The organism is Rhizobium sp. BK418 (assembly GCF_004341105.1).
Classification (GTDB): Bacteria; Pseudomonadota; Alphaproteobacteria; order Rhizobiales; family Rhizobiaceae; genus Rhizobium.
In genome coordinates, this window is the sequence record NZ_SLZK01000001.1 from 226,342 (window position 1) to 281,610 (window position 55,269).

At 59.3% G+C, this 55,269-nt stretch carries 57 protein-coding genes, 3 tRNA genes, 2 pseudogenes and 1 riboswitch (2 of these 63 cut by a window edge); of the genes and pseudogenes, 36 read left to right on the plus strand and 26 right to left on the minus strand.

Going from position 1 to position 55,269, the window contains the following annotated elements:
• Positions 1–303 carry the 3' portion of a YbhB/YbcL family Raf kinase inhibitor-like protein gene (locus tag EV281_RS01090; protein ID WP_132651133.1) on the plus strand. It extends 162 nt beyond the left edge of the window, so 303 of the gene's 465 nt are visible here — the last part of the coding sequence; its start codon lies off the left edge, out of view; the stop codon is at positions 301–303.
• A 51-nt stretch (positions 304–354) separates the two neighbouring features.
• Positions 355–618, plus strand: a complete 264-nt coding sequence (locus EV281_RS01095) for a hypothetical protein (RefSeq protein WP_132651134.1) — start codon at positions 355–357, stop codon at positions 616–618.
• A gap of 131 nt (positions 619–749) precedes the next feature.
• Here the strand turns inward: EV281_RS01095 and EV281_RS01100 are convergent.
• Positions 750–826, minus strand: a tRNA-Pro gene (locus EV281_RS01100).
• A gap of 500 nt (positions 827–1,326) precedes the next feature.
• On the opposite strand from EV281_RS01100, the gene EV281_RS01105 reads away from it, so the two are divergent.
• Entirely contained in the window at positions 1,327–1,548 is a 222-nt protein-coding gene (locus EV281_RS01105; RefSeq protein ID WP_132651973.1) for a hypothetical protein, read from the plus strand.
• Between the two features lie 27 nt (positions 1,549–1,575).
• On the opposite strand, the gene EV281_RS01110 is transcribed toward EV281_RS01105, so the two are convergent.
• A complete protein-coding gene (locus EV281_RS01110) occupies positions 1,576–1,809 on the minus strand; it encodes a DUF982 domain-containing protein (protein WP_184327104.1) in 234 nt (77 codons plus the stop codon).
• A gap of 172 nt (positions 1,810–1,981) precedes the next feature.
• Between EV281_RS01110 and EV281_RS01115 the strand changes: the two genes are divergently transcribed.
• Positions 1,982–2,194 carry a hypothetical protein gene (locus EV281_RS01115; protein ID WP_132651136.1) on the plus strand — a complete coding sequence of 71 codons (213 nt, stop codon included), beginning with the start codon at positions 1,982–1,984 and terminating at the stop codon, positions 2,192–2,194.
• 90 nt (positions 2,195–2,284) lie between these two features.
• Here the strand turns inward: EV281_RS01115 and EV281_RS01120 are convergent, their stop codons facing one another.
• Genes EV281_RS01120 through EV281_RS01140 form a run of 5 tightly spaced genes read right to left on the minus strand, consistent with a single transcriptional unit; the run spans position 2,285 to position 7,212 of the window.
• Positions 2,285–2,578: a helix-turn-helix domain-containing protein gene (locus EV281_RS01120; RefSeq protein ID WP_132651137.1), complete on the minus strand. Its 294-nt coding sequence runs from the start codon at positions 2,576–2,578 to the stop codon at positions 2,285–2,287.
• A complete protein-coding gene (locus EV281_RS01125; protein WP_132651138.1) occupies positions 2,575–3,849 on the minus strand; it encodes an O-antigen ligase family protein in 1,275 nt (424 codons plus the stop codon). Before EV281_RS01125 ends, EV281_RS01120 begins: the two co-directional genes overlap by 4 nt.
• A complete protein-coding gene (locus EV281_RS01130) occupies positions 3,846–5,408 on the minus strand; it encodes an undecaprenyl-phosphate glucose phosphotransferase (protein ID WP_132651139.1) in 1,563 nt (520 codons plus the stop codon). Before EV281_RS01130 ends, EV281_RS01125 begins: the two co-directional genes overlap by 4 nt.
• Before the next feature lie 55 nt (positions 5,409–5,463).
• Complete coding sequence (locus tag EV281_RS01135; RefSeq protein ID WP_132651140.1) at positions 5,464–6,633, minus strand: glycosyltransferase family 4 protein; 1,170 nt, start codon at positions 6,631–6,633, stop codon at positions 5,464–5,466.
• Positions 6,634–6,636: 3 nt separating this feature from the next.
• Positions 6,637–7,212: a polysaccharide biosynthesis/export family protein gene (locus tag EV281_RS01140; protein WP_132651141.1), complete on the minus strand. Its 576-nt coding sequence runs from the start codon at positions 7,210–7,212 to the stop codon at positions 6,637–6,639.
• A gap of 188 nt (positions 7,213–7,400) precedes the next feature.
• Between EV281_RS01140 and EV281_RS01145 the strand changes: the two genes are divergently transcribed.
• Positions 7,401–9,569 carry a Wzz/FepE/Etk N-terminal domain-containing protein gene (locus tag EV281_RS01145; protein WP_132651142.1) on the plus strand — a complete coding sequence of 723 codons (2,169 nt, stop codon included), beginning with the start codon at positions 7,401–7,403 and terminating at the stop codon, positions 9,567–9,569.
• A gap of 38 nt (positions 9,570–9,607) precedes the next feature.
• Here the strand turns inward: EV281_RS01145 and EV281_RS01150 are convergent, their stop codons facing one another.
• Together EV281_RS01150 and EV281_RS01155 are read right to left on the minus strand one after the other, a co-directional pair.
• Positions 9,608–10,843, minus strand: coding sequence for a GNAT family N-acetyltransferase (locus EV281_RS01150; protein ID WP_132651143.1), 1,236 nt, complete (start codon positions 10,841–10,843; stop codon positions 9,608–9,610).
• A 125-nt stretch (positions 10,844–10,968) separates the two neighbouring features.
• Positions 10,969–11,178: a DUF2842 domain-containing protein gene (locus EV281_RS01155; protein WP_132651144.1), complete on the minus strand. Its 210-nt coding sequence runs from the start codon at positions 11,176–11,178 to the stop codon at positions 10,969–10,971.
• 115 nt (positions 11,179–11,293) lie between these two features.
• Between EV281_RS01155 and EV281_RS01160 the strand changes: the two genes are divergently transcribed.
• Both EV281_RS01160 and EV281_RS30990 read left to right on the plus strand, forming a co-directional pair.
• Positions 11,294–12,397, plus strand: coding sequence for a COX15/CtaA family protein (locus EV281_RS01160; RefSeq protein WP_132651145.1), 1,104 nt, complete (start codon positions 11,294–11,296; stop codon positions 12,395–12,397).
• 129 nt (positions 12,398–12,526) lie between these two features.
• On the plus strand, positions 12,527–12,694 hold the full coding sequence (locus EV281_RS30990) for a hypothetical protein (protein ID WP_165911819.1): 168 nt from the start codon (positions 12,527–12,529) through the stop codon (positions 12,692–12,694).
• 87 nt (positions 12,695–12,781) lie between these two features.
• On the opposite strand, the gene EV281_RS01165 is transcribed toward EV281_RS30990, so the two are convergent.
• From EV281_RS01165 to cml, 8 genes are all read right to left on the minus strand, one after another.
• Complete coding sequence (locus EV281_RS01165) at positions 12,782–13,135, minus strand: VOC family protein (RefSeq protein ID WP_132651146.1); 354 nt, start codon at positions 13,133–13,135, stop codon at positions 12,782–12,784.
• Positions 13,136–13,236: 101 nt separating this feature from the next.
• Positions 13,237–15,057, minus strand: a complete 1,821-nt coding sequence (locus EV281_RS01170) for an ABC transporter ATP-binding protein (protein ID WP_132651147.1) — start codon at positions 15,055–15,057, stop codon at positions 13,237–13,239.
• 200 nt (positions 15,058–15,257) lie between these two features.
• Positions 15,258–16,022: a DUF4239 domain-containing protein gene (locus EV281_RS01175; protein WP_132651148.1), complete on the minus strand. Its 765-nt coding sequence runs from the start codon at positions 16,020–16,022 to the stop codon at positions 15,258–15,260.
• Between the two features lie 61 nt (positions 16,023–16,083).
• The gene (locus tag EV281_RS01180; RefSeq protein WP_132651149.1) at positions 16,084–16,875 is read right to left on the minus strand and encodes a sulfite exporter TauE/SafE family protein; all 792 of its coding nucleotides are present in this window, start codon (positions 16,873–16,875) and stop codon (positions 16,084–16,086) included.
• A gap of 84 nt (positions 16,876–16,959) precedes the next feature.
• Positions 16,960–17,883 carry an N-acetyl-gamma-glutamyl-phosphate reductase gene (argC, locus tag EV281_RS01185; protein WP_132651150.1) on the minus strand — a complete coding sequence of 308 codons (924 nt, stop codon included), beginning with the start codon at positions 17,881–17,883 and terminating at the stop codon, positions 16,960–16,962.
• A gap of 80 nt (positions 17,884–17,963) precedes the next feature.
• Positions 17,964–18,917, minus strand: a complete 954-nt coding sequence (gene speB / locus EV281_RS01190; RefSeq protein ID WP_132651151.1) for an agmatinase — start codon at positions 18,915–18,917, stop codon at positions 17,964–17,966.
• Positions 18,907–19,275: an antibiotic biosynthesis monooxygenase gene (locus EV281_RS01195; RefSeq protein WP_132651152.1), complete on the minus strand. Its 369-nt coding sequence runs from the start codon at positions 19,273–19,275 to the stop codon at positions 18,907–18,909. The genes speB and EV281_RS01195 overlap by 11 nt, the downstream gene beginning before the upstream one ends.
• A 107-nt stretch (positions 19,276–19,382) precedes the next feature.
• Positions 19,383–20,576: a CmlA/FloR family chloramphenicol efflux MFS transporter gene (gene cml, locus EV281_RS01200; protein ID WP_184327372.1), complete on the minus strand. Its 1,194-nt coding sequence runs from the start codon at positions 20,574–20,576 to the stop codon at positions 19,383–19,385.
• A 274-nt stretch (positions 20,577–20,850) separates the two neighbouring features.
• Here cml and EV281_RS01205 point away from each other — a divergent pair, with 274 nt between their 5' ends.
• Positions 20,851–21,228: a VOC family protein gene (locus EV281_RS01205; protein ID WP_132651154.1), complete on the plus strand. Its 378-nt coding sequence runs from the start codon at positions 20,851–20,853 to the stop codon at positions 21,226–21,228.
• A 52-nt stretch (positions 21,229–21,280) separates the two neighbouring features.
• Here EV281_RS01205 and rpsI read toward each other — a convergent pair whose 3' ends face one another.
• A complete protein-coding gene (rpsI, locus tag EV281_RS01210) occupies positions 21,281–21,754 on the minus strand; it encodes a 30S ribosomal protein S9 (RefSeq protein WP_132651155.1) in 474 nt (157 codons plus the stop codon).
• Between the two features lie 2 nt (positions 21,755–21,756).
• Complete coding sequence (gene rplM / locus EV281_RS01215; RefSeq protein WP_132651156.1) at positions 21,757–22,221, minus strand: 50S ribosomal protein L13; 465 nt, start codon at positions 22,219–22,221, stop codon at positions 21,757–21,759.
• A gap of 351 nt (positions 22,222–22,572) precedes the next feature.
• Between rplM and EV281_RS01220 the strand changes: the two genes are divergently transcribed.
• A complete protein-coding gene (locus tag EV281_RS01220; protein WP_132651157.1) occupies positions 22,573–23,406 on the plus strand; it encodes an enoyl-CoA hydratase in 834 nt (277 codons plus the stop codon).
• On the opposite strand, the gene EV281_RS01225 is transcribed toward EV281_RS01220, so the two are convergent.
• Both EV281_RS01225 and EV281_RS01230 read right to left on the minus strand, forming a co-directional pair.
• Positions 23,407–24,243, minus strand: coding sequence for an EamA family transporter (locus EV281_RS01225; RefSeq protein ID WP_132651158.1), 837 nt, complete (start codon positions 24,241–24,243; stop codon positions 23,407–23,409). It abuts the gene before it with no gap.
• A 479-nt stretch (positions 24,244–24,722) separates the two neighbouring features.
• Positions 24,723–25,046: a hypothetical protein gene (locus tag EV281_RS01230; protein WP_132651159.1), complete on the minus strand. Its 324-nt coding sequence runs from the start codon at positions 25,044–25,046 to the stop codon at positions 24,723–24,725.
• 105 nt (positions 25,047–25,151) lie between these two features.
• On the opposite strand from EV281_RS01230, the pseudogene EV281_RS01235 reads away from it, so the two are divergent.
• The 5 genes and pseudogenes from EV281_RS01235 (at position 25,152) to EV281_RS01255 (ending at position 29,974) form a co-directional block, all read left to right on the plus strand.
• Positions 25,152–25,576, plus strand: a pseudogene (locus EV281_RS01235) (CoA-binding protein).
• A 117-nt stretch (positions 25,577–25,693) separates the two neighbouring features.
• Complete coding sequence (locus EV281_RS01240) at positions 25,694–26,977, plus strand: O-acetylhomoserine aminocarboxypropyltransferase (RefSeq protein WP_132651160.1); 1,284 nt, start codon at positions 25,694–25,696, stop codon at positions 26,975–26,977.
• A 1,168-nt stretch (positions 26,978–28,145) separates the two neighbouring features.
• Positions 28,146–28,526 carry a RidA family protein gene (locus tag EV281_RS01245; RefSeq protein ID WP_132651974.1) on the plus strand — a complete coding sequence of 127 codons (381 nt, stop codon included), beginning with the start codon at positions 28,146–28,148 and terminating at the stop codon, positions 28,524–28,526.
• 266 nt (positions 28,527–28,792) lie between these two features.
• Complete coding sequence (locus tag EV281_RS01250) at positions 28,793–29,107, plus strand: DUF982 domain-containing protein (RefSeq protein ID WP_132651161.1); 315 nt, start codon at positions 28,793–28,795, stop codon at positions 29,105–29,107.
• Between the two features lie 372 nt (positions 29,108–29,479).
• A complete protein-coding gene (locus tag EV281_RS01255; RefSeq protein ID WP_132651162.1) occupies positions 29,480–29,974 on the plus strand; it encodes a BA14K family protein in 495 nt (164 codons plus the stop codon).
• A gap of 164 nt (positions 29,975–30,138) precedes the next feature.
• Here the strand turns inward: EV281_RS01255 and EV281_RS32040 are convergent, their stop codons facing one another.
• Entirely contained in the window at positions 30,139–30,345 is a 207-nt protein-coding gene (locus tag EV281_RS32040) for a hypothetical protein (RefSeq protein WP_132651163.1), read from the minus strand.
• A 134-nt stretch (positions 30,346–30,479) separates the two neighbouring features.
• Between EV281_RS32040 and EV281_RS01265 the strand changes: the two genes are divergently transcribed.
• Complete coding sequence (locus EV281_RS01265; RefSeq protein WP_132651164.1) at positions 30,480–30,824, plus strand: cupin domain-containing protein; 345 nt, start codon at positions 30,480–30,482, stop codon at positions 30,822–30,824.
• A gap of 10 nt (positions 30,825–30,834) precedes the next feature.
• Here EV281_RS01265 and EV281_RS01270 read toward each other — a convergent pair whose 3' ends face one another.
• Positions 30,835–31,311, minus strand: coding sequence for a MarR family winged helix-turn-helix transcriptional regulator (locus tag EV281_RS01270; RefSeq protein WP_132651165.1), 477 nt, complete (start codon positions 31,309–31,311; stop codon positions 30,835–30,837).
• A gap of 152 nt (positions 31,312–31,463) precedes the next feature.
• On the opposite strand from EV281_RS01270, the pseudogene EV281_RS01275 reads away from it, so the two are divergent.
• From EV281_RS01275 to pstB, 5 genes and pseudogenes are all read left to right on the plus strand, one after another.
• Positions 31,464–32,268 (plus strand): annotated as a pseudogene (locus EV281_RS01275) (SDR family oxidoreductase).
• Between the two features lie 290 nt (positions 32,269–32,558).
• Positions 32,559–33,581, plus strand: a complete 1,023-nt coding sequence (gene pstS / locus EV281_RS01280; protein ID WP_132651166.1) for a phosphate ABC transporter substrate-binding protein PstS — start codon at positions 32,559–32,561, stop codon at positions 33,579–33,581.
• Between the two features lie 88 nt (positions 33,582–33,669).
• Positions 33,670–34,647, plus strand: coding sequence for a phosphate ABC transporter permease subunit PstC (gene pstC, locus EV281_RS01285; protein ID WP_132651167.1), 978 nt, complete (start codon positions 33,670–33,672; stop codon positions 34,645–34,647).
• A gap of 2 nt (positions 34,648–34,649) precedes the next feature.
• Positions 34,650–35,507 carry a phosphate ABC transporter permease PstA gene (pstA, locus tag EV281_RS01290; protein WP_132651168.1) on the plus strand — a complete coding sequence of 286 codons (858 nt, stop codon included), beginning with the start codon at positions 34,650–34,652 and terminating at the stop codon, positions 35,505–35,507.
• Positions 35,504–36,316: a phosphate ABC transporter ATP-binding protein PstB gene (gene pstB / locus EV281_RS01295; RefSeq protein WP_184327100.1), complete on the plus strand. Its 813-nt coding sequence runs from the start codon at positions 35,504–35,506 to the stop codon at positions 36,314–36,316. The genes pstA and pstB overlap by 4 nt, the downstream gene beginning before the upstream one ends.
• A gap of 83 nt (positions 36,317–36,399) precedes the next feature.
• Here pstB and EV281_RS01300 read toward each other — a convergent pair whose 3' ends face one another.
• Together EV281_RS01300 and EV281_RS01305 are read right to left on the minus strand one after the other, a co-directional pair.
• Positions 36,400–37,644, minus strand: a complete 1,245-nt coding sequence (locus EV281_RS01300) for a cytochrome P450 (RefSeq protein ID WP_132651170.1) — start codon at positions 37,642–37,644, stop codon at positions 36,400–36,402.
• 45 nt (positions 37,645–37,689) lie between these two features.
• Positions 37,690–38,943 carry a diguanylate cyclase gene (locus EV281_RS01305; protein ID WP_132651171.1) on the minus strand — a complete coding sequence of 418 codons (1,254 nt, stop codon included), beginning with the start codon at positions 38,941–38,943 and terminating at the stop codon, positions 37,690–37,692.
• Positions 38,944–39,315: 372 nt separating this feature from the next.
• Between EV281_RS01305 and clpP the strand changes: the two genes are divergently transcribed.
• The 6 genes from clpP to EV281_RS01335 all read left to right on the plus strand — a co-directional run bounded on the left by clpP (position 39,316) and on the right by EV281_RS01335 (position 48,388).
• Positions 39,316–39,945 (plus strand): ATP-dependent Clp endopeptidase proteolytic subunit ClpP, encoded by a 630-nt coding sequence (gene clpP, locus EV281_RS01310; RefSeq protein WP_132651172.1) that lies wholly within the window; start codon positions 39,316–39,318, stop codon positions 39,943–39,945.
• A 305-nt stretch (positions 39,946–40,250) separates the two neighbouring features.
• Positions 40,251–41,528, plus strand: coding sequence for an ATP-dependent Clp protease ATP-binding subunit ClpX (clpX, locus tag EV281_RS01315; protein WP_132651173.1), 1,278 nt, complete (start codon positions 40,251–40,253; stop codon positions 41,526–41,528).
• 401 nt (positions 41,529–41,929) lie between these two features.
• Positions 41,930–44,347: an endopeptidase La gene (gene lon, locus EV281_RS01320; protein WP_132651174.1), complete on the plus strand. Its 2,418-nt coding sequence runs from the start codon at positions 41,930–41,932 to the stop codon at positions 44,345–44,347.
• Positions 44,348–44,554: 207 nt separating this feature from the next.
• Positions 44,555–44,830, plus strand: a complete 276-nt coding sequence (gene hupB / locus EV281_RS01325) for a DNA-binding protein HupB (RefSeq protein WP_003558438.1) — start codon at positions 44,555–44,557, stop codon at positions 44,828–44,830.
• A gap of 119 nt (positions 44,831–44,949) precedes the next feature.
• A riboswitch (FMN riboswitch) is annotated at positions 44,950–45,103 on the plus strand.
• An 88-nt stretch (positions 45,104–45,191) separates the two neighbouring features.
• Positions 45,192–46,091 (plus strand): DMT family transporter, encoded by a 900-nt coding sequence (locus tag EV281_RS01330; RefSeq protein WP_132651175.1) that lies wholly within the window; start codon positions 45,192–45,194, stop codon positions 46,089–46,091.
• A gap of 95 nt (positions 46,092–46,186) precedes the next feature.
• Positions 46,187–48,388, plus strand: a complete 2,202-nt coding sequence (locus tag EV281_RS01335) for an esterase-like activity of phytase family protein (RefSeq protein ID WP_132651176.1) — start codon at positions 46,187–46,189, stop codon at positions 48,386–48,388.
• 87 nt (positions 48,389–48,475) lie between these two features.
• Here EV281_RS01335 and EV281_RS01340 read toward each other — a convergent pair whose 3' ends face one another.
• Positions 48,476–49,462: an aldo/keto reductase gene (locus tag EV281_RS01340; protein ID WP_132651177.1), complete on the minus strand. Its 987-nt coding sequence runs from the start codon at positions 49,460–49,462 to the stop codon at positions 48,476–48,478.
• 150 nt (positions 49,463–49,612) lie between these two features.
• Here EV281_RS01340 and EV281_RS01345 point away from each other — a divergent pair, with 150 nt between their 5' ends.
• From EV281_RS01345 to EV281_RS01390, 10 genes are all read left to right on the plus strand, one after another.
• Positions 49,613–50,014 carry a cupin domain-containing protein gene (locus EV281_RS01345; RefSeq protein WP_132651178.1) on the plus strand — a complete coding sequence of 134 codons (402 nt, stop codon included), beginning with the start codon at positions 49,613–49,615 and terminating at the stop codon, positions 50,012–50,014.
• 364 nt (positions 50,015–50,378) lie between these two features.
• Positions 50,379–50,455: transfer RNA gene (locus tag EV281_RS01350), tRNA-Asp, on the plus strand.
• 73 nt (positions 50,456–50,528) lie between these two features.
• A tRNA-Asp gene (locus tag EV281_RS01355) sits at positions 50,529–50,605 on the plus strand.
• 247 nt (positions 50,606–50,852) lie between these two features.
• Positions 50,853–51,218 carry an NADH-quinone oxidoreductase subunit A gene (locus EV281_RS01360; RefSeq protein WP_008521906.1) on the plus strand — a complete coding sequence of 122 codons (366 nt, stop codon included), beginning with the start codon at positions 50,853–50,855 and terminating at the stop codon, positions 51,216–51,218.
• Complete coding sequence (locus EV281_RS01365; protein ID WP_112566273.1) at positions 51,209–51,793, plus strand: NADH-quinone oxidoreductase subunit B; 585 nt, start codon at positions 51,209–51,211, stop codon at positions 51,791–51,793. The genes EV281_RS01360 and EV281_RS01365 overlap by 10 nt, the downstream gene beginning before the upstream one ends.
• Positions 51,794–51,811: 18 nt before the next feature.
• Positions 51,812–52,414, plus strand: coding sequence for an NADH-quinone oxidoreductase subunit C (locus EV281_RS01370; RefSeq protein WP_132651179.1), 603 nt, complete (start codon positions 51,812–51,814; stop codon positions 52,412–52,414).
• A gap of 49 nt (positions 52,415–52,463) precedes the next feature.
• The gene (locus tag EV281_RS01375; protein ID WP_132651180.1) at positions 52,464–52,820 is read left to right on the plus strand and encodes a four helix bundle protein; all 357 of its coding nucleotides are present in this window, start codon (positions 52,464–52,466) and stop codon (positions 52,818–52,820) included.
• A gap of 79 nt (positions 52,821–52,899) precedes the next feature.
• Complete coding sequence (locus EV281_RS01380) at positions 52,900–54,090, plus strand: NADH-quinone oxidoreductase subunit D (RefSeq protein WP_132651181.1); 1,191 nt, start codon at positions 52,900–52,902, stop codon at positions 54,088–54,090.
• A complete protein-coding gene (locus EV281_RS01385) occupies positions 54,090–54,362 on the plus strand; it encodes a hypothetical protein (RefSeq protein WP_132651182.1) in 273 nt (90 codons plus the stop codon). Before EV281_RS01380 ends, EV281_RS01385 begins: the two co-directional genes overlap by 1 nt.
• Before the next feature lie 16 nt (positions 54,363–54,378).
• Positions 54,379–55,269: the 5' portion of an NADH-quinone oxidoreductase subunit E gene (locus EV281_RS01390; protein ID WP_132651183.1), read on the plus strand. Its footprint extends 255 nt past the window's final position; the window shows 891 of its 1,146 coding nt (coding positions 1–891); its start codon is at positions 54,379–54,381; its stop codon lies beyond the right edge, outside the window.

Below are 55,269 nucleotides of genomic sequence, written 5' to 3' on the forward strand. Positions count from 1 at the left end.
GGAACTTTTCGTCATTGGGGCGTCTTCAACATACCGGGTGACCGCAACGCCTTGCCGGAAAGCAGCGACACGGCACCGAATGGAGGGCCGCGTTTTTGCGACAACGATTTCGGCAATGGCCGCTATGATGGTCCCCAGCCGCCCAAGGGCCACGGCATACATCACTACCACTTCAGACTGGCGGCGCTCGATGTGCCGAGCCTGTCAATCCCGCCTTCGGCGGGCATCCAGGCGATGTGGCGGGAGGCACAGAAACACACGATCGCGGAAGCCTCTCTGACCGGCACGTTTGAACAAAGGTGACCGGTTGCGGGCTCAACGTACTCGGCTGATTGCCGTGCGCAGGAGGATAGATTGGCTATTTATCGACGCCTTCAAAAAGGTCAGGAAAAGCCGGGCGATCTGGTCATCAAGCTTTACCATTCCGGTGAGGAGATCCGCGGTTTCGTCCGCAAGGTGACGAGCCAGGGTAAGGATGACAGCGTTTTTCCCGGCGAGGAGATGGAACCGTCCGCCGCGCTCCAAATCGCCCGCAGCCACCTGCATGGGGCGAGTGAGATCCTGATCGAACTCTCAGAAGGCGTTGAGTGGGATGCCCGATGGGGTACATTGCACTAGGGCAATTCAAGCAGAGTGTGGAGCGGTTAAAATATCACCGGCCATAGCTCGGCGGCACGGAGCGTCATTTTGAGCCATCGACCGGATGTCAAATCGTCCTGATATTATGACTGAGATTTCAAGGGATTAAATGGTCGGGGCGACTGGACTCGAACCAGCGACCCCTTGACCCCCAGTCAAGTGCGCTACCGGGCTGCGCTACGCCCCGACCTGCCGAAACGGCTTGCTTCTGTTAGACTTTTCGGTTTTTGGACGCAAGGGAAAAATGCCGTCACGATGATAAAACGGAATTTATCCAAGGGATAGCTTTGTCCTGTCTCCCTCGGTACGGCCCGGAGCCTTTATAACCCGGCAATGAATACCGAAAAAAGTGTATGCAAGGTGGCAAAAATCCTTGCGCATGTCGGTGCGGAATGGAGACCCTTCCGTCCTTCCAAAGATTCTGCGCTAAGCTGATGCGGCATTTTTCGAGCCGAATATAGATTTTCGGTTGCGATTCTTTATATGCTAAATTTAAGGTAAACTATTCTATTAATATTTTCCATAATATTTCCGATTTGAGCGGTAATTTATTTCATGTTTATCTGACATATAACTATGAATGAAGCGGATGTCCGCGTTATTCCAAATTTGTGATTGGAATTTATCGCCTTTCTGCTGCTGAGCGTGTAAAGAAGAGAAATCGTGGGAAAGCTTAATTTCGGGCTTATGACGATCTGCAATAACAAACAGGATTGCCGGCAGAGCCTTGCTGCTGCATTCAAGGCCCTCTCCGTTGAGGCTGTGAACGCTGGCTGGCCGGAAGGGGAGGTTGCTCTTGCGCTTGCGGAGCTCGCCGAAACACACGTGGCCGAAGTCGGCGCCAAGGTAATTGTCGAAGGCTTCAACCAATCGCAGCTTTACGCAGCAGCTGGCCGGGTGAAATTCTAAGCTGAATTCTGACCGGCCGTTCAGTTCTTACACCAGTAGGTCGGCGGTCCTAGCAGCCTTCGCGAATGAGACCTGGGCTGCACATACGCTTCTCAGTCCATCAAGGCAGTGCTGAGCTATGCGATGTTTGCGGCCACGCTTGGCGGGCCACCGTTTGAGATATTCAACTGCTTCCCAGGCGGTTGCGACAATGAAGCTGCTGCTTGGAAATTTAGTTCTCATGGGCGAGGGGAAGCGTTTTTCGCTCACGGCTCCATCCATTTCATTCCTAAAACCGCCCGCAACGCATGAGGCAGAAGATTGTTCCCGGCGAAATGATTACGCGGTTGCTAAAATCTGGGGCTACGCGCATAATGCGAATGAGGCTGGCAGGGAGGGCGTCGGCTGCGCAACAATGATGATGCGTTGTGCCCTCTAAGGGAAATGTGGCGCGATGTTGAAATCGTCAGTTCACCCCCAGGATTTACCGCTCTTTTCGGAAGATATCGACCTGCTGTCGCAGGTTCTAAGCCGGGTTTGCGATGACGGTGGCATCGCTCCCCGCACGCCGGAAGCCGACCGGATCGGCGCGGCCCTCATTCAGCTTTACAAGCAGGGCGTGAAGGACAGCGGCAAGCTGACCGTTCTCGCCAAGACCTATCTTTGAAGCTCGGTTCTCCTCGCTCTTTACACCGTTCCTGGCGGTCTTAGACACAGGCTGTCCCCAACGGGATAGCTCAGAGATCGGGCGGTTCCGTCAGTCGTCGTTGGCAGCGTTGAGGTTTTCCGGCCTTATGCCGTCATCGTTGGAACTGCGGGCGCGCAGGCGTATGCCAGGGCCGCCTTCGTCCTGGTTCCCGCTGGCGATGAAAATGATGCCATGCGCTTCCAGTGTGTTGCGCACGTCGATCGTGGCGCGCGTTTCGCCCGTCCATTCGCCGTTTTCCAGCGCCTGGATTGTTTCGACGGAAAGTCCTGCATGAGCCGCGAGGTCCTCGATGCTCATGCCGATCATGGCGCGTGCGCCGCGTATCTGTGTCCCTGTAATCATGCGGGAAATTTAGCGCTTTTACCGAACTTCTCAAGTCTTTGTGAGCGGCCTGAGCGCTGGTGGCGAACTTCCAGCGCAGCACAACCCCAGACGATGCCGAACAACAGATAGACATGCCGCCAGTGGTCGATATCGATCACGTTGCCGATTGCAGCATGACCGAGAACGGAAATCCAGGCGACCATGAGAAAGGGCTGCCATGGCCGGTCGAGCAGCATATTGCGGAAGCCGAGATAAAGCGTCCAGCACAGCATACCGACATAGCTGATGAAGCCCAGCCAGCCATAAGTGGTCAGCGATTTCAGCCAGATATTGTGCTCGTCTTCCGGAAACATGGTGCCGAAAACCAGCGGACCAATGCCGAGCGGCCGTTCCATCATCATCTGGAAGCCGATGCGATGGCGGTCGAAACGGCCAAGGTGCTCACCGTCATATTGCTGCACGAGTTGGGCGCGGGTGGAGAAAAGCTCGCTGACCTTGGGAACCTGCAGCGCGACCAGAAGCGCGGCCACCATCAGAATGATCGCGCCCAGCGACAGGACCAGCACCCGCAGTCGGAACGCGCCGCTGCGTTCCTTCAGCAGCATGATGAAGATCAGCACTACCACCCCAAAGGCGAAAAGCCCCCAGGCCGCGCGCGAGAAGGAAAGGAAGATGCCGAGCGCCAGGATGAGCAGCGCTCCCGCCTTGATCGGTGACGTCTTGAGATTGCCGGCGAGAATGCCATGGACGAGGTAAAGGCCCGGCGGCACGAGGAAGGGCCCGAAAACGTTCGGATCCTGAAAGGCGCCCTTGGCGCGGTCGTAAAGTGTGAAGACTTCCGAGCCCGGAAAGGCATGGAAATAGCCGAGGATGCCCAGAAGGGAAGTGATGACAGCCGCAAAATTCCAGGCATTGAAGATCAGCGGCAGCCGCTTGTGGCTGTCCTCGATGATCGCAGCATAGAAGATGGAGGTCAGCGCCAGGAAAGTGGAGACGGCAATATACATCGGGCCGGTCGCCAGATCCCGCATCTGCGTGAGCGATAGCATGCCGCCGATGTTGAAGGTGAGCAGCAGTGCCATCAGCGGCGCGGTCGTGCGGGATATCTTCAGGCCGAGTATGAACCAGAGGCCGATCAGCCCTGCCATCCACAACTCATAAGGTGCTGGTTCATCGATGACGAAGCCGGAAAGAAAGACCCCGAAAGCGACCGCCGCCGAGCCGATGAGACGCAGCGTCAGCCGTTGCGGCTGGGCCACGCGCGGATGGGAGGCGGCGACGGCGCTCAATAGGCGTTTTCCGTGTTGAGCAGCCGGATCGGCGTCAGGAACAGGATCTTGAGGTCGAACCAGAGCGACCAGTTCTCGATGTAATAGAGATCGTACGCAGTGCGAAACTTGATCTTCTCGTCATTGTCCACTTCGCCGCGCCAGCCGTTGATCTGCGCCCAGCCGGTGACGCCGGGCTTGACGCGGTGGCGGGCAAAATAGCCGTCTACGATATCGGCGAAAGCGCGGTCGCGCGCCTGAGCCAGCACGGCGTGCGGGCGCGGGCCGACCAGCGAAAGTTCGCCCTTCAGCACGTTGAAGAGCTGCGGCAACTCGTCAATCGAGGACTTGCGGATGAAGCGGCCGACAGGGGTGACACGCGGATCGCCCTTGGTGACGGCAGCCCGCGCCGTCGGATCGCCCATGTTGGCGTACATCGAGCGGAATTTGAAGACGTTGATGATCTCGTTGTTGAAGCCATGACGCTTCTGCATGAAGAAGACCGGCCCCTCCGAAGTCGCCTTCACGGCGATCGCCGTCGCCAGCATGATGGGCCAGAGCAGGCAGAGAGCGATGGTGGCGAAGAAGATATCGAAAGCGCGCTTGGCAACGGAATCCCAGTCGCGGATCGGCTTCTTGAAGATGTCGAGCATCGGCACTGCGCCCACATGCGAATAGGCACGCGGACGGAAGCGCAGGCGATTGGCGTGGGCCGCAAGACGGATGTCGACCGGCAGCACCCAGAGCTTCTTCAAGAGTTCGAAGATGCGTGCTTCGGCAGACAGCGGCAGGGCGATAATCAGCATGTCGATGCGCGTCATCCGCACGAATTCGACGAGTTCACTCACCGTGCCGAGCTTCGGATAGCCGGCGACCATGATCGGCGAGCGCTTCTCGCCGCGGTCGTCGAAAATGCCGCAGATACGGATATCGTTATCCGCCTGCTGCTCCAGCATACGGATCAGTTCCTTGGCGGGTTCGCCGCCGCCGACGATGACGGCGCGGCGTTCCATGATGCCGTTGCGCGCCCAGTTGCGTATGCCCTGTGCCACCAGGAAGCGCTCGACAACCAGGAAGAGCGTGCCTGCAATAAACCAGATAGCATAGGATGCCGCAGTCGCAGTACCGAGGCCGAGGAAGAGCGAGAAAACGCCTGCCGTCAGCACGAACGCGATGGCGAACGCTGCGACCGCACGCGGCAGATATCGCACGCGGGCTCTGAGCGCCGGAATGGAATAGGCATCGGCGAACTGAAGTGCCACGACGGTCAATGCCGAAACGATCGCCGCCGTGACGGCCCGCGTCAGGAAGGTGTCGTTGCCATCGCCGGGCGCGAAATAGAAGGCGGCAAGGCCGATGACGAATTGTGTGAGGAATTCCAGCAGCCGCAACTGGCCGATGATGATGGCAGGCGAATAGGTTCCATCACGAAACTGTTCGGCAATCTGACGGGCATAGGGATTGATATCAGGCGTTTCGCCGACCGCAGATGTGTAGGCCTCGCCGCGCGTCTCTGTGTCGGAGACCTGCTTGCGCAGGACTTCCACGTCGAACTGTCCGCTCTTTTCCAGCTTGTTCATGGGGCTTCATCGCTCGTTGATGTGAGCGGGATAACATGAAGCCCCTAAAAAACTTTTACGAGGCGGCCCGGATTGCCTGTGCCGCAACGGGATTTACGAGTTCCCGGTAGAGTTTCAGCACCTCGCCGGCCATGACGGGCGCAGAGAAGACCGATCGGACCGCGTCGGGAGAGGGCATGACCTTGTCGTGCCAGCCGGGTACCGTCAGGGCCTCGGCCATCACCCGCGCCAGATCGTCGGAATCTCCCGGTGTCACCAGAGCGGGACTATCGGCGCCGAGTACCTCGGGAATGCCCCCGACGCGCGAGGCGATCACGGTCTTGCCCGCACCAAGCCCTTCCAACACTATGTAGGGCATGGCTTCGGCCCGGGAGGGAACGACGAGATTCTGCGCCATGGCGAAGGCTTCTTTCACGCGCATGGCCGGTAGCATGCCGATGCGCTTGCCGAGGCCGCGCTCGACCATCATTTCGCGGTATCGATCGCGGTCCGGTCCGTCGCCGATCATCAGCGCCGAAAGCGGTCGCCCGAGCAGGCGCTCGGTCTTGGCGAATGCATCGATGAAGAGATCGGGACCCTTGAGGTCGCGCAGCATGCCGACATAAATGAAGTGCACTGCATCGGAGCGCGTCGGAACGTCAGAAAAATCCCGCGCCCCGATGCCGTTATAGATCAGCCGGTTCTTGACCAGCGGCCGACCCACTTTGGTCGAATAGGTCTGTCGCTCATATTCGCAGATGAAGACCAGCGCATCGGTAAAATATTCCTGCAGCCGTTCCATGCGCAGCACGAACTGGCCAAGCAGGGAGGCGCGCGAATAGTGCAGGCTTCCGCCATGCGCGGTATAGAGGCGGGCTACGCGATACCTGTTGACCCGCAGGGCTGAGCCGGCAAGCCGCGCGAGCACGCCGCCTTTGGCGCCGTGCCCATGCAGCACATCCGGCCGCAAGCTCCTGATTTCCTTGAATGTGTTCCAGAGCACCATGGCATCTGACGGGCTGATCGAGCGCCGTATAGGAATGCGCGTCAGGCCGAGCGAAAGAAAGGGGCGGATATCGTCGAAAAGACGGTCCTCGTATTCGCCGCCAGTCGAACTGTCGCAGATGATGCCGATCTCGTGACCCGCCTGGCTATGCTCCTCCACCAGGTCCCGGACGTGACGGAAGATTCCGCCGACCGGCGACCTGAAGCAGTGAAGGATGCGAAGAGGCCTCTGCTCTGCCATCGGCTAGAAGAGCCGTTCGCGGACATAGATCGTATCGCCGGCGACGATCGGGCCCGAAATATTGACGCGACCCGTCAATACCTGTCCGTTGATCTTGCGCGTGACGTCGACCATGCTCTGATTGGCGCGACTGGTAAAGCCGCCAGCGACTGCAATGGCATTCTGCACAGTCATGCCGGGCACGTAGGCGTACTGGCCGGGTTGACCAACTTCGCCCATGATGAAGATGGAACGATACCGGTCGACATCGATGGTGACGTCGGGATCGCGCAGATAGCCTTGTTGCAGCTTCTGGGCGATCTGGCCGGAGAGCTGCTGCAAGGTGCGGCCGCGGGCAGGAACCTGGCCGATAAGAGGGAATGCGATATAGCCGGCCTGATCCACCGTATAGGTGTTGGTCAGCGTCGCCTGATCGAAGACTGTTATGCGCAGGCGGTCGCCGCTGTCGAGCGAATAAGGCTGGATCGTTGCCTGATTGAAGGCCTTCGGCGCAGGCTGATAGGTGGTGCAGCCCGCCAATGCAGCCATTGTGGCGGCCAGGCTCATAGCCATCAGGATTTTGGGCTGGACGAAGGGCATCCGGGTTGCTCGCAGGAAGATAATTCAGTCGAGCCGTTATCGATCTATTAGGGTTAATGCCTGGTAAAAAATCCGCCGATTTCCGCAATTCCTTCATCGGAGGCACCTCATTTGAGATGGGAATTGCCATTAACCGTTGAGTTACCATGATCGTTTACGCTTGAGGCAGTTTGTATCGGAGTATGAGCATGTCCCGCGTAGCGAGTGATCAGGATGTGGACATCGACCTCGGCCAGCTTGCGCGCGCGGTCTGGGCACGTCGTCTGAGAATATTGTCGATCACCGCATTGGGTGCGGCTGTTGCCTTTGCCGGCGCCAAGATGATCTCGCCGCAATATCGCAGTGAAACGCGTCTTCTCATCGAGCCGCGGGCTCCAGCCTTCGCCAATACACAGACGACTGACGCCAATGCCGGACCGCTGCTCGACGAGCTGAACATCGCGAGCCAGGTGCAGCTTCTGCAATCGGCCGACCTCATCAAGCAGGTCATCAGCAATCTGAAGCTCTACAACCTGCCGGAATTCGATGACGCGGCGAACGGTTCGGCACTCGGCGATATCCTGGTGAAGCTCCACCTGAAGAAGAACCCGCTCGAAAATCCGCCGGAGGAGCGCGTCATTGACGCCTTCACCGAGCGGCTGCAGGTCTATCAGGTCCCCGGTTCGCGAGTGATCGGTATCACCTTCACGTCGAAAGATCCCAAGCTCGCCGCCAGCATTCCGAATGCCATGGCACAAGTCTATCTCGCGGTCCAGAGCGGTGCCAAGCTCGATTCCAATTCGGAAGCCACTCGCTGGCTGGAACCGGAGATCGACAGCCTGCGCCAGAAGGTGAACGAGGCGGAGAAGAAGGTCGCCGACTACCGCACCACTCATGGTCTGCTGCAGACCAATGGCACGACGACCTTTCCCGCACAGCAGCTCAACGATATTTCCGTGGAGCTTACCCGCGTGCGCACCGACAAAGCGAATGCCGAGGCGAGGGCACAGGCCGTGCGCAATGCGCTGTCATCGGGCGAAGCTTCCGACACGCTGCCCGACATCATGTCCTCGCAGTCGATTCAGCGCCTGAAGGCAACTGAATCCGGCCTGCAGTCGCAGATCTCGGACCTGCAGACGAGTCTGCTCAACAATCATCCGCGGCTGAAGAGTCTGCGGGCCCAGCTTGCCGATATCCGCACGCAGATCCGCCAGGAAACGCAGAAGATTCTGGCAAGTATCGAGAATGAGACAAAGGTCGCCGATCTGCGCGCAAAGGAGCTGGAGCAGCAGTCCGACAGGCTGCAGGCCAATAGTGCCAAGGCAGGCGAGGACGAAGTCGGCCTGAACGCGCTGGAGCGTGAGGCAAACGCCCAGCGCCAGCTTCTCGAAACCTATCTCGTTCGTTATCGCGAGGCTGCTTCCCGCGCCGACCGCAATTCCAGTCCGGCAGACGCCCGTATCGTTTCGAAGGCGATCGAGCAGGTCGATCCCTATTTCCCGAAGGTCGTGCCGATCGTCATCGTTGCCGCCGTCGCGACATTCATCATGAGCGCGATCGTCATCATGCTCTCCGAACTCTTCAGCGGCCGCGCGCTTCGCCCGGTCGAACCTCGCATGATCGAAGACAGGGTGGAGGAAGATGGGCAGGGCAACGCGGCCCCCATTCCTGCGGGAACTGCCCCCACTCCCGCCGCAAAGCTTGTCACGCCCAGCATGTTGACGGCAGCCATCGATGATGAGGAGCCGGAAGCTGAGCCGGCCGAGGAACCGCCTGTCGACGAAAACGAATTCTCCGTCTCCTCTGTCGCGACCTATCTCGCCGACAGCCGCGCACCGCTTGCTGTTTCCATATCTCCGACCGGTGACAATGGCTCTGCTGCAACCGTTGCCTTGGCGCGGTTGCTCGCCGATGACGGACGCCGCGTGATCCTGATCGACATGACGGGCTCGGGTTATCCGACCGAATTGATGGCCGAGAATCCCGAGGCACTCGGCGTCACCGATCTGCTCTGCGGCGAGGCCGCCTTCGGCGAGACGATCCACGGCGACCGGCTTTCCGATGCGCATCTGATCCCGCAGGGTGTCAGCGACGTGCGCCGCGCGATGCGGGGCGTCGACAGGCTCTCGCTGCTGCTCGATGCACTGTCCTCTGCTTACGATATTGTGCTCGTGGAATGCGGCGCGGCCGATGTTGCGGGCGTTTCGCGGTTGACGCGCAGCAAGGAAATCGAGGTCATCCTGTCGCTACCGGAGATCGACGAGAGTGCTTTCGTCGGCCTGATGCAGAACTTCCAGAGCGCCGGTTACGAGCGGGTGGTTTTGATGTCGGGTGGTGAAGAGGCCGCGATGCGCAGCCCCGCGCGCCACGCGGCCTGATCCTTTAAGCTGCCGCCGGGCACTTTTGCGCGGCCTACTTACCCGGCTTTCGCCCGGATGTTCTGGGCGAATTTGTAGAGAGCAGGCCGGGCCTTGATGAAGGCCTTGCCGCGGGTGATCGCCCGGTGCGCCGCACCGGCTGCGATGCCGACGCCGGAGAGTGGCAAAACGACATCGTAATGATCCGTTTCGACCGGCGCCCAGGAGCGCTTGTAGGTCTGATCGCCGAGGCCGAAATCGAAGAGTGCCACTCCCTTGTCATGCAGGCTTGAGATCATCTGCCAGAAGAGGAATTCGCCGGGGCTGGTATCCGCAACCAAATCCTCATCAATCGCGCCGAACTGGCAGATGACATGGTCACCCTTCCGGGAAATTCCCGACAGCGCGGCGATGCGCCCCTCATAGTCGCCCTTCAGGCGAAGGGCACGCATCCGCAGGCCGAAATTGTCGCCATTCCCCCTGTCGATCAGGCCGTGCAGGAAGGCCTTGGTTTCCGTATCCGCAAAAACATCGGGCAGGCCGAGCGAGGCGAAGCGGGCGCTTTTCAGACGGAAGAACATGTCGAGCAGTTCGTGCTGCTCCGAGGACGTTTCCGGCGCGATATAATCGAAGCCGCCGATGGCTTCGAGCCGCCGGCTCTGCGCCCGGAATTTTTTGCGTCGGCTCTTGGCGTTCAGCTGCTGCAACGTCTTCTCGAACGTATCGAGGAACGGGAGCTGGTAGGCATGGTTCTGGTTCTGCACCAAGGGCAGGCCGGCAAGCATATTGCGGCGGCCGCGCCACTCTAGTGGAATGTTCTGCAGGAGAAGCAGATCGGCCTTGCCGGCGAGTGCTGCACGAAGGTGGTCGGCAAGGTGTTGGTGATCCACCTTCTCGCTGTTTTCGGCAAAGGCCTGCGAGAAGAGGCCGGTATTGATATTGCTGTGATCAGCGCCGATGAATTTGGCGATCCGCACACCGCGCAAGGCGACGATCTCCACCGGCAGGATGAAGGCGGTTTGGCCGCCGCTCGTGCCGCGCAGGATGGCGAGCGGACGGCGGAAGGCGGCCACCCAGGCTGCGCACCAATCATAGCTCTGGTGCAGCGAGGAAAGGTTGTCGCGTTCAAACGCGCGCCATTCCTCTTCGAGTGGCTCCATTCTGTCGAAAAGCTGGATGTCGAGTTCGGCCATGGCGAGTTTCACGCTGAGTTGTCGCAGCCGGGAAATGCCGGCTTCGGCTTGCGCCACAGCGTCGAACGGTTGTTCAAGGACATCGAGCCTCTGCGTCTGCACGGTTTTTTCTCCGGTCGAGAGATTGCTGCAGAGGAAGCTAGAGCGGGCAGACGTATATTTGGTTTAACGGCCGCGTCAGGGCGAGGTTTTCCGCAGATCAGGGTTATCCCGCCGTTAATCGGGTCCTACTGCTGTTTCGGACCGGCCATCCACTTGATGATGACCATGGCTGGCAGCACCCAGAGCAGGCCGGTGAGCGCGAAGTAAAGCAGATGCCCCCACCAGGGTGCATTGCCGAGCGTCGCGACCGCGATGGTATTGGCCACAATCGCATAGAAAAGCACGAGGATGATGATCAGGATCGTGCCGATGAATTTGCGAAGGCGGACGGGCATCGTATAACTTTCGAACGGATGGGACTGAGCCGGCGCGACGGCATGCCGCAAAGGTTCGGGGCTTGTTTTGCATCAGCCGGTGGGGCAAATCAACTGCCGGATAAAAGGAGAGATCATGGCCGTCGCGAACCTGAGCCCGGAGCAGGCGATCCGCACTGAGGTGCGTAGGCAGAACAATAACCGCCGCGCGGTTCGCATCTGGCTGGGTTTCGTGCTTCTGGCGCTCTTCTGTCTCGTGTTGGTGGGCGGCGCGACGCGGCTTACCAATTCCGGTCTCTCCATCACCGAATGGAAGCCGATCCACGGTGTCATCCCGCCGCTCAACGCTGCCGAGTGGGAAGAGGAATTCAAGCTCTACCAGCGTATCCCCGAATTTCAGCAACTGAACAGCGACATGACCGTGGAGCAGTTCAAGGGCATCTTTTGGTGGGAATGGGCACACAGGCTGATCGCCCGCGGAATCGGTGTGATCTTCGCACTGCCGCTGATCTTTTTCTGGGCGACCGGCCGGATTGAGAAGCGCCTGCGCTGGCCGCTCGCCGGCATTCTTGCGCTCGGCGGCCTGCAGGGCTTCATCGGCTGGTGGATGGTCTCCTCCGGCCTTGCGGTGCGTACCGACGTCAGCCAATACCGCCTTGCCACTCATCTCGTCATGGCTTGCCTGATCTTCGCCGCCTGCATGTGGATCATGCGTGGGCTCTCGCCGCATGCGGACGATCCGGCGCCGACGAAGAATTCCCACCGCTGGGCTGCTGCGATCGCCATCTTCTCGCTCTTCCAGATCTATCTCGGCGCGCTGGTGGCCGGCCTCGACGCGGGCTTCACCTATAATACCTGGCCTCTGATGGATGGCGCCGTCGTGCCTTCGGATCTCTTCATCCAGCAGCCGTTCTGGATCAATCTGTTCGAGAACCCGAAGACGGTGCAGTTCATCCACCGTCTGGGGGCCTATACGCTCTTTGCGCTGGCGCTCGTCAACATGGTGATTGCGTTGCGCGCCGCATCCTGGACCACCCATGCGCGCCGAACTGTAGTGCTCTTTGCGCTCGTCACCATCCAGGCGGCGATCGGCATCACGACGCTGCTGCTCGAGGTGCCCTTGCATTGGGGCCTGCTGCACCAGGCAGGTGCCCTCGTTGTCTTCGGTTTTGCCGTCGCCAACTGGCGCGGTTTTTACGGCGAATATTCCCGCACAACTGTTATCGCCGAGCGCGACTGAGCAGGGGGCAGCTGCTCCCGGATCGCAGAAGAGTGAACGAGATCAATGCGATAAGTCCTCGCTTGTTTTCGCCGTGACATGCTAGATTATGATCTGGCGTATGGGCGATCCTATGACGGGGGTGTTCAGATGAGCAGATTTCGCACGTTCGTAATGGCCGGCGTGCTGATCGCGCTTTCCGCAATTGCTTCGGGCTGCACATCGACGGAACGGTATGACTATGGCGAGGATACGTCGCTCAACCCGGCCTGCGCCGGCGGTTTCCGTCCGAGCAACAATCGCCCATGCACCTATTGAGTGGATACCGCTACCAGCTTCCGACAAAGACCGAAATGGCCAGCAGTTGACCGGTCAGAATGTTCGCGAGGAACAGGCGCAGCCTCATCAGCCCGCATGGGAGAGGATATTCAGCAGCTTTCCACTGGGATCGCGAATAAAGAAACGACGAACGCCCCAGGGCTCGTCGGCCGGCCCATATACGATCGCATGCCCGCCCGTCACAGCGCGTTGATAGATCTCGTCCACATCATCGACTTCAATCGAAATGTCGGGCACAGCGGCTCCCGATCCGCCTTCCGTCGCGATTCCGATCTGGGTGAGTGCTCGCTGGTCGGACGCAAGGGTGACGATCCAGCCATGATCCATGACGATATTAAGGTCGAACAGCTTTGAATAGAAATTTCCCACCTCTTCAATGGAATCGGTGGCGATATTCGGGACGATGCGCAGCACTGTCATGATGTTCCTTCCTCCGGCTGAATAGAACTATTAGTTGATCGATTTGCGGAACAATTCAGGTCTCGTCTGCCGAATCGTTCCGCATGTCGTCGTCTCAGTCCTCAGATACTGGCCTGCAGCCCATAGAGATTGGCATAGATGCCGCCGCTTTCCATCAGCCTGTCGTGATTGCCCTCCTCGACGATGCCGTCACCGGTGAGCACCAGAATACGGTCGGCATGGCGGATCGTCGAAAGACGGTGCGCGATGACGAGGGTCGTGCGCCCCTTGGCAAGCGTCAGGAAGGCCTGCTGCACGGCACGCTCGCTTTCATTGTCGAGCGCGCTCGTCGCTTCATCGAAGATGAGGATGGCCGGGTTCTTGAGGAAGGCGCGGGCGATCGTCAGCCGCTGGCGCTGCCCGCCCGACAGTTTCACGCCGCGCTGGCCAATATCGGTCTGATAGCCCAGCGGCAATGCCATGATGAATTCATGTGCATGGGCAGCGCGGGCCGCAGCTTCCACCTCTTCGTCCGTCGCATCTGGACGGCCATAACGCAGGTTATCCGCGACCGTGCCGGCGAAGAGATAGACATCTTGCTGCACCACGCCGAGATGGCGGCGCAGCGAGGCGAGCGTTACATCGCGGATATCGGTGCCGTCGATTTCGATCGAACCGCCGGTGACATCGTAGAAGCGCGGAAGCAGCGCGCAAAGCGTGCTCTTGCCCACACCAGACGGGCCGACAAGTGCGACGAATTCGCCCGGCCGGATTGTCAGCGACAGATTGCTCAGCACTTCCGCGCCGTCCTCGTAGCTGAAATCGACATGCGAGAGCCGGATCTCTCCCTTCGGCGCGTGCAATTCGCCGGCCGAAGGGCGATCCACCACGTCGGGGTCGATCTCCAGGATCTCCATCGCCCGCACGAAGCCCGTATAGCCCTCCTGCCAAAGACGGGCGAGGTTGGCCATGCGCTTGACCGGATCGACCAGGACGCCAACGCAGAGCAGGAAGGTCAGAAGATCGGCAATGGTGAGCTCCGCCGCAAGGATGCGCAGCCCGCCGAGGATGATGACCAGAAGCGTGATGATTTGGGCGAAGGTCTCCGCGCCGGCAGAGAACCAGGCTTCGCTGCGATAGCCGTCGGCGCGGCTCTGAAGGAAGCGCCTGTTCAGGACGGCAAAGCGCTTCCGCTCCAGATCTTCGTTGGCAAAGGACTGGACGACGCGGATACCCGCCAGCGCATCCTCAACTCTTTCATTGACGGCGGCGATCTCCTGCTTGCTCGCATCGAGCGCACGGCTCATGCGCCGGTTGAAGTGCAGCGCATAGGCCACGGCAAAAGGCGTTAGAAGCAGGATCAGAAATGCAAGCTGCGGATCGATGAAGACCAGCACCGCCATGGCGCCGCTATATTTGAGCATGGCGATCAGCAAGTCTTCCGGCCCGTGATGGAAGAGTTCGCCGAGCCAGAACGAATCGCCGACGATGCGGCTCATCAATTGTCCTGTCCGGTGCCGGTCGTAGAAGCCGAAGGACAGCTTCTGGCAATGGTCGAACAGTTCCTGCCGGATATTGGCCTCGATATGCGCGCCCATCATGTGGCCGCGATAATCGACGAAGAAGATGGCGGCTGTCTCGATCGCCACGATGGCCAGCATAAGGCTGCCCATACCGAGGATCTGCCAATAGGCCGAAGAGATATCCTTGAGCTCGATAAGTTGGCTCATGACGATGTTGGCGCAGAGCGGCAAGGCCACCGCCGCAGCAGCGACGACGATGGCGCAGCCGATATCCGCCATGAGCAGCGGAAGATGCGGCCGGAAATAGGACAAGAACTTGTACAGGCGCAGCCGACGCCTGTTTTGGGGCTGTGAGGCGGTTGAGAAGTTAAGGTTAAGACGCGGCGGGTTTTTCCTCGCGCGTGAAAGCAAACTGGACATGAAGACGGATATCCTGAGTGTTGATCTTGTTTTCTTGGTTGCTCAGGATCGTTTTCATGAATGCCTCCCGTTGGGACGGAACAATGGGTAGCGCGCTAATCAGGCAGCGCCGATGTCGCTTTCAGCGTGCTGCTTCTACCGCAAAATGCAGCGCAAGGCGATAGGCTTTTGCATGTGGCCGCGATTGCAATCGGTTCTACTCACGGATCAGGTCCGCTGATCTCCTCCTGCAATCGCTCGAAGGCTGTCGGGAAGAGCGTGGCGGGCGGACTGTAGGGATTGGAGAAGGCATAGATGAAGAAGAGGATGATGCCGGTAAAGATGCCGAAGATCGATAGCAGCAGCAGGTTGCGGCCGTCGGGCGCGTAAGGGTAGTAGCCGATGGCGGTGAAGATCACACCCGAAACCGCCGCGAACCAGAAGATCGGGCTAAGGGAGTCGGTGCCGCTGTTTTCCCGCCGGTCGCGGGATTCCGAGATCATATGGATCTCTTCGAGCATGTGGCTGCGCAGGCTCTCCTGCTTGGCATTGGTGGGAGCCAGTTCGAGAATCTTCAGATAGGCGATGTTCCACTGATCCCACGCTGCCGAAGAAAGCTCGCCGGTGCGCCCGAGTTCGCTCCACTCCTGCTCGATGACGATGCGGACATAGTCTTTCAGCGCCCTCTGGATCGGTGCTTGCGCCTCCGGACCGTAGCGCTCGGCATCATAAAAAACATCGCCGACCGCATTGCTTTCCACCGCGCTTTCCGTCCGCAAGGCCTGATATTCAATCATTTCCTGCGCGAAAACGAGGGCAAGTATCAGTGCGTGCAGGCTGGCAATGCGGGTGATGACAGAACTTGCCAGTTCCCTGTCTCGCCCGCCCGGGTCACCGCCCATGACCAGATACATGACATAATAGGCCGCAAGCACGGTTGCGGTCGTTCCTCCGATGATGGCAATGCCAATCAGAACCGATATCATGAAATTCCCCTCGCAGGGGAGTGTATGGCCTTCGTGGCGGGCGGGCAATCGTAGTCGGGCGCTATCGAAGCAGACTGTCGAAGACGGGCAAGCCGCCGATCGCCGAGACCGCAATCAGGATGTAGCAGGCCATGCGGAAGGTGCTTTCCTTCGCGAGCCCGAACAGTTTTGAACCGCTCCAGAGGCCGACCGCGTACGCCGGCAGTGTGGTGATCGTCAGCGCAAAGACCGCGGAGACGAAGAGACCGCCGAAATAATAGCTGACGAAGCTGAAGATGGTGGAGATCGAGAAGTATAGAATGACGTTCGAACGCACACGGGTGAAGTTGCTGGCACCCCCGAGCCAATAGGCGACCACAGGCGGACCGCCGAGTTGTGCCGCACCGCTGAAGAGGCCGGCGATGAGGCCGATTGCGGCAGTGAGCGGTGCCACCGGCCTGCCGTGATAGCGCCAGCCGGAAATAAGCAGTGCCAGCAAACCGATCGCAATGCCTGAGATGGCCCAGCGCAGGGCGAGCGGATCCAAAAGCGCCAGCGCTGCTGTTCCGGCGGGGACCCCAATTGCTGCGCCAACGGCCATTGTGAAGACCTCCTGCCTGTCCGCGGCTCGCCAGGCGGCAGGGATCATGCCGAGTGTGGCAAGCCCGTCGATCAAGAGCAGCACGGGGGAAGTGAGCTTCGGCCCGATGACGGCACCAGCCAACGGTATGAAGATGAGCGCTGCGCCGAAACCGGAAAAGCCGCGCGCCAGGCCAGCCACGAAAGCGAAGGCGATCAGCGCGGAGATGCCGTGATCGGGCAGCGCGGCATCAAACCAGGCGCGCAGGCCGGTCAGCACCGCTTCGAGCGTCATCGGTCGGCTCCGCATTCCGGATGGAAGGACAGGGCAGGACGCCCTGTCTTCGTTAAATCGTCTGAAACAGGCAAATGCCTGATGTCAGACGCCCAGCATCAGGTCCATGTTCTGTACGGCGGCGCCCGAGGCACCCTTGCCGAGATTGTCGTAGACGGCGACTAGCAGCGCCTGCGCGACATCGTCATTGGCAAAGACGTGCAGGCGCATGCGGTTAGTGTTGTTGTAGATTTCCGGGTCGAGTTCCGGCGTGCGCTCCGAGGCTTCGAAGGGAGCGACCTCGACGAAGCCCTTGATGCCGGCATAATAATCGGCGATCGCAGCGTGGAGGTCGGCGCCCTTCGGCACTTTCGGCAGATGCGAGAGCTGCAGCGGCACGGTCACGACCATGCCCTGCGCGAAATTGCCGACGACCGGCTGGAAAAACGGCACGCGTCCAAGCTTGGCATAACGCTGCAGCTCCGGCAGGTGCTTGTGCTTGAAGGTCAGGCCGTAAGGCATGTATTCGGGCGCATCCTCGCCCTTGGCGACGTAGTCCTCGATCATCGTACGGCCGCCGCCGGAATAGCCGGAGATGCCGTTGACCGTGACGGGAAAATCGGCCGGGACCAGACCGGCTTCGATCAGCGGGCGCAGCATGGCGATCGGCCCCTGCGGCCAGCAGCCGGGGTTGGCGACGCGTTTGGCCGAGGCGATGATACCGGCCTGTTCCTTGCTCATTTCCGGAAAGCCATAAGCCCAGCCTTCTGCGACACGATGAGCCGTCGAAGCGTCGATCACCTTGGTGCTGCCGTTCTCGATCAGGCTGACACTTTCCTTCGCGGCATCGTCAGGCAGGCAAAGGATGGCGATATCGGCTTCGTTCAGCAGGGCGGCGCGCACGGCCTTGTCCTTACGGCTTTCAGTCGGGATCGACAGCAGCTCAAGATCGCGACGTTCCGCCAGACGCTCGCGGATCTGCAGACCCGTCGTTCCAGCTTCGCCATCGATGAAGATCTTTGCTGCCATGATTATCCTGCACTTTCAGCGGGTTCGGGTTGTTTCCGGAATCAGTTTGCCACGAAGTTGAATCAATTTGATAACGGCATTCAAATTGCCGTCGCGCGCCGTTCGGCGTGGAGGCCCAGCATATACATCGCGACCGTCGCCCCCGCAATGGCGGTGATATCGGCGTGATCATAGGGCGGAGAGACTTCGACGACGTCGGCGCCTCTGACATCGAGCTGTTTCAGCCGCTGCAATGTGGAGAGAATTTTCGCGCTGGAAGGGCCGCCCGAAACCGGCGTGCCAGTGCCGGGCGCATAGGCCGGATCCAGGCAATCGATATCGAAGGTCAGGTATGCGGGCGAGCCCTTCGTATGGGTGATGATTGCAGAGGCGATATCGCTAGCGCTCATTTCCTCGATCTGATGACCGTAGAGGATGTGAATACCGAAATCCTCGGGCGCATGGGTGCGGATGCCGATCTGGATCGAACGGTCGGGATCGATAAGGCCGGCGCGCACCGCACGCGCCACGAAGGAGCCGTGGTCGATACGCCGCTCTTCGTCGAACCAGGTGTCCTGATGTGCGTCGAATTGCACGAGCGCCAGCGGGCCGTGCCGCGCGACATGCGCCTTCAAGAGCGGCCAGGTGACATAATGGTCGCCGCCGAGCGTGAGCAGGAAGGCGCCGCTGTCGAGGATGGCGCCCGCCTGCCGCTCGATGGCGGCGGGCGTATCCTGATGATTGCCGTAGTCGAGCAGGCAGTCGCCATAGTCGATGACGGCCATCTCGGCGAAGAGATCGCGCTGGAACGGATATTGTGGATCATTGTCGAAGATCGCCGACGCCCGGCGGATCGCCTGCGGCCCGAAGCGTGTGCCTGGCCGGTTAGAGGTCGCCGCATCGAAAGGGATGCCCCAGACGACGGCATCGACGCCGGTCAGATCCTTGGTGAAGCGGCGGCGCATGAAGGAAAGCGCGCCGGCAAAGGTCGGGTCGGAGGCGATCGATGTCAGGCTCTGTGCGGTGAAGGCATGGTCGATTGACTTATTTGCCATGGTCAGGACCTTCCTCCGCGGTGAATTCATAGGCGCGTTCTACCCGCGCAATGCGAACCTTATATTGCTTGTACCAGCGCTCGCGGCCAAGCCGCTGGGCGGCCAGATGGCTCACCACCTGCTTCCAGGCCCTCAGGCTTTCCTCATCCGCCCAATAGGAATTGGTGATCCCGAAGCCATCGGCATCTCGGGCGCTTTCGGCCCCCAGACAGCCCGGCTGCTGCAACGCCAACTCCGCCATCCGATCGGACATGGCGCCGTAGCCGTTATCGCCTTTGGTGCGAATAGAGGAGAAGGTAACGATGTAATATGGAGGCTCGGGTGTGGCGGCGAAGGGCGAGGGCTGGGCGGTCGACATGTGCGGGTTCCTTGTCACTATAGGAAGGGGTAGGTGAGCTTCTGACAGATTTCAAGGAATCACATTTCAGGGCAAGGCGGCGGATCTTCTCCGCCGCCCTTTTGGTCTCAGCCGCGAGCGCGGATGAGGCGTAACGCAAGCAGGGTGATGATACTCATCATCGTGCAATAGCCGGCGAGCGGCCATGCCGTATTGCCGTCCAGTAGCAGCACGAAGAGCGTGCCGACGCAGCCGACGATAAGGCTTTCGACACAGAAATAGAGCGCGACAGCCGTTCCGGCTGTTTGGCCAAAGGCCGCCAGCGCACCGTTCGCTGTGACCGCGGTCGTCAGCACGATACCGCCAGCAATGATCCACATGGGCAGGACGAAGCTGACGAACGATGGAGCAAGCAGCACTTCACCGATGCCGAGGAACAATGCGCCGACAAGAAGCATGCCCATGCCGCGGGCGAGGCTACCGGCCATTCCCCATCGTGCGACGAAGCGGCCAGCGAAACGTGCTGAGATGATCATCACCGCCGCTGCCGTGGCAAAGGAGAGGCTGAAGGCGAGACCCGAAAAACCGGCATGATCGATGAGCACACGAGGTGCGGTGGAAAAGAATACGAAGAAGGCTCCCATCGCCGCGCTGAAGCCTGTCGTGTAGGTCCAGAAATGTGCATTCGCCAGGATCGTGCCTATGCTGATCGGCGTCTTGGCCGATGTCTCAGGTCTCGTTTCGTGCCAGCCCCGCAGCGCATTGAGGATCGCTGCGACCATCAGCCCGCTGAGCAGCAGGAAGATGGCACGCCATCCGACATGATCGGCAACCAGTGCGCCGGCGATCGGTCCAAGCGCTGGCACGAAGGAGAGGATCGCGCCAAGCAGGCTGTAGATGACGGCGCCTTCCGGCCTTACGGCATAGATGTCGCGCACCGTTGCAAAGGTCGCCACAAGTGCCGCCGACGCGCCTGTCGCCTGCAGCAGTCGCAGCATGAGGAATAGTGCGGCCGACGAGGTGGCTGCGAGCAGCAGTGAGGAAGCCGCAAACAGCAGTGCGCCGCCAAGCAGCACTGGGCGCCGACCGATCCGGTCCGACAGAGGCCCGAAGAGCATCTGTCCGGCACCAAGAATGAGCATGTAAAGGCTCAGCGTCAGTTGAACGACTGTCGCCGAGGTGCCGAGTGCTTCAGGCATCTTCGGAACGACGGGGAGATAGATATCCATGGCAAGCGAGGCTAGGATATCGAAGGGCGCCAGCAGCAGCAGCGCGGCCGGCAGGGAGCAAGTCCAGTTTCTGTTTTCGGAAGGCATGGATATTCATCCGCTCGAATGAGTTCATTCGACGGCGATCTGCCTTCTCATCACTGTGTGGATTGGTCGGACAGATGCCGCAACAACATCAAAAGGTTGCTGCGGCGAATCTGTCTGCGGACGGGGTGGCTCCCATCTCAGGTCCTGTCTTGTCTGGTCTGAATATGGTACCGCTTTACCAGTGTCGGGCATCGACGACAATAGGTGATCGCCAATGCGTTGACTTCGCAAATTGCTTCCAAGAAGCTGCGCCGACCGAACCAGGAAGGAGCCACGGGCAATGTTCGATCACATTTCAATCGGGGTAAAAAGCCTCGAGAGATCACGCCAATTCTACGACGCGGCACTGGCACCGCTCGGTTACGAGCGGCTGTCGAATTTCGATGGAACGATGGGATATGGCGCCGAACGGCCGGCCTTCTGGGTCAGCGAAGTGGAGCGCCCGGTGCCGGCAGATCGCGGCTCTGGCCTGCATTTTTGCTTTGTTGCCACGAGCGAGGAGGCTGTCAAAGCCTTCCATGCCGCAGCCCTTGCCAATGGCGGCGAGGATAACGGTTCGCCCGGCATCCGCCCGGATTACGGGCAGTTCTATTATGCAGCCTTCGTCATCGATCCGGACGGCTATCGGCTCGAAGCCTTCTTCAACAAGCCGGAATAAAGAAAAGGCCGGGCGTGAGCCCGGCCTCCATGAAAGCATATCCAGAAAGCGATTAGCGCTTCGAGAACTGGAACGAACGGCGGGCCTTGGCCTTACCATACTTCTTACGTTCAACGACGCGGCTGTCGCGGGTCAGGAAGCCACCCTTCTTCAGGACCGAGCGCAGGCCCGGTTCGAAGTAGGTGAGTGCCTTGGACAAACCGTGGCGAACAGCACCGGCCTGGCCGGAGAGGCCGCCGCCGGCAACGGTTGCGATGATGTCGAACTGGCCGTCACGGGCAGCCGCGACAATCGGCTGACGCAGGATCATCTGCAGAACCGGACGGGCGAAGTAAGCCGTGAAGTCCTTGCCGTTGACGATGATCTTGCCGGAGCCGGCCTTGACCCAAACGCGGGCGACGGCGTCCTTGCGCTTGCCGGTCGCATAGGAGCGGCCAAGCGAGTCGACCTTGCGGACGTGAGCCGGAGCGGCAACAGCAGCTTCCGACGACGTGCCGAGATCCTTCAGGGAGGAAAGGTCAGCCATTATCAGGCGCTCCTTACGTTCTTCTTGTTCAGCGTTGCGACGTCGAGGACGGTCGGCTGCTGTGCTTCGTGGGGATGGTTCGGGCCGGCGTAAACGCGCAGGTTCTTCATCTGGCGACGGCCGAGCGGACCGCGCGGAACCATGCGCTCAACAGCCTTCTCGAGGACGCGCTCCGGGAAGCGGCCTTCGATGATCTGACGAGCGGTACGCTCCTTGATGCCGCCTGCATAACCGGTGTGCCAGTAGTAAACCTTGTCAGAATACTTCTTGCCGGTGAAAACGACCTTTTCAGCGTTGATGACGATAACGTTGTCGCCGTCGTCAACGTGAGGCGTGAAAGTTGCCTTGTGCTTGCCACGCAGACGCATAGCGATGATGGAAGCGAGACGACCGACGACGAGCCCTTCGGCGTCGATGACGACCCACTTCTTCTCCACCTCTGCAGGCTTCTGGGAGAAGGTTACCATAATTGTTACTCTCTCTTGGATCCCCATGCCCGAAGGCGAAGGGGCGTTTCTTGTTGCTTGGCTTTGGTCAGCCATAAGACGACCAAAAAGAAAGCAGCCCCGAGAGGCTGCATTTCTGGCGCGGCTTATAACGGCAATCACCTATAGGGTCAATACAAACGCTTTCGGCAACAAGAAAAATAAACAAGCAAAAACAGTTATTTAGAGATGAGGTATTGACATACCTCACTTTAATGCGCCCGAAAGCTCGAAGTTTTACCCTTCATAGGCACTGCTGCGCCGTATTCGGCTCGAAATCGCCGCACCCTTATGGCACAAGAGCCGAACGGAGACAGCACACAGGACTATGCCATGGCCGAGATCGTATCCTTCCGCAAGGACAACAACAATTCGGGCGAGGGCGCCCTGGTGCTTCGCCAGCTTTCCGGCGGCATATTGCGTCTGACGCTCAACAATCCGCCGGCCCACGTCCTGTCGATATCGATGATGGAAACGCTGATGGGCGAACTTCAGGGGGCCGGCGGCGACGACAATGTGCGTGTCGTCGTCATCGCTTCGACCGGCAACGTTTTTTCCGCCGGTCATGACTTGAAGGAGCTGACGGCTCATCGCGCCGACGAGGATGGTGGCGTCGCCTTCTTCGAGGAAACCTTTGCGCTGGCCGCCGACCTGATGCTGGAGATCACTCGCCTGCCGAAGCCGGTCATTGCAGAGATCGACGGTCTCGCGACGGCCGCAGGCTGCCAGCTTGTTGCGAGCTGCGATCTCGCGATCTGCACGGATACGTCCACCTTCTGCACGCCGGGCGTCAACATCGGCCTTTTCTGCTCGACGCCTTCTGTTGCCGTCTCGCGCGCCGCTCATCGCAAGCAGGCAATGGAAATGCTGCTGACAGGCGAAACGATTGACGCCTCCACTGCCAAGGACTTCGGTCTCGTCAACCGTATAGTGCCGAAGCAGTATCTCACGCAGGTGGTCAGCAAATATGCTTCCGTCATCGCCTCGAAATCGCCGCAGGCTCTGAGGATCGGCAAGGAAGCCTTCTACCGGCAATTGGAGATGCCGATTGCGGAAGCCTACGATTATGCCGCAAGCATCATGGTCGACAGCATGCTGACCGGCGATGCACAGGAAGGGATCAGTGCGTTCCTTGGCAAGCGCACGCCCGAATGGAAGGACGAGTGATCAGGCGAGCTTCAGGATCAGTCCGCCGAGCGCGATGATGACACCGGCGAGATAGCGCCAGACGCTGGCCTTTTCCTTCAGCACCACAACCGAGATGACGAGAGCAAAAAGGATGGCGGTTTCGCGCAGCGCCGCCACCGTCGCGACCGGTGCCCTCGTCATCGCCCAGAGCGCCAGCCCATAGGAGGCAATCGAGCCTGCGCCGCCAATCAGCCCCCGCCACCAGTTGCGGCGGATATGTTTGCCGACGGTCGGCAGACCACGCTGCGAGATCGCCCAGGCGAACAGCAGAACCGGCGGCAGCAACGACATCCAGAGCGTATAGGAAACCGCATTGCCGGAAAGCCGTGCGCCGATACCATCCACATAGGTATAGGTGGCGATGACGCAGGCATTCATCAGGGCGAGCACAATGGCGTGGCGGCTGCCATGGCGAGCTTCGAAGGCAAGTGTCATAATGCCGGCGCAGATCGTCATCGTGCCGATAATCGCCCCACCCGTTAGATTTTCGCCGAGGATGAAGCCGCTGGTCGCGACGATCAGCAGTGGAGCGCCGCCGCGCATCAATGGATAGACGAGGCCGATATCGCCCGCCCGATAGGCTGCGGCGACCAGCTGGAAATAGGCAAACTGTAGGATGGCGGAGGCGCCGATAAAGGGCCAGGCCTGTGGTTGCGGCAAAGGTAGCAGCGGAAGGAAAGGCACCGATGCGACCGCACCGCCCGCCGAGATCAGCGCAGCATCAAGCGACTTATCGGTGCCGGCTTTGATGATCGCATTCCATGTCGCATGCAGAAGAGCACCGAAAAGGACGAGAAGAACGACGTCGAGAGCCAAGATGAATGTTCCGGAGCAGTGCAACAAGACATGGGAAAACACTACAGCTTTCCCGTTTAGAACGGACCTTAAAATGACAACCTGTGTTTGCGCGATTTAAGGCACCGCCGTACCGGCATGTTCAAATTTCGGATAGCATGGATCGATCTGGCGAACAATTGCCCATAGTTGTGGCAATTTCTGCGTGCGCTCGAAATACGTTCAATCGCGCCCACCTCACTCAACTATGAGATGTCTCTAATGGACGCGTGAACATAACGCGATCAAATTATGCATGGAAGGTGAAAGTCTTTTTATTCAAGGAAATGTCGGGGATCCTATGATGCTGAAATATAGACATTATTCTATAACTTTGAAATGATTATAAATTCACAACTAAAAGGAATTTTGATTGGAATTTCTGTAGCTGCAAATTGAACATCGGTCCTTTCGCAGATGCGAAAGGACCGCTAACATCCGTAATTCCGATTGGATACCGACTAGAGGCTATAGTGTGGAATGAACATCATCCCGTCTAGGTTGTCCATATTCTGGCAGTTCAGCACCCGACATCTTGGATTGTCCTTGGAAGGAATGCTTGTCCATTCCGCATAATCGGTCGCGTCGCAGTAGCTGCTGTTGCGCACGTAGCGGTCATAGAGCGGAAGGCCTCGCGGCGAAGTGTAGCGAAAGATGACGGCGCCTTCGTTATGGATTGCCGCCCGTACGCTCTGGCAGCTCATGGCAAGCGGATTGTAGCGCGAGATTGCAAGCGCCGGCGAGGCGGCTAGCACGAGCGCGAGGGTAAGGGCGATTTTTTTCACGGCACAATTTCTCCCTGATATTTTCCGGCACCTATATATACGTTGAAACAAGCCGCCGGTTTCAATGACCGGCAAACATGAAATCTGTTTCCGGGAAAGCCAGATATGAATCACGATGCCTATGCCGACGACTATCTCTCCGGGATCCTGAAATCCGTGAAAACCATTGCGCTGACGGGGCTTCGCCCAATCCGGCTCGGCCGAGCAATGGTGTTATGAGTTACCTGCTGTCGCGCGGCTACAAGGTCATTCCCGTCAATCCCGGGCAGGCCGGCAAGCAGATCCACGGCCAGACCGTTTATGCCCGGCTTGCTGACATTCCCGAGCCGATCGACATGGTCGATGTCTTCCGTGCCTCCGAATATCTTGGAGACGTTGACGAGGCGCTGGCGCTAGAGCCCCGCCCGCAGGTTGTATGGGCGCAGCTCGGCGTGCGTGATGATGCAGCCGCCGCCAAGGCGGAAGCCGGCGGCATCAAGGTTGTGATGAACCATTGCCCGGCTATTGAATATCCGCGTCTTCTCGGCTGACGCCATCCGGCAGGACGGATTTTCCCCGGAACGTGCCAAGGTTGAAAAAGATCGCGGTTAACTTTCGCCTTCGAGTGGCTATGATCGCCCTGTTCAACAACAGGGTAGGAAGACGACATGGCCAAAAACGATCCGGGATTCAATACGCTGGCGATTCATGCCGGAGCCCAGCCCGATCCGGCGACCGGCGCGCGCATAACGCCGATCTACCAGACGACGGCCTTCGTCTTCAACGATGCCGACCATGCCGCAGCCCTGTTTGGCCTGCAGCAGTTCGGCAATATTTATACGCGCATCATGAACCCCACGCAGGCGGTTCTGGAGGAACGCGTTGCAGCGCTTGAGGGCGGCACGGCAGCGCTTGCCGTCGCCTCCGGCCATGCCGCACAGATGATTGTCTTCCATACACTGATGCGTCCCGGCGAGAATTTCGTCGCTGCCCGCCGTCTCTATGGCGGTTCGATCAACCAGTTCGGTCACGCCTTCGAGAATTTCGGCTGGCAGGTGCGCTGGGCCGATCCGGAAAGTCCTGATGATTTCGAGAGCAAGATCGATGACAAGACGAGAGCGATCTTCGTCGAAAGTCTTGCCAACCCCGGTGGCACCTTCGTCGATATAGCCGCGATCGCCGAAGTCGCCCACCGCCATGATTTGCCGCTGATCGTCGACAACACCATGGCGACACCTTATCTCATCCGGCCGATCGAGCACGGCGCCGATATCGTCGTGCACTCGCTGACAAAATTCCTCGGCGGCCACGGCAACTCGATGGGCGGCATCATCGTCGATGGCGGCACCTTCGACTGGTCTAAGACCGGCAACTATCCGATGCTATCAAGCCCGCGCCCTGAATATAATGGCGTCGTTCTGCACCAGACCTTCGGCAATTTCGCCTTCGCGATCGCCTGCCGCGTGCTCGGCCTGCGTGATCTTGGCCCGGCAATCTCGCCCTTCAACGCTTTCCTGATCCTGACCGGCATCGAGACGCTGCCGCTGCGCATGCAGCGCCACAGCGACAACGCGCTTGATGTTGCCAAATGGCTGAAGGCTCATTCCAAGATCACCTGGGTGAACTATGCGGGCCTCGATGACGACCCGAACCACGCTCTGCAGCAGCGTTATTCGCCGAAGGGCGCGGGCTCTGTCTTCACTTTCGGCGTCAAGGGCGGCTACGAGGCCGGCAAGACGCTCGTCGAGGGTCTGGAGCTCTTCTCGCATCTCGCTAATATCGGTGACACGCGCTCCCTGGTGATCCACCCTGCCTCCACCACACACCGGCAGCTCACCGACGAGCAAAGGAGCGCCGCTGGCGCAGGGCCAGATGTGGTGCGCCTTTCCGTCGGCCTCGAGGATGTGAAGGATATCATTGCCGATCTCGAGCAGTCGCTGTCGAAGATCTGAGCGTTGTTCGCAGCAAACGTTGTAACTCGCAGACGACATTTGTCGGGCATAGGATCAGCGTCCGGTTCGAATAGAGCCGGGCGGCAATTTCGTTCGACCGCACGAAAAAAGGAAAAGTAAGGGATCGGGCCCCTCGATCGAAATCGTGACGTTCTTACTGCGGACGATACACGTCGAGCAGCGCGGAAAGCATCCTCTGAACTTACGGATGGACGACCATGTTAACGGCATCGGCAAGCGCGAACATCCACGCTCTCGGATGCTTTGTTCGGGATAGTGATCTGCGAGCCGATCATTCAGGATCACATGAACCGCAACCTGATAGCTATTGCTGGTGCCTGGTTTTTCGTAAGCAAAGTGACCGATTGGCCTTGAACATACGGCTCCCGTCACGCCTGCCTCTTCGAAGGCTTCGCGTTATTCTAGCGAGTGGCCTTCACCGCTTCTGAAGTTCTGCTCGTCGTCGCACGGCATCGACAGCCGCATCCAGCATTTCTTTGATACTGCCGGACCTCCTAATTATCTCTTCCAGCTCCTTCGCGTCGAGCAGAGGAGGGGGGCTGACTGGGCGGTTGTCGTTGGCTGGCATAACGGTCCCCATGGAACAGTTTATGCGCCCATCCTAATTTAAATGGCTTTCTTCTTCGTAAACGGGTGTGCCGGCGCCCGAGGCAGTATTGTCACCCGATATCTGGGGGATTGGGCAGCCCGTGGCAACGTTCTAAAATGCAGTAACGGTTGATTTGCCCGCATGCCCAATTGAAGGCACCCCCGTGCGGGCAGGTCAGCCGGCTCCAATCACTGGACTTCAGCCATGGCAGCATTGGCCAGACACCTATCGGCCTGTCCCGTTCTGCGACAGCTGCGGCGATGCAAGCAGAGCGATGTGACCAACCGGTTTTCGACTTTAGCGCGTCGTTGATTTCCATCGAGGATCGCGGCTTCCAGAACGATCACCATTAAAGCGATGGAGAGCCACACGACGCGGCCTCGGTGTGGATGGACGTGGTTCGCAAATCCAGTTCTCGATTGTATTTTCCACCGTTTACAAGGGTTCTCCAGGTGACGATTGTCCAAGGGGCTGGCGGCCGATGTTAAAATCGGACTTCAATCTGATATGTTGTCGAACAAGAAACGCTTTTTGGTGCGTTTAGGGTGTGAGGAAGAGATGAAACGGGAAGCGATCAATGCCTTGGATGCGCCCCAGCCGCGCGGCTACTCCCAGGCCGTGAGGCTGGAGAATTTCGAAAGGTTGCTGTTCGTCAGCGGCCAGGTTCCGGTCTTGTCGGGGCAGGCGATCCCGGAGGATTTTGCCGCGCAGGCGCGGCAGGTGTGGCTGAACATCGATGCCCAACTCTGGGCCGCGGGTATGGGCAAATCGGACATCGTCAAGATCAACACCTATATCGCCGATCGCGGTTATTTGGCAGTCAATCGCGAAGTTCGCAGCGAATATCTGGGCGCGCTGCTTCCGGCCTCCACGCTCGTCGTCGCCGAGCTCGTCGATTCCGCCTGGCTGCTGGAGATCGAGGTGGTCGCGGCGCAATAACAACGGCAATGCTCTCGAAGGTGCCCACACTGAGCTTGTCGACGAGACGATCAGCATCGGCGGTCGGCGGCTTGAAAGTTATCTTGCGATCGAACACATCATCGCAGCTGCCACGCGGCGGGCGCTCAGGCGATCCACAAATGCCGATTTCGCCGAAGCTGCCGAAGCGACCGGATCGCATCCTGTGAAACTCAATTATAAATGTTGAAACTACGACCGTGGCATATTGGTGTATGAGTGTTTGCTCAAGGACTGGGGTTGAGGGCATGACCACGAATAGATTTTCGGCCTTTGCGCCGATCGGTCTCAAATTTCATGGCAAGCAAACGCGCACGGTGGTCCGAAATCTCGCCGGCGCCGCGCGCGTTCTTCTCCAGGATTGGCCCTCGGACGATGGCGAGGAGTACGTTATTGCCGTCAAGGCCTGCGTCGACGCAATCACCGGCGAAGTCGGTCCTGAACAGTTCCGGCAGGCTTTGCTGCGGGCTGCGAGCGAGGCAGGCATTATTTCCTTTTCGCTCGTCCACGAAGCGCCGCCAGACCTCAATGTCGACGGAACTCTCTCGGTCAGGGAGAAGTGAACCAGCATCAGACTTACGGCCCACAGAACTCATCGGCACCCAAATCCGGGCCGTTCTTTCTGACCGCGTTCCATGCTGTCAGGGATCGTCAAGCCGCGTTTCGTCTAGGCTATTTGGATCTCTGAACCGCGATGTTGAGGAAATCCGACACACGCTCGGATTCCCGTTCGGGCGCGAGACAATTACCATCGAAGGCCGCTCTGGTAATCTCCTTCTTCGAGACGTTCTGCAACGATATAAAAATCAGTCAGGTCTCCGCACGGCATAGGTCATTCGATGGCTCTGCGGAACGTTTGTCGTCATATTGCGTTCACCTTTAGTTCAGGCGGCGGGGAGGAAAATTTCCGCCATTTGGAGCAGAGGAGAACAGTCATGAATAAGCTAGCCACGGCAGCGTTCGGCTTGGTCATAGTTGTTCCCGGCGTCACGCCAGCTCAGGCGTTTCCGGCAATTAACCCACCCAGGATCGAAGTACAGCAACAGGTAGAGCCCGTGCAATGGCGTCACGGAGGGGATGGCCACTGGAACGGCGGCTATCACGGTGGTTACCACCATCACCATGGATCAAACTGGGGCTTGGCCTTGGGTGGCTTAGCTCTTGGTACGATTATTGGTGGCGCGTTGGCACAGCCGTATTACGGCTCGTACTATGACACGTATTATGGCTCTCCCTACGGCTATTACGGCCGGCCTTATAGCTATTACCAGCCTTACTATTACCGGCCGTATCGATATGCACCTTCGGCCTACTACGCAGGAGGCAGCCACGTGCGTTGGTGCTATGCGCGATATCGTTCGTACAGGGCATTCGACAACACCTACCAGCCTTATTACGGCCCCCGTCGCCAGTGCTTAGGACCCTATTGAGGGCAGGGAATGCGGAGATGTAGGGGGCGGAACGAGGCGCTTTTTGCAGTGGCTTATGCAAGTTTCGCCAGATCGGCTCCCCCTCCGTCTGAGAATTTAAACGCTGGGGCGATGTATAGCATATGTCAGGCAAAAGCGGCGACCGCCTGTGCCTTGTTAGCCTCTCAGAGCCAGATGCCAAACTGGTTCGGTGGCGAAAAGTCCTTTATCCCGATCCTCGGCCAATCGCATCTCCTATCAAACTGGAGTTTGGAGACGGTGCGGTGGCAAGTTGGGTCCGTCCTGAACGCATAACCTGGAAGGGAGATGTAGCGACTTGGCGACATGCCGAACAGCATGCAAATCGTCAATGCGGCACAAAAAGGCTTCATGGATGCCTCCCTTGTGGTTTAAGGCAGGCATTGTCCCATAGAGCAAGGCTCTCGCACATATATCCATTTGTGCTAATACTGCGCCGGGGCGACACGCCATGCGCCTGCGAAGGACATTGAGGAACAGGGTGACCATGGCAAACGCGATCCCCTTCGAGATCAAGAGCCTCGAACCGGAATTGGGTGCTCCCGCTGCAGAGCGCATCATTTCCGGCGATCCGCAATTCCGCACCTGGAATCTCGAAGAGGCCGAAGGCGGTCTCTACGCGGGCATCTGGGAGGCGACACCGGGCAAATGGCGTATTGTCTATGAGGAATGGGAATATTTCAGCATCCTCTCCGGCCACTCCATCGTCACCGAAGACGGCGGCGAGCCCATTCATCTCAAAGCCGGCGACCGCCTGATCCTCAGACCGGGCTTCAAGGGAACCTGGGAAGTCGTTGAAACGACTCGCAAGGATTATGTGGTCCGCCTCTAACGTCGCGTCATCAGTCTTTGTCCGAGCCGGCCCGGAAACGGCCGGCGAAATCCTTCGAGGCGATCAGGTTCAGTGTGTCGCGCAGCGCCTTTGCCTGCTCCTCGCCGAAGAGGCGCTCGAAGCGTTCGTGCGCCTCCCGCCAGAGCCGGGTCGCTTCCTGCCACTTTTCGATGCCTGCTTCCGTCAGCTTCACGCGCTTGACGCGGCGGTCCTTCCCGTCGGGCACGAGTTCCACCATTCCGTCGCGGATCAACGGCTTTAGCGTGTGGCCGAGGGCCGACAAGTCCATCACCATGCTCTCGGCCAGAACCTTCAGCGATGAACCGGAATTCATGTGGATCTGCGTCATCAGCGTATATTGCGTGCCCCTGAGACCGCTCGCATCGATGAGGTCGTCATAGAGCTGACCGAGCTGCCGTGTCGCGCGCTTCAGCGCACTATTGCTGCAGACCTGCCAGCCTTCGAAGCTCTTCGTCCGTTCATTCATCACCATTCTCCTGCGGCCGATGTCTCCAGCATATCGACGGGCCGTCAATCTCAGCTGCCGTTTATTTTTCATTGCGCCTCTTGCGCAAGATCGGCTTTCTTCCTCATATAGTGGCATATGCCAGTAAATTCCAATCGCGAAAGGATGGAACCATGTCTGCCTCTACTCCCGGAACTGCCCTTATTACCGGCGCCTCTTCGGGCATCGGCGCAACCTATGCCGACCGGCTTGCTAAACGCGGCTACGATCTTCTGCTCGTCGCTCGCGACGTCACGCGCCTGAATGCGCTTGCTGAAAAGCTTTCGGCAGAGCAGGGCATCAAAGGTGGATGTGCTGCCGTCCGATCTCACCAAGCGTGAGGATGTACGCAAGGTCGAACAGCGCCTGCGTGCAGATGAGGCCATCACGCTTCTCGTCAACAATGCCGGCATCGGCCCGAAGGGCACGCTGCTCGAAGACGACATCGACTATCTCGAAACTATGATCGAACTGAACGTCATCGCCGCAAACCGGCTTGCCGTTGCTGCCGCCCAGACCTTTGCCGAACGCGGCAGGGGCGCAGTCATCAACATCGCCTCCGTCGTTGCCTTCATCCCCGAGCGTTTCAACGGCACCTACAGCGCCACCAAGGCCTTCGTACTGAATCTGACTCATGCGCTGAATGCCGAAGCCGGCCCGAAGGGCGTCAAGTTCCAGGCAGTCTTGCCGGGGCTGACCCGTACCGAGATCTTCGAGCGTGTCGGCGGCTCCTTCGACCGCTTTCCACCGTCCATGGTGATGGATGTGACGGATATGGTGGATGCCGCTCTCGCCGGCTTCGACCAGGAAGAACTGATCACCATTCCCTCGCTGCCTGAAGTCGCCGATTTCGACGCATTCACGGCTGCTCGCCACAGCCTCGGCCCGAACCTTTCTCACGACAAGCCGGCCGTCCGTTACGGCATTTCGAAATCCTGATTGCGACATTTCCTAAAAGGGCTGCGGCAATCAACCGCAGTCCTGCGGCATTCGGGCCGCACCTCCTCGTTAAGACTTTGTTAACGCGCGATTCATTCGGAAACTCAGTGACTTCAGCAACTTATGCACACCTTTGCATTCTGCTTCGATGTCACAAACTGTCATCAAACTGTAATAATAGACGCCTAGCCCCCTTCCCGTGACGAGGAAATCAGCGCCCTCGATAGTGGACACCCCCTCCATGGCGCCGAGCCTTGTCGTCCTTTCATTCCATCAGGGAAGAGTCGCGAATGCTCACCAAGAAACTTCTTTCGGCCTGCCTCGGCGCTGGCCTGGTTGCCGCTCTGGCAGTCTCGGCTTCTGCTGCCGAAATTACCGGCGCTGGCTCCACCTTCGTCTATCCGGTTCTTTCGAAGTGGTCGGCAGACTACAACAAGGAAACCGGTGACAAGCTGAACTATCAGTCGATCGGTTCGGGTGGCGGTATCGCCCAGATCAAGGCTGCAACGGTTGACTTCGGCGCCTCTGACGCCCCGCTCAAGCCGGAAGATCTGACGGCTGGCGGCTTCGGCCAATTCCCGCTCGTTGTCGGCGGCATCGTTCCCGTCATCAACGTCAAGGGCATCAAATCGGGCGAACTGAAACTCTCGGGCAAGGTTCTCGCTGACATCTACCTCGGCAACGTCACCAAGTGGAACGACAAGGCCATCGCCGACCTAAACCCGGGCCTGAAGCTGCCCGACAGCCAGATCGCCGTTGTTCACCGTTCGGACGGCTCGGGCACCTCTTTCAACTGGACGAACTTCTTCTCGAAGGTCAATCCGGACTGGAAGTCCAAGGTCGGTGAAGGCACCGCCGTCAACTGGCCGGTCGGCATCGGCGGCAAGGGCAACGAAGGCGTTGCTGCTTACGTCACCCGCGTTAAGGACTCGATCGGTTACGTCGAATACGCCTACGCCCTGCAGAACAAGCTGCCTTACGTTCTCGTCCAGAACGCTGCCGGCCAGTATCCGAAGCCGAACGCTGAAAGCTTCTCCGCTGCCGCTGCTAGCGCAGAATGGGGCAAAGCTCAGGATTTCTACCTGATCATGACCAACGCTCCGGGCGAAAAGGCCTGGCCGATCACGGCGACCACCTGGGCCATCATGTACAAGGAGCCGAAGGACGCTGCTCGGTCCAAGGCTGCTTTCGCCTTCTTCAAGTGGGCTCTCGAAAAGGGTCAGAAGGAAGCTTCGTCGCTCGATTACGTCCCGCTTCCGGACTCTCTCGTGAAGCAGATTGAAGACTACTGGACGGCCTCCTTCAAGGGCTGATCCTGACGAAACTGCGGTCGGGGCGGGAAGCTTGGCTTTCCGCCCCGAATGCCTTTGACACCCCCTCAAAGCAGCAGAGCGTACGGATATGAGCGAAGCAATGGCATCGCTGCCCGCCAACACCGCGGGCGTTAAACGCCGCGATGGCGCCGCAGGCGATCGTATTTTTTACTGGATAGTTTTGGGCTGCGGCCTGTTTGTTCTTGCCGCCCTTTTGGCAGCGGCGATCTCCATGGCCATGGGCGGGCTTCTTGCCTTCCGCACCTTCGGCTTCGGCTTCCTGACCGGCACGGAATGGGATCCGGTTGCCCAGCAGTTTGCGGGACTCGTGCCGATTTATGGCACCCTGGTTACCTCCGCATTGGCCATGATCATCGGCGTTCCCGTCAGCCTCGGTATTGCAGTGTTCATTACTGAAGTTGCGCCTCGCTCCGTCCGTGGACCGATCGGTGGCGCCGTCGAGCTCCTCGCCGGCATTCCCTCGATCATCTACGGCATGTGGGGCCTTTTCACGTTCGCTCCTTTCATGTCCGATTACGTCCAGCCGGTGCTGATCGACTGGCTCGGCCCGATCCCGGTGATCGGCGCCCTGTTCTCCGGCGCCCCGCTCGGCATTGGCATGCTGACGTCCGGCATCGTGCTGGCGATCATGATCATTCCCTTCGTCTCTTCGGTCATGCGTGACGTCTTCCTGGTCGTTCCCGCACAGCTGAAGGAATCGGCCTATGCGCTGGGGTCGACCAAATGGGAAGTGGTGCGCGACATCGTCATTCCGCACACCCGCACCGCCGTCGTCGGTGGCATCTTCCTTGGCCTCGGCCGCGCGCTCGGCGAAACCATGGCGGTGACCTTCGTACTCGGCAACACCCATAACATCGCGGTGTCGCTGATGGAGCCGGGTACTTCGATTGCCGCGACGCTCGCCAACGAGTTTGCCGAGGCTTCCGATGACCTTTACAGGTCGTCGCTCGCAGCCCTTGGCCTCATCCTCTTCGTTGTCACCTTCATTGTTCTGGCAGCCGCCAAGCTCATGCTCGTGCGCATGGCAAGACAGAGGGGAGAGTAACCATGGCTACCTATTCAGGTTCTCTCTACCGCCGCCGCCAGATTGGCAGCATCATCGCGCTGACGCTTTGCGGCATCGCCACCGTCCTTGGCCTCGTCTTTCTGGTCTGGATCCTCTGGACGACGCTGGTACATGGCCTGGCGGCGCTGAGCCCCACGCTTCTCACGGAAATGACCCCGCCGCCTGGCGAAGATGGCGGTGGTCTCGCCAACGCTTTCATGGGCAGCCTGCTAATGGTCGTTCTGGCTGTCATCATCGGCACGCCAATCGGCGTGCTGGCAGGAACCTATCTGTCGGAATTTGCCCGCGGCAAGAAGCTCGGCGAGGTTATCCGCTTCGTCAACGATATCCTGCTCTCCGCTCCGTCGATCATCATCGGCCTGTTCGTCTATGAACTCGTCGTCCGCCCGACGGCGCGTTTCTCCGGCTTTGCCGGCGGCATCGCGCTCGCCTTCATCTTTCTGCCGGTCGTCGTGCGCACGACCGACGAGATGCTGCGGCTGGTTCCGGATGTCATGCGCGAAGCCGCACTCTCGCTCGGCATCCCGCGCTGGAAGGTCACGCTCAACGTCCTCTATCGCGCTGCCTCTACGGGTATCCTCACCGGTATCCTGCTCGCCATCGCCCGCATTTCAGGCGAAACCGCGCCGCTCCTGTTCACCGCTCTGAACAACCAGTATTGGAGCCTGGATATGTCGCAGCCGATGGCGAACATTCCGGTCGTCATCTTCCAGTTCGCTATGAGCCCCTATGAGCAATGGCAGAATCTCGCGTGGGCCGGCGCCTTCGTGATGACGGCTGTCGTTCTAATCCTGAGCGTCGTATCGCGCTCCGTCCTGAACCGAAAAGGTGGGAAATGATGCTTCAGTCCCAAGACACTTTCGAAACTGCCAGCAAGTCCGAAAAGCCCATGGCTAAAGACAAGATCGCTCTCGAAAACGTCAATTTCTATTACGGCGACGCGCACGCGATCAAAGATGTGAGCCTGAGCTTCCCTGAGCGTCAGGTCTCCGCCCTGATCGGTCCCTCCGGCTGCGGCAAGTCCACGCTGCTGCGCATCCTGAACCGCATCTACATGCTGTATCCGAAGATGCGCGCCACCGGCTCGATCAAGCTCGACGGCAAGAATATTCTCGACCCGGGCTTCTCGATGAACGAGCTGCGCGCCCGCGTCGGCATGGTATTCCAGAAGCCTGTGCCGTTCCCGATGTCGATCTACGACAACATCGCCTACGGCATTCGCCACCATGAGCGCCTTAACAAGGCCGATATGGATATCCGCGTCGAGCAGGCACTGCGTCAGGCCGCCCTCTGGGATGAGGTCAAGGACAAGCTGAAGGGCAGTGGCCTCGGCCTTTCAGGCGGTCAGCAGCAGCGCCTCTGCATTGCCCGCGGCGTGGCGCTGCGTCCGGAAGTCCTGCTTCTCGACGAGCCGACCTCGGCCCTCGACCCGATCTCGACCGCCAAGGTCGAAGAACTGGTCGCACAGCTGAAGGGCGAGTTCACGATCGTCATCGTCACCCACAACATGCAGCAGGCAAGCCGCATCTCCGACAACACCGCCTTCATGTATTTGGGCGAGCTGATCGAATACGGCCCGACCGCGCAGATCTTCCAGTCGCCGAAAATCAAGCGCACCGAGGACTACATCACTGGCCGCTACGGCTGATACGCCTTTCCCTTTCGGAACAGAAAGGGCCGGCACGCGAAGAGCGTGTCGGCCTTTTTACTTTCAGGTGTCGGACCGCTGCTTTACCAGACGAGATCCAGGCGATCGAGGCCGTGGAAGTGATAGACGTCCTTGATGACGGGCGTCTTCGCAAGCTTCAGACCCGGCAGGCGCTTGAAAAGGATCGGCAGCACGATGTTGAGTTCCAGGCGCGCCAGAGGCGCGCCGATGCAGAAATGGATGCCGGCGCCGAAGGAGAGGTTGGGCGCCTCGTTACGGTCAGGCCTGAAGGTGAGGGGATCGCTGAATTTGGCCGGATCGAGATTGGCGGCGGCCAGGATCATGCTGATCTTGTCGCCGCGCTTGAACGCTACGCCGTCGATCTCGGCGGGTTCGAGCGCCCAGCGCTGGAATATATGAACGGGCGCGCAGATGCGCAACGACTCCTCGACGGTGCGCTCGGTGGCGGTCTCGTCGCGGAAAAGCTCGGCCGGATCATAACCGCTGTCCAGAATGATGCGCACGGAATTGCCGATCTGGTGAACCGTCGCTTCATGGCCGGCATTGAGCAGCACGATGGCCGTCGAGACGAGCTCGTCTTCCGTAAGGTACTGGCCCTTGTGCTCGGTATGGATCATGTGGGTCAAGAGGTCGTCGCGCGGTTCGGCACGGCGCTCGGCAACGACAGTCTTGACGTAATCGGAAAATTCCCGCGCCGCCTGCTCGGCGGCATCCTCGTCCGCGCGGGTGCGTCCGAACATATACATGCGCACATAGGCATGCGACCACCTGAGCAACTGCGGCCCCATTTCTTCGGGAATGCCGATCATGCGGGCGATCATCGTCACTGGAATGATATCGGCAAAGGCCGAGAGAAGCTCGACTTCACCCCGGTCAGCAAAGCCGTCGATCAACCTATTGGCGAGCTCTTCGATTTCCGGCTTCATTTTCTCGACATGTCGCGAGACGAAGGCGCGGTTGACGAGGGTGCGCAGCCGCGTGTGTTCCGGCGGCTCCAGTTCCAGCAGCGAATAACGCTCGGCGAGATCGAAGGCGGCGAGATGCGGCTCGGGTTCAGGCAGGCCGAGTTCCTCGCGGCTGGCGATATGCAGGATCTGCCGGCCGAAGCGGCGGTCGCGCAGCAGTCCATTTACGTGATCATAGCTGGTGACGAACCACTGCTTCTGCTGTTCCCAGTAGAAGGTGGGACAATGGGCATGAAGCGCTGCATAGACCGCGTTCGGGTTGCTGTAGAAAGCCGGGTCGCTGCCGTCGAGCGACACATGGCGGATTGCAGGATCGATCTTGAGAAAGGGCGGTATCATCATGGCCAGAGGCTTAGCGGATTTGCGTGGCCTCGGAAAGATGGGCACTTAACCTGCACGCGAGAGGACCCCCATGCGGCGCAGTGCTTCTACCTGGTCGTCGAGGGTCGGCACGAGTTCGCCGGCGTGCATGTTCGGTTCGCCCGGCGCCGGCGCAGCGGTCTCTTCCTCGCCGAAGACAACCGTACAGTTGCGGCCGGCAGCCTTCGCTGAATAGAGCGCCCGGTCGGCGGCCGATACCATCCGGTCGATATTGGCCTCGATCGCCGAGGACAACGCGATGCCGACGCTGACGGTGGCGGGGATCAGTGCCTCGCCGGTGCTGACCGGCAGGCGGCAGAATTCAGCGCGGATCGATTCCGCCAGCGCTTCCGCTTCCGTCTGGTCGCGGACGGTCACGATGGCTGCGAATTCCTCGCCGCCCATGCGGCCGAAGATATTGTTGGGAATATACTGGCGTGCAAGGTGGGCAAAGGCGGTCAGCACCGCATCGCCCGACTGATGGCCGAAGCGGTCGTTGACGCGCTTGAAATGGTCGAGGTCGAAGAGGATGACACCGACCTGGTGCTGATCTTCGTGCGCCTTATTCTGGATCTTGTCGAAATAGCCGAGCAGGCCGCGGCGGTTCAGCACGCCCGTCAGCGAATCCGTGAGCGTCAGGAAGCGCAGGTGGCGTTCCGACCGTTCCATGATGAGGCGGCAAGTGAGCGCGAAAGCGATGATGAGCAGGAAGGCGGTGGCCATGGCGGCTGCGCCGCCGAAATTGATCGCGTCTCGATCTGAAGGCAGAGTGAGCGCCATTGTCAGCGCCACGCCGAAGCAGAGTAAGGCCTGCAGCACGAAAATCGCCATCAGCTTGATGCGCGTGCGTTCGCGATGGATGTCGCCGGCGGCGACCGCCATGGCAAGCGCAGTGGCGCCGGTCGCGGAGGAGAGATTGTAGAGAATGACGCGGTTGGAATAAACCTCGTTGATCCACGGTAGGAAGACGCCTGCGAGCCAGATTGCCGGCGGCAGCAGCGCCCACCACTCCATCTTCTTGCGGTCGAGCGCCAGGAAGCCGGCGACCCAGGCACTTTGCCCGAGCAGAGCGACGGCATTGCCGATTTCAATGGAAAGGAGGTTGGGGATTTCGCCGCGGGCTGCAGCGAGCGCAAAGCCGACGCCGCTGAACAGGAAGCCGAGCCCCCAAAAAAGATAGGCGGCGCTTTTCCGGTTGTGGCGCCAGGCCACGAACAGAATCAGAGCGAGCGTCAGGGCTTCGGAGCACCAGATGGACAAACCTGTAGTGACATTGAACACAGCAGCAACCCCTTGAGTGTTGCCTGCATTCTTGCCGAAGAAGCTCGCTGTTTGATTAATGGCACAAATCTGCGATCCGCATATCTGCCGGTAAGCTTTCCGACCGATTAAATGACCGCAAAATGTCTCGAATACGGTAAGCCTTCCTTCATCCTGTCACGGAGAAAACCTGTGAGAGGCAAAAGCGAACCCTCGCCGTTAACAGGCGTTTGGAAGAAACGGGATGGGGAATGACAAAGCCATATGCCGCGCTCGCTTCTTAACGTTATCCTTATGCGTGTCTTGAAGAGGGGGGCTGGGACACTCTATGTAGAGACAAGGCATTTTTCTTTGATTCCCGGCATTCGCCGGAAAGACGTTAAAAGGACGCACATGAGAAACCCAGTCGATACCGCTATGGCACTCGTGCCGATGGTTGTGGAACAGACCAATCGCGGTGAACGCTCCTACGACATCTATTCGCGCCTGCTCAAGGAACGCATCATCTTCCTGACGGGCCCTGTCGAGGACCATATGGCGACACTCGTCTGCGCTCAGCTTCTCTTCCTCGAGGCCGAAAACCCGAAGAAGGAAATCGCGCTCTACATCAATTCGCCGGGTGGTGTCGTCACCGCCGGCATGGCGATCTACGATACGATGCAGTTCATCAAGCCGGCCGTCTCGACCCTGTGCATCGGTCAGGCCGCTTCCATGGGCTCGCTCCTTCTGGCCGCAGGCCACAAGGATATGCGTTTTGCCACACCGAATTCCCGCATCATGGTCCACCAGCCTTCGGGCGGTTTCCAGGGTCAGGCATCGGATATCGAGCGTCACGCCCGCGACATCCTGAAGATGAAGCGCCGCCTCAACGAAGTCTATGTGAAGCACACAGGCCGCACCTATGAGGAAGTCGAAAAGACCCTCGATCGTGACCATTTCATGGATGCGGACGAGGCGCAGTCCTGGGGCGTCATCGACAAGGTTCTGACATCGCGCATCGAAATCGAAGGCGATCAGGCCTAGTAATTAATAGGGATGGTGTTTTCGCTGCCACAGTTCTATCCCATTTGTGATTGAACAAGGGGTTTCAACTGGCGGCGGAGACGCTAATAGTAGCTATTAATGCTATGTTGAATTTTTATGACATAGCATTCGGCATTCGAAGGGGAATTCGTTGCCGCCGGTACCCGGACATGATTGATTGGGCCCGGTTCGTACCCCCTGAAGCCCTTGTCGGCAGGAACTCCGGGTAGGGAGCGCTGTCAGGGAGCTGATTGAGTGGACCGCGATTTCGCGTTGGAAATGCGGCGTGCTGGAAGGAAAGTGATATGAGCAAGGTCAGCGGCAGCAACGGCGGCGACAGCAAGAACACCCTCTATTGTTCGTTCTGCGGAAAGAGCCAGCACGAAGTCCGGAAGCTTATTGCCGGACCGACCGTGTTCATCTGCGATGAATGCGTCGAACTGTGCATGGACATCATCCGCGAGGAGAACAAGTCCTCGATGGTCAAGTCCCGTGACGGCGTTCCCACGCCCCAGGACATCATCAAGGTCCTCGACGAATATGTCATCGGCCAGCGCCAGGCGAAGAAGATCCTGTCGGTCGCCGTTCACAACCACTACAAGCGTCTCGCGCACGCCTCCAAGAATGGCGATGTCGAACTGGCGAAGTCGAACATCATGCTGGTCGGCCCGACCGGCTGCGGCAAGACCTATCTTGCCCAGACGCTCGCTCGCATCATCGACGTTCCCTTCACGATGGCCGATGCGACCACGCTGACCGAAGCCGGCTATGTCGGTGAAGACGTCGAAAACATCATCCTGAAGCTTCTGCAGGCTGCGGACTATAACGTCGAGCGCGCTCAGCGCGGCATCGTCTATATCGACGAGGTCGACAAGATCTCCCGCAAGTCCGACAATCCGTCCATAACCCGCGACGTATCGGGCGAGGGCGTGCAGCAGGCGCTTCTGAAGATCATGGAAGGCACGGTAGCCTCCGTACCGCCGCAAGGCGGCCGCAAGCATCCGCAGCAGGAATTCCTGCAGGTCGATACGACCAACATCCTGTTCATCTGCGGCGGCGCTTTCGCAGGTCTCGACAAGATCATCTCCGCCCGCGGCGAGAAAACCTCGATCGGCTTCGGCGCGACGGTCAAGGCACCCGACGACCGCCGTGTCGGCGAAGTGCTGCGCGAGCTGGAGCCGGAAGATCTGGTCAAGTTCGGCCTCATCCCGGAATTCATCGGCCGTCTGCCGGTTCTGGCAACGCTTGAGGACCTCGATGAGGATGCGCTGATCCAGATCCTGTCCGAGCCGAAGAACGCCCTGATCAAGCAGTATCAGCGCCTGTTCGAGATGGAAGACGTCGAACTGACCTTCCACGAAGATGCGCTGCGCGAAATCGCCCGCAAGGCGATTGTCCGCAAGACCGGCGCACGCGGCTTGCGTTCGATCATGGAGAAGATCCTGCTCGACACGATGTTCGAACTGCCGGCACTGGAAGGCGTGCGCGAAGTCGTCATCTCCGAAGAGGTCGCACGCGGTTCGGCCCGCCCGTTGTATATCTACGCCGATCGCCAGGACGAGAAGACAAACGTTTCGGCCTGAAGCGTGAGTTGAGACCGTAATTTTAAGGGGCTTGCCTTGCGCTGGCCCCTTTCTATTTGAAAACGGGTGCCGGGCGCTGTTAATAGTTGCGGGCAAGGTTGAAAACAGCTTTTGCCGATATTGCGCATTCGATGCCCCTTGGCAATGATGCTGTGATTCCGTAGCGTGTTGCTGGCGTTGCTATTTTAGGCGGTTCGGAAATGGTAAGCGTCGCTCCAGTCAGGCGCATCATTGTGTTAGCGTTCCATTGTAATAAAGCTGTCACAACCGTGGAACGCGAGCGTTAACGTGGCTTGAAAAGCGTAGTCAGAACCTCCACTTGTAAGAGCAAGTGAGAGTGCCGGCCGGACCCAGCGGCCGCACCAAAGAGCCCGGTAACGGGACGATGGAAAGGAATAAAAATGACGAAGAAAACGTCTGTAGCGAGCAGCACCGCCTATCCTGTTCTCCCCCTGCGCGACATCGTGGTTTTCCCCCACATGATCGTGCCGCTGTTCGTTGGGCGGGAAAAGTCGATCCGTGCGCTCGAAGAAGTCATGGGTTCTGATAAGCAGATCATGCTCGTCACACAGATCAACGCGAGCGACGACGACCCGGATCCGTCCGCGATCCACCGCGTCGGTACTGTCGCAAACGTGTTGCAGCTCCTGAAGCTGCCCGACGGCACCGTAAAGGTTCTGGTCGAAGGCCGCGCACGCGCCGAGATCGATACCTATACGAGCCGCGAAGATTTCTACGAGGCCCTTGGCCATGTGCTCGAAGAGCCGCATGACGATCCGGTCGAGCTGGAAGCTCTGTCGCGTTCGGTCGTGTCGGAATTCGAAAGCTACGTAAAGCTCAACAAGAAGATTTCGCCCGAGGTTGTCGGTGCGGCCAGCCAGATCGACGACTATTCCAAGCTCGCCGATACGGTCGCTTCGCACCTGTCGATCAAGATCACCGAAAAGCAGGAGATGCTGGAAACCACCAGCGTCAAGGCTCGCCTGGAAAAGGCGCTCGGCTTCATGGAAGGCGAGATTTCGGTCCTGCAGGTCGAAAAGCGTATCCGCTCGCGCGTCAAGCGCCAGATGGAGAAGACCCAGCGCGAGTACTACCTGAATGAGCAGATGAAGGCGATCCAGAAGGAACTCGGCGACGGCGAGGAAGGCCGCGACGAGATGAGCGAACTGGAAGAGCGCATCGCCAAGACCAAGCTGTCCAAGGAAGCCCGCGAAAAGGCTGACGCCGAGCTGAAGAAGCTGCGCCAGATGAGCCCGATGTCGGCCGAAGCCACCGTCGTGCGCAACTATCTGGACTGGCTGCTCGGTATTCCCTGGGGCAAGAAGTCGAAGATCAAGGCCGATCTCAACAATGCCGAGAAGATCCTCGAAGCCGATCATTTTGGCCTCGACAAGGTCAAGGAGCGCATCGTCGAGTATCTGGCAGTCCAGGCTCGTGCCACCAAGATCAAGGGTCCGATCCTGTGCCTCGTCGGCCCTCCGGGCGTCGGCAAGACGTCGCTCGCCCAGTCGATCGCCAAGGCGACCGGCCGGGAGTATGTCCGTATGGCTCTCGGCGGCGTTCGTGATGAAGCCGAAATCCGCGGTCACCGCCGCACCTATATCGGCTCGATGCCCGGCAAGGTCATCCAGTCGATGAAGAAGGCAAAGAAGTCCAATCCGCTCTTCCTGCTCGACGAAATCGACAAGCTCGGCCAGGACTATCGTGGCGATCCGTCTTCGGCTCTGCTCGAGGTGCTCGACCCGGCTCAGAACTCGACCTTCATGGACCACTACCTGGAAGTCGAGTACGATCTGTCCGACGTGATGTTCATCACGACGGCGAATACGCTGAACATCCCGGCTCCGCTGATGGACCGTATGGAAATCATCCGTATCGCCGGCTACACCGAAGATGAAAAGCGTGAGATCGCCAAGCGGCACCTGCTGCCGAAGGCCATCAAGGAGCATGCGCTGCAGCCGACTGAATTCTCGGTCAGCGACGACGCCCTGATGGCGGTCATCCAGCAGTACACACGCGAAGCCGGTGTCCGTAGCTTCGAACGCGAACTGATGAAGCTTGCCCGTAAGGCGGTCACCGAGATCATCAAGGGTAAGACGAAGTCGGTTCATGTCACGGCCGAGAACATCCATGACTATCTGGGCGTTCCGCGCTTCCGTCACGGGGAAGCCGAACGCGAAGATCAGATCGGTGTTGTCACGGGTCTTGCCTGGACGGAGGTCGGGGGCGAGCTGCTGACGATCGAAGGCGTCATGATGCCCGGCAAGGGCCGCATGACGGTCACCGGCAACCTGAAGGAAGTGATGAAGGAATCGATCTCGGCAGCGGCCTCCTATGTCCGCTCGCGCGCCGTCGACTTCGGCATCGAACCGCCGCGCTTCGACAAGAGCGACATCCACGTGCATCTGCCGGAAGGCGCCACGCCAAAGGATGGTCCATCGGCCGGTGTCGCTATGGCAACGGCGATCGTCTCGATCATGACCGGTATTCCGGTCAGCAAGGATGTGGCAATGACGGGTGAAATCACCCTGCGCGGCCGTGTCCTGCCGATTGGCGGCCTGAAGGAAAAGCTGCTTGCGGCACTGCGCGGCGGCATCAAGAAGGTGCTGATTCCGGAAGAGAACGCCAAGGATCTGGCTGAGATCCCTGACAACGTGAAGAACAACATGGAGATCATCCCGGTCTCCCGCATGGGCGAAGTCATCAAGCATGCCTTGGTCCGTCGCCCAGAGCCGATCGAGTGGGATGGCACTGTCGACACGCCTGTCATCGCTACCGTTGAAGGACTCGACGATGCGGGTGCGACCATAGCTCATTGAGGCTTGGCTGCCACATTTATGCCCTAATGTTGCAAATCGGAAAAAAGGCCGGCGGAAACGCCGGCCTTTTTTGTGAAAACGTCATGTAGCCGCTTGCTTTTCCTTGATTTGCAGGGTTTTTGAGTTCCCGGCGGGCCTGATGAAAGCGATTTCCGCGCCTAGCTTACAGATTGAGTTGTTTCAAACCATTTAGAAAGGGGTGGAAACATGAACAAGAATGAACTCGTGTCTGCAGTAGCCGAAAAGGCTGGATTGACGAAGTCTGACGCAGCATCTGCCGTCGACGCAGTTTTCGACGTTGTGCAGGCTGAACTGAAGAACAAGGGCGACATCCGCCTCGCTGGCTTCGGCAGCTTCACGGTTTCTCATCGCGCTGCCACGAAGGGCCGTAACCCGTCGACCGGCGCCGAGGTTGATATTCCGGCACGCAACGTGCCGAAGTTCACGCCCGGCAAGGGCCTGAAGGACGCCGTCAACGGCTGATACGAGATAGTCCGCCGGCCGCAAACGAGAACGGCCGCGCAGGATTTTGAGGGGTTCGGCATCGCCGGACCCCTTTTTGTTTTGCCGCTTGCCGCACGCAGCCCTTTGTTTTACGACCATGATGTTCTCAGGGCGGGGTGAAAGTCCCCACCGGCGGTAAGGGCCTTGGCCCAAGTCCGCGAGCGCCTTCCGAAGCCGTGGGCGAAGGAAGGGTCAGCAGATCCGGTGCAATTCCGGAGCCGACGGTTAAAGTCCGGATGAAAGAGAATGAGCATGGCCGCGCGCGGGCAGGGGACTGCTGGCGTTTGCGTGTCATTGCCTCATGCGTCCTGATTTATGTGATCCCTATTGGATGGAAGACATGAATCAGAGTTCCCTTGCAATGCCGTATTCGCGCGCCCTTGCCGGTGCAGCCTTTATGGTGCTCGGAGGCGTTGCCTTCTCGCTCCTCAATGTCGTCACCCAGTGGCTGGCCATGACGCTCGCCTTTCCGGCGGCTTCCGCAGCCTTCTGGCAATACGGCTTTGCCTTCCTTTTCTCCTTGCCCTTCCTGCGCAGGGCTGGCCTTTCGGCCATGCGCACGGACCATCCGTGGCGCCATGTCGTGCGCGTTGCCTTTGCCGCGCTCGGCGTCCAGGCATGGGTCTCCGGCCTGGCTTCGGTGCCGATCTGGCAGGCGATCGCGCTTGTCATGACCTCTCCCTTCTTCATCATTCTCGGCGCGCGCCTGTTCCTCGGCGAACGGGTCGGCGCTGCCCGCTGGACGGCGACGGGTGTCGGATTTGCCGGTGCGATGATCATTCTCCAGCCATGGTCCGACAGCTTTACCTGGGCAGCGCTCCTGCCGGTCGTCTCAGCTGTGCTCTGGGGAGCCTCCTCGCTGATCACCAAGAGCCTGACTGGCATCGAGAAGCCCGAGACGATCACCGTCTGGCTGCTGGTGCTGCTGACGCCGATCAATGGCGGTCTGGCACTTGCCGCAGGCTTTGCCGCGCCGACAGCAGCAACGCTTGCTCTCTTTCTTCTGGCCGGCCTCCTGACGGTCGTGGCGCAATATCTGCTGACCCTTGCCTATGCCAGTGCTGACGCCGCCTATGTACAGCCCTTCGACGACCTGAAACTCCCGTTGAACGTGCTCGCCGGATGGATTTTCTTCGGTTATGCGCCGGCCGGTTATCTGTGGCTCGGCGCCGCGCTCATTCTCGGTGCCTCGCTTTTCATCATGCGCAACGAAATGCGTCGGGAGAAGCAAACGAGCTGACGCAAGCTGTACAAAATGTCGCAGCCTGTCATGTCTCTGTCATGCCAGTCCCGCAAAAAACCTCTGTTCGATTTTTCGACATTGGGGGATTTTCAATGACGTCGTACTCACGCAAGGCAGCCCTCGCTGCCGTGCTTCTCACGTCCGTTGCCTTCCCGGCAACGGCTGAACCGGTTTTCAACCGCATCGCCTCTTTCCCGGTCGCAACCAACCTGCCGGCCGGCAAGGACAAGCTTTCGGCCACTTCTGCCGAAATCGTCACCGCTTCGCAGGATGGCAATATGCTGATCTATAGCGACAGCCCGCTCGGCGCGATCGGGTTCATCGATATCACCGACGCCAAGGCCCCCAAGGCCGGCGGCGCGCTGATGATGGATGGCGAGCCGACCTCGGTCACGACTGCAGCCGGCAAGGCGCTCGTCGCGGTCAACACCGGTGAAAGCAAGCAGAAGCCGTCCGGTCGTCTGGCGATCGTCGATATCGCCACGAAGAAGATCGACGCGAGCTGCGATCTCGGCGGTCAGCCCGATTCGATTGCCCTCAACAAGGATAGGACACTCGGCACCATCGCGATCGAAAACGAGCGCGACGAAGAGGTCAACGATGGCAAGATCCCGCAGATGCCGGCAGGCGACCTCGTCGTCTTCCAGGTCAAGACCGACGGCACCGTCGATTGCGGCACGATCAAGCATGTCGCTCTCACTGGCCTCGCGGGTATTGCACCGGAAGATCCGGAGCCTGAATTCGTTTCCTTCAACGGCCAGAACGAAATCGCTCTCACGCTGCAGGAAAACAACGAGATCATCATTCTCGACGGTGCGACAGGCACGGTGAAGACGCACTTCTCCGCCGGCACCGTGGACCTCACCGGCATCGATACCAAGCGTGACGGCGCCTTGAAGTTCACCGGCGAGAAGAAGAGCGTCAAGCGCGAGCCCGACGCCGTGAAATGGCTGGATGACAACCGTCTCGTCGTCGCCAACGAGGGCGATTATGAAGGCGGCTCGCGCGGCTTCACCATCTTCGACAAGACCGGTAAGGTTCTCTTCGAATCGGGCAGTTCCTTCGAGCGCGCCGTTGCCTCTGTCGGCCACTATCCGGAAGGTCGCTCCTCATCGAAGGGCGTCGAGCCGGAAGGGCTCGAAGCCGCCAAATTCGGCGACGATAACCTGTTCTTCCTGCTCGCCGAGCGCGCTTCCGTCGTCGGCGTCTACAAGGATACGGGTGCCGACCCGCAGCTGCTGCAGATCCTGCCGTCGGGCACGTCCCCGGAAGGCGCTATCGCCATTCCGCAGCGCAACCTGCTGGCGACTGCCAACGAACTCGACCTCGGCAAAGACGGTGGTCCGCGTTCGCACGTCATGATCTACGAGCGCAGCGAAGGCGAGAAGGCCTACCCTCAGATCGTATCCGCTGAAAAGGACGGCAACCCGATCGGCTTCGCAGCCCTTTCGGGTCTTGCGGCCGTTCCGGGCAAACCGGGCATGCTCTATGCCGTCAGCGACAGCGTCCTCGGCTCGCAGCCGACGATCTACACGATCGATACCACCAAGAAGCCGGCCGTCATCACCGATGCGCTCGTCGTCAAGCGTGACGGAGCCCCGGCCCAGAAGCTCGACATCGAAGGCATCGCCGTTGCTTCGGATGGCTCCTTCTGGCTAGCTTCGGAAGGTTATACCGAGCGCCTCGTTCCTCATGCGCTCTATAACCTCACGGCCAAGGGCGACATCAAGACTGAGATCGCCTTGCCGAAAGAACTGCTCGCCAACGAAATCCGCTATGGCTTCGAAGGCGTGACGATCGTCGGCACCGGCGACGATGCGACGCTCTGGATGGCCGTTCAGCGCGAGTGGAACGACGACGAGAAAGGCTTCGTCAAGCTCGTTTCCTATAACCCGAAGAAGAAGGAATGGGGCGCCGTACGGTACCCCCTCGACAAGAGCGAGAGCGGCTGGGTGGGCCTTTCCGAAATCAGCGCGCAAGGTGACAGTGTGTACATCATCGAGCGCGACAACCTTATCGGCGACGCAGCCAAGCTAAAGAAGCTCTACAAGGTCGCAATATCGGACCTGAAGCCGGCCAAGCTCGGCGGTGAACTGCCTGTCGTCAAGAAGACGGAAGCCCATGATTTCATCGGCGACCTGAAGTCGGCAACCAACGGCTACGTTCTCGACAAGCTGGAAGGCTTCGCCTTCGACGCATCGGGCAAGCCCTATGCGGTGACCGACAATGACGGTGTCAGCGATTCCTCGGGCGAGACCCTGTTCTTCCCGGTCAACCTGACCGCCACCAACTGATCTATCGTCCCCTTGAAATGGAAAGGTCGGGCTCGTGCCCGGCCTTTTCTGTTTGAACTTTACCGACCGTGAGGGGTCGGTCAGGGCTTACCAGCGCTGATGCACATGCGGCGCGATCAGATGCTCATAGATTTCACGCGTCGCAGCCATGACGTCGGCAGAGAGCGGCGCAAGGTCGGCAGCGGCCGCGTTCGCCTTAGCCTGTTCGGCATTGCGTGCGCCGGGAATGACGACGGTGACGGCGTCCGCCATTAGGATCCAGCGCAGTGCAAAGGCAGCCATGCTGGCGCCTTGGGGGACGAGCTTGCGCACTTCTTCGACCGCCTGCAGACCGACCTCGAAGGGTACGCCCGAGAAGGTCTCGCCGACATCGAAGGCCTCGCCATGGCGGTTGAAATTGCGGTGATCGTCGCTGGCGAACTTCGTGTCGCGGGTGATCTTGCCGGAGAGCAGACCACTTGCGAGCGGCACGCGGGCGATGATCGCCACGTTCTTGCGGCGGGCTTCGCTAAAGAACAGGTGATCGGGACGCTGACGGAAAATGTTGTAGATGATCTGGATGCTGACGACGCCGGGATATTCGATTGCCTTCAGGGCTTCCTCGACCTTCTCGACGCTGACGCCATAACCCTTGATCTTGCCGGCCTTCTGCAACTCGTCCAGGCCTGCGAAGACTTCGGGGCGGTAGAGCACCTCGGTCTGCGGGCAGTGAAGCTGCACGAGGTCGAGGCTGTCCACCTGCAGGTTCTTGAGGCTACGGTCGATGAAGCCTTCGAGATTGGCCTTGTTGTAGCCACTGGCGACATGAGGGTTGAGACGACGGCCGGCCTTGGTTGCGACCATCGGGCGCTCGCCACCACGCGCCTTCAGCACGTCGGCAATGATCTTTTCCGAGCGGCCATCGCCATAGACGTCGGCGGTGTCGATGAAGGTCATACCGGCATCAAGTGCGGCGTTCAGCGCGGCCCGGCCGTCCGCTTCGCTGACATCGCCCCAGGAGCCGCCGATCTGCCAGGCACCGAAGCCGACATCGGTGACGGTGAAGGGCAGGCGGCCGAAAGCATGATGTTTCATGAAAAATCCTCCGTTCGTAATAAAAGGCCCTCGCAGTAGCAGGCGCCGGGTGGGGCGGCAATCGCCGATGCCGCTTGGCTCGTCTGCTGCGATCAAATATCCTCGTCCGGGACGGCTTCAACCGCAGACGATGGAGGAACAGGAAAAATCATGGATATCAAGACCGCAGGCTCGCGCCCCTCCACCAAAGGTCGGGCTGACTATTTCACCGGTTCAGTACGGCTGGATCCGCTTGTCGATGCGCCGGATCCAGCCCGCGTGCAGGCCGCCCACGTAACATTCGAACCCGGCGCGCGCACGAACTGGCACACCCATCCCCTCGGGCAGACGCTGATCGTTACGTCAGGCAGAGGGCTCGCGCAGACCTGGGGCGGGGACATCAGGGAAATCCGTGCCGGCGACATCGTCTGGTTCGCGCCGGGCGAGAAGCATTGGCATGGGGCAAGTGCAGAGACGGCCATGAGCCATATCGCCATCCAGGAAGCTTTGAACGGCAGCGTCGCCGAGTGGCTGGAGCAGGTCAGTGACGAGCAATATGCTGGCAAGGCCTGAGACGACGCAGCTTTCACAGGGGTGACCGTGCGGTATGATTCGGCGAAGGGCGCGAGCGCCGCGCGCGGGAATGGCTTTCGGCAAGCTTATACTTGCCAGCCTGTGGAAAAGTTCATCCGTCGGCGGAAGGGTCGTGAAGTCCAAGCAACGACCTGCCGCAGCGGCAGGGGAGCGGTTGTGCCCTGGATGCGGATCTGGGGTCCGGCGGAAGATTGGCAAAGGCTTTCCGAAACAATTTCAGGACTGTCATGGTTTTGTCTCCAAACCTGCTTGACACTAAAAGGCGAACCCCTTAGTTAGCCGCTCATCCAAACGGCCAGCCCGTTCGGAGGGGGTGCTCAGGCACCGGATTGCTTAAAAGAGTGCGGGTGTAGCTCAGTCGGTTAGAGTGCCGGCCTGTCACGCCGGAGGTCGCGGGTTCGAGCCCCGTCACTCGCGCCACTTTTGAGCAGGCGGCAAATCGTCGCCGCGGATCCGGTTTCGTGTTATCCTCAAGGTCCGAAAGGTCCAGTGCGCGGGTGTAGCTCAGTCGGTTAGAGTGCCGGCCTGTCACGCCGGAGGTCGCGGGTTCGAGCCCCGTCACTCGCGCCATTTCTTCCGAAAAGCCATGCAGTTTCCGAGGGTCAGCCATGCGGCCTTCAGCAACTTTGCGGGATTTGTCGCGACATCGTTGCATCTGCTTGATAAAGTCCGTCCCACACTGTTCGAATAGCTTCTGTAAAAGTCTTGCGCCGGGGCTCTGGCTGCGCTAACCACGGCTTGTTGCAACGCACGTTCGCTTGTCGGGCATTTGCCCAGTCGCGCCGCCCGGCGCCGCCCGCAAGCAGGGATGAACATGATGACTGAACTGCTCAGTTCCTATATTCCGATCGCTATTTTCATCGGTATCGCGCTCGTTATCGGCCTGGCGCTGCTCATTGCGCCGTTTGCCGTTGCCTTCAAGGCGCCTGATTCGGAAAAGCTTTCGGCCTACGAATGCGGTTTCAACGCATTCGACGACGCCCGCATGAAGTTCGACATCCGCTTCTACCTCGTGTCGATTCTCTTCATCATCTTCGACCTTGAAGTCGCCTTCCTCTTCCCGTGGGCCGTTTCCTTCGGTGCCATCGGCTGGTTCGGCTTCTGGTCCATGATGGTCTTCCTTCTCGTGCTGACCATCGGCTTTATCTATGAATGGAAGAAGGGAGCCCTGGAATGGGAGTAGTCCCCGCTGGCAATCAGACGCTCGTCGCGCCACAGCCGAAGGGGATCATCGATCCCTCGACTGGTAAGCCGATCGGCAGCAACGATGCGTTTTTCGGCGAGATCAACAATGAGCTCGCCGACAAGGGTTTTCTCGTCACCTCGACCGACGAGCTGATCAACTGGGCTCGTACCGGCTCGCTGATGTGGATGACCTTCGGTCTTGCCTGCTGCGCTGTTGAAATGATGCAGCTCTCCATGCCGCGTTACGACGTCGAGCGCTTCGGTTTCGCTCCGCGCGCTTCGCCGCGCCAGTCGGACGTCATGATCGTCGCCGGCACGCTGACCAACAAGATGGCGCCTGCGCTCCGCAAGGTCTACGACCAGATGCCTGAGCCGCGTTACGTCATCTCCATGGGCTCGTGCGCCAATGGCGGCGGCTACTATCACTATTCCTATTCGGTTGTTCGTGGCTGCGACCGCGTCGTGCCAATCGACATCTACGTGCCGGGCTGTCCCCCCACGGCAGAAGCGTTGCTTTACGGCGTGCTTTTGCTGCAGAAGAAGATCCGCCGCACCGGCACGATCGAACGCTAAGGGCAAGGACAGAAAATTATGAGCGAAGCCCTCACAGAGCTTTCGTCCTACGTTTCGGAAGCGCGCGGCAATCTGATTGCCGCCTCGCAGCTTAAGTATGGCGAGCTGACGCTGACGACGACTGGCGACAATCTGATCCCGCTGCTGACCTTCCTGCGCGACGATGCTAAGTGCGCATTCGTCAACCTGACGGATATTTGCGGCGTCGACTGGCCACAGCGCGAACAGCGCTTCGACGTCGTCTATCACCTCCTGTCGCCGAAGAAGAACCTGCGCATTCGTGTGAAGGTGGCGACCGACGAAGATACGCCGGTTCCATCTGCCTGTGCCGTTTATCCGGGCGCCGATTGGTTCGAGCGCGAGACCTGGGACATGTACGGCGTGCTCTTTACCGGTCATCCGGACCTGCGCCGCATCCTGACCGACTATGGTTTCGAAGGTCATCCGCTGCGCAAGGACTTTCCGACGACCGGTTTCGTCGAAGTTCGCTACGACGATGCGGCAAAGCGCGTCGTTTACGAACCGGTGGAACTCAAGCAGGAGTTCCGAAACTTTGACTTCTTGTCGCCCTGGGAAGGCACCGAATACGTGCTGCCCGGCGACGAAAAAGCGAAGCAGTAAAGCGAATAGTGAATAGTGAGTAGCGAATAGTTGGAAGGGCGCTCAGACGATAAACTCTTATAAAGACCTTAAGGTATGGCAGATGGCAATCGATCTCGCGGTGGATTGTTATCAGCTAACCAAAAGATTCCCGAAAGAAGAGGTTTACGGTCTGACAGCTCAGATACGCAGGGCGGCGACTTCTATCGCAGCCAATATCGCTGAAGGGCACGGACGTGAAGTCACGGGAAGCTTCATTCAGTTTCTGCGGATCTCCCAGGGTTCGTTAAAGGAATTGGAAACGCATATGCTCATCTCTCACCGCATCAGCATGATCGACGAGAGTGAGTTCAGGCAGATGACCGGAAAATGCGACGAGATCGGACGAATGATTCGCGCGCTAATACGGAGTCTCCAGGAGAAGTGATGATACTGAACGAAACTACTCGCTATTCGCCATTCGCTATTCGCTTGATTGGCACCGCGTTTGGCATGGAGCACGCAGCATGACCGAACATAATGTCCGCAACTTCAACATCAATTTCGGACCGCAGCATCCGGCGGCGCACGGTGTGCTTCGTCTTGTCCTGGAGCTTGACGGCGAAATTGTGGAACGCGTCGACCCGCATATCGGTCTTCTCCATCGCGGCACCGAAAAGCTGATCGAGACCAAGACGTATTTGCAGGCCGTTCCGTATTTCGATCGCCTCGACTACGTTGCGCCGATGAACCAGGAGCATGCCTATGCGCTGGCCGTCGAAAAGCTGCTTGGCATCGAGATCCCAATCCGCGGCCAGCTCATCCGCGTTCTCTATTCGGAAATCGGCCGCATCCTGTCGCATCTCCTGAATGTCACCACGCAGGCCATGGACGTCGGCGCGCTGACGCCGCCGCTCTGGGGCTTCGAAGAGCGCGAAAAACTGATGGTGTTCTACGAGCGTGCCTGCGGTGCGCGCATGCATGCGGCTTATTTCCGACCGGGTGGCGTTCACCAGGATCTGCCGGAACAGCTCGTGCAGGACATTGGCAATTGGTGCGACGAATTCCCGGGCAAGCTCGACGATATCGACGACCTTCTGACTGGCAACCGTATCTTCAAGCAGCGTAACGTCGATATCGGCGTTGTCGCGCTCGAAGATTGCTGGGCCTGGGGCTTCTCGGGCGTCATGGTGCGTGGTTCGGGCGCTGCCTGGGACTTGCGCCGCGCGCAGCCCTATGAATGCTATTCGGATCTTGAGTTCGACATTCCGGTCGGCAAGAACGGCGACAACTACGATCGTTACCTGATCCGTATGATCGAGATGCGCGAATCCGTGAAGATCATGAGGCAGTGCGTGAACCGCCTGCTCGGTGATGCCAAGACGGGACCGTTCTCCTCGATCGACGGCAAGGTCGTTCCGCCGAAGCGCGGCGAGATGAAACGTTCAATGGAAGCGCTCATCCACCACTTCAAGCTCTACACCGAAGGTTATCACGTTCCGGCCGGCGAAGTTTATGCCGCCGTCGAAGCGCCAAAGGGCGAGTTCGGCGTCTATCTCGTCTCCGATGGCACCAACAAGCCTTACCGCTGCAAGATCCGCGCTCCGGGTTATGCGCATCTGCAGGCGATGGACTTCATGTGCCGTGGCCACCAGCTCGCCGACGTCGCGGCCGTTCTCGGCTCGCTCGACATCGTGTTCGGCGAGGTGGACCGGTAATGCAGGCTCTGCCGCTCGCAGCTGCCATTCTCTTTGCAGCCTCCGGCGCTTTCGCGCAGGAAGCGGGCAAGCTCGGCACGCCGCTGGGCCACGATGAGGCGCAGCCGCCGGCGGAGCAGTCGTCCATGGGCGAGCTTTTGTCCAAGGGCTATCAGATCAAGGCCGCCGTGCCAAACGGCGGCAAGTTTGTGGTATTTATGCAAAAAGACCAGTCGGCCTATGCCTGTGAAATGCAGTCTTTGACTGCTTCGCGGTGTGGAACGCTAAACTGACAAGGCGTGAGGAAGAATGTCCGTTCGTCGATTAGCCGAAGATCAATTCCAGCCGGCCGCATTCGCTTTCAGCGATGAAAACGCGGTCTGGGCGGAAAAGACGATTCAGAAATATCCCGCAGGCCGTCAGCAGTCCGCGGTCATTCCGCTGTTGATGCGTGCGCAGGAGCAGGATGGTTGGGTCACCCGCGCGGCGATCGAAAAGGTCGCCGACATGCTGGACATGGCCTATATCCGTGTCCTCGAGGTCGCGACCTTCTACACCCAGTTCCAGCTCCATCCCGTTGGTTCCCGCGCTCACGTGCAGGTTTGCGGCACGACGCCCTGCATGCTGCGCGGCTCGGAAAAGCTGATGGGCGTCTGCCGCAGCAAGATTCATCAGCATCCTTTCGAACGCAATGCCGAAGGCACGCTGTCCTGGGAAGAGGTTGAATGTCTCGGGGCCTGCGTCAACGCGCCGATGGTGATGATCGGCAAGGATACCTATGAGGACCTGACGCCGGAGCGCCTGGAAGAGATCATCGATGCATTTGCTGCCGGTAACGGCGCGAGCGTCAAGGTCGGTCCGCAGATCGATCGTCACCTCTCTTCTCCCGAAGGCGGGCCGACGACGCTTCTGGACGACGTTCCCGTCACGCGCACCTGGGTTGACGAAACCCCGGCAAAGGCACCGGCCGACGGCGCACCGGTTCCTCCTTCCGAGGCCGCTCGTCCGAAGAGCACCGACGCTGAAACCAATCAGTCGCTGAAGACGCCGGCAACCTCGCCCAAGGCATCGGCCAAGAATGCGAAGGCTGCCGAAGTTCAGCCTCTGTCGGGCACTGCCGCTTCCGAGCCGGCCCCAAAGCCTGCCGCTGATGTCGCTGTCAAACCGTCGCTGACCGACAAGAATCGCCCGGCAGGCATC

What these genes read in the sequence shown, in the direction of transcription:
- EV281_RS01370 (WP_132651179.1), top strand. Translation starts at nt 51,812, where the DNA reads ATGAGCGAAGCCCTCACAGAGCTTTCGTCCTACGTTTCGGAAGCGCGC.
- EV281_RS01220 (WP_132651157.1), top strand. Translation starts at nt 22,573, where the DNA reads ATGGCCGAGATCGTATCCTTCCGCAAGGACAACAACAATTCGGGCGAG.
- EV281_RS01340 (WP_132651177.1), bottom strand. Translation starts at nt 49,462, where the DNA reads ATGAAACATCATGCTTTCGGCCGCCTGCCCTTCACCGTCACCGATGTC.
- EV281_RS01165 (WP_132651146.1), bottom strand. Translation starts at nt 13,135, where the DNA reads ATGACAGTGCTGCGCATCGTCCCGAATATCGCCACCGATTCCATTGAA.
- EV281_RS01380 (WP_132651181.1), top strand. Translation starts at nt 52,900, where the DNA reads ATGACCGAACATAATGTCCGCAACTTCAACATCAATTTCGGACCGCAG.
- EV281_RS01270 (WP_132651165.1), bottom strand. Translation starts at nt 31,311, where the DNA reads ATGAATGAACGGACGAAGAGCTTCGAAGGCTGGCAGGTCTGCAGCAAT.
- hupB (WP_003558438.1), top strand. Translation starts at nt 44,555, where the DNA reads ATGAACAAGAATGAACTCGTGTCTGCAGTAGCCGAAAAGGCTGGATTG.
- EV281_RS01205 (WP_132651154.1), top strand. Translation starts at nt 20,851, where the DNA reads ATGTTCGATCACATTTCAATCGGGGTAAAAAGCCTCGAGAGATCACGC.
- pstS (WP_132651166.1), top strand. Translation starts at nt 32,559, where the DNA reads ATGCTCACCAAGAAACTTCTTTCGGCCTGCCTCGGCGCTGGCCTGGTT.
- EV281_RS01245 (WP_132651974.1), top strand. Translation starts at nt 28,146, where the DNA reads ATGAAACGGGAAGCGATCAATGCCTTGGATGCGCCCCAGCCGCGCGGC.
- lon (WP_132651174.1), top strand. Translation starts at nt 41,930, where the DNA reads ATGACGAAGAAAACGTCTGTAGCGAGCAGCACCGCCTATCCTGTTCTC.
- pstC (WP_132651167.1), top strand. Translation starts at nt 33,670, where the DNA reads ATGAGCGAAGCAATGGCATCGCTGCCCGCCAACACCGCGGGCGTTAAA.
- EV281_RS01145 (WP_132651142.1), top strand. Translation starts at nt 7,401, where the DNA reads ATGTCCCGCGTAGCGAGTGATCAGGATGTGGACATCGACCTCGGCCAG.
- EV281_RS01140 (WP_132651141.1), bottom strand. Translation starts at nt 7,212, where the DNA reads ATGCCCTTCGTCCAGCCCAAAATCCTGATGGCTATGAGCCTGGCCGCC.
- EV281_RS01385 (WP_132651182.1), top strand. Translation starts at nt 54,090, where the DNA reads ATGCAGGCTCTGCCGCTCGCAGCTGCCATTCTCTTTGCAGCCTCCGGC.
- EV281_RS01155 (WP_132651144.1), bottom strand. Translation starts at nt 11,178, where the DNA reads ATGCCCGTCCGCCTTCGCAAATTCATCGGCACGATCCTGATCATCATC.
- rplM (WP_132651156.1), bottom strand. Translation starts at nt 22,221, where the DNA reads ATGGTAACCTTCTCCCAGAAGCCTGCAGAGGTGGAGAAGAAGTGGGTC.
- clpX (WP_132651173.1), top strand. Translation starts at nt 40,251, where the DNA reads ATGAGCAAGGTCAGCGGCAGCAACGGCGGCGACAGCAAGAACACCCTC.
- EV281_RS01250 (WP_132651161.1), top strand. Translation starts at nt 28,793, where the DNA reads ATGACCACGAATAGATTTTCGGCCTTTGCGCCGATCGGTCTCAAATTT.
- EV281_RS01365 (WP_112566273.1), top strand. Translation starts at nt 51,209, where the DNA reads ATGGGAGTAGTCCCCGCTGGCAATCAGACGCTCGTCGCGCCACAGCCG.
- EV281_RS32040 (WP_132651163.1), bottom strand. Translation starts at nt 30,345, where the DNA reads ATGAAGCCTTTTTGTGCCGCATTGACGATTTGCATGCTGTTCGGCATG.
- EV281_RS01300 (WP_132651170.1), bottom strand. Translation starts at nt 37,644, where the DNA reads ATGATGATACCGCCCTTTCTCAAGATCGATCCTGCAATCCGCCATGTG.
- EV281_RS01255 (WP_132651162.1), top strand. Translation starts at nt 29,480, where the DNA reads ATGAATAAGCTAGCCACGGCAGCGTTCGGCTTGGTCATAGTTGTTCCC.
- pstB (WP_184327100.1), top strand. Translation starts at nt 35,504, where the DNA reads ATGATGCTTCAGTCCCAAGACACTTTCGAAACTGCCAGCAAGTCCGAA.
- pstA (WP_132651168.1), top strand. Translation starts at nt 34,650, where the DNA reads ATGGCTACCTATTCAGGTTCTCTCTACCGCCGCCGCCAGATTGGCAGC.
- EV281_RS01180 (WP_132651149.1), bottom strand. Translation starts at nt 16,875, where the DNA reads ATGACGCTCGAAGCGGTGCTGACCGGCCTGCGCGCCTGGTTTGATGCC.
- argC (WP_132651150.1), bottom strand. Translation starts at nt 17,883, where the DNA reads ATGGCAGCAAAGATCTTCATCGATGGCGAAGCTGGAACGACGGGTCTG.
- clpP (WP_132651172.1), top strand. Translation starts at nt 39,316, where the DNA reads ATGAGAAACCCAGTCGATACCGCTATGGCACTCGTGCCGATGGTTGTG.
- EV281_RS01240 (WP_132651160.1), top strand. Translation starts at nt 25,694, where the DNA reads ATGGCCAAAAACGATCCGGGATTCAATACGCTGGCGATTCATGCCGGA.
- EV281_RS01130 (WP_132651139.1), bottom strand. Translation starts at nt 5,408, where the DNA reads ATGAACAAGCTGGAAAAGAGCGGACAGTTCGACGTGGAAGTCCTGCGC.
- EV281_RS01115 (WP_132651136.1), top strand. Translation starts at nt 1,982, where the DNA reads ATGTTGAAATCGTCAGTTCACCCCCAGGATTTACCGCTCTTTTCGGAA.
- speB (WP_132651151.1), bottom strand. Translation starts at nt 18,917, where the DNA reads ATGGCAAATAAGTCAATCGACCATGCCTTCACCGCACAGAGCCTGACA.
- rpsI (WP_132651155.1), bottom strand. Translation starts at nt 21,754, where the DNA reads ATGGCTGACCTTTCCTCCCTGAAGGATCTCGGCACGTCGTCGGAAGCT.
- EV281_RS01160 (WP_132651145.1), top strand. Translation starts at nt 11,294, where the DNA reads ATGGCCGTCGCGAACCTGAGCCCGGAGCAGGCGATCCGCACTGAGGTG.
- EV281_RS30990 (WP_165911819.1), top strand. Translation starts at nt 12,527, where the DNA reads ATGAGCAGATTTCGCACGTTCGTAATGGCCGGCGTGCTGATCGCGCTT.
- EV281_RS01345 (WP_132651178.1), top strand. Translation starts at nt 49,613, where the DNA reads ATGGATATCAAGACCGCAGGCTCGCGCCCCTCCACCAAAGGTCGGGCT.
- EV281_RS01265 (WP_132651164.1), top strand. Translation starts at nt 30,480, where the DNA reads ATGGCAAACGCGATCCCCTTCGAGATCAAGAGCCTCGAACCGGAATTG.
- EV281_RS01195 (WP_132651152.1), bottom strand. Translation starts at nt 19,275, where the DNA reads ATGTCGACCGCCCAGCCCTCGCCCTTCGCCGCCACACCCGAGCCTCCA.
- EV281_RS01120 (WP_132651137.1), bottom strand. Translation starts at nt 2,578, where the DNA reads ATGATTACAGGGACACAGATACGCGGCGCACGCGCCATGATCGGCATG.
- EV281_RS01170 (WP_132651147.1), bottom strand. Translation starts at nt 15,057, where the DNA reads ATGTCCAGTTTGCTTTCACGCGCGAGGAAAAACCCGCCGCGTCTTAAC.
- EV281_RS01335 (WP_132651176.1), top strand. Translation starts at nt 46,187, where the DNA reads ATGACGTCGTACTCACGCAAGGCAGCCCTCGCTGCCGTGCTTCTCACG.
- EV281_RS01135 (WP_132651140.1), bottom strand. Translation starts at nt 6,633, where the DNA reads ATGGCAGAGCAGAGGCCTCTTCGCATCCTTCACTGCTTCAGGTCGCCG.
- EV281_RS01110 (WP_184327104.1), bottom strand. Translation starts at nt 1,809, where the DNA reads ATGGATGGAGCCGTGAGCGAAAAACGCTTCCCCTCGCCCATGAGAACT.
- EV281_RS01330 (WP_132651175.1), top strand. Translation starts at nt 45,192, where the DNA reads ATGAATCAGAGTTCCCTTGCAATGCCGTATTCGCGCGCCCTTGCCGGT.
- EV281_RS01360 (WP_008521906.1), top strand. Translation starts at nt 50,853, where the DNA reads ATGACTGAACTGCTCAGTTCCTATATTCCGATCGCTATTTTCATCGGT.
- EV281_RS01175 (WP_132651148.1), bottom strand. Translation starts at nt 16,022, where the DNA reads ATGATATCGGTTCTGATTGGCATTGCCATCATCGGAGGAACGACCGCA.
- EV281_RS01105 (WP_132651973.1), top strand. Translation starts at nt 1,327, where the DNA reads ATGACGATCTGCAATAACAAACAGGATTGCCGGCAGAGCCTTGCTGCT.